General features: G+C 69.2%; 54 protein-coding genes and 1 pseudogene (1 of these 55 only partly in view). 31 read left to right on the top strand and 24 right to left on the bottom strand.

Features of this window, described 5'->3' with window-relative positions:
• On the top strand, positions 1 to 380 hold the 3' portion of the coding sequence (locus NR810_RS47930) for a hypothetical protein (RefSeq protein ID WP_257462534.1). The gene continues 40 nt to the left of window position 1, outside the view; only the last 380 of its 420 coding nucleotides appear in the window; its start codon lies beyond the left edge, outside the window; it ends in the stop codon at positions 378 to 380.
• Between the two features lie 3 nt (positions 381 to 383).
• On the opposite strand, the gene NR810_RS47925 is transcribed toward NR810_RS47930, so the two are convergent.
• Both NR810_RS47925 and NR810_RS47920 read right to left on the bottom strand, forming a co-directional pair.
• A complete protein-coding gene (locus NR810_RS47925) occupies positions 384 to 1,238 on the bottom strand; it encodes a 5-oxoprolinase subunit C family protein (RefSeq protein ID WP_257462532.1) in 855 nt (284 codons plus the stop codon).
• Between the two features lies 1 nt (position 1,239).
• On the bottom strand, positions 1,240 to 2,526 hold the full coding sequence (locus NR810_RS47920) for a LamB/YcsF family protein (protein ID WP_257462531.1): 1,287 nt from the start codon (positions 2,524 to 2,526) through the stop codon (positions 1,240 to 1,242).
• Positions 2,527 to 2,728: 202 nt separating this feature from the next.
• Here NR810_RS47920 and NR810_RS47915 point away from each other — a divergent pair, with 202 nt between their 5' ends.
• Entirely contained in the window at positions 2,729 to 3,334 is a 606-nt protein-coding gene (locus tag NR810_RS47915) for a hypothetical protein (protein WP_257462529.1), read from the top strand.
• A gap of 67 nt (positions 3,335 to 3,401) precedes the next feature.
• Here the strand turns inward: NR810_RS47915 and NR810_RS47910 are convergent, their stop codons facing one another.
• On the bottom strand, positions 3,402 to 4,016 hold the full coding sequence (locus tag NR810_RS47910) for a glutathione S-transferase family protein (RefSeq protein ID WP_257462528.1): 615 nt from the start codon (positions 4,014 to 4,016) through the stop codon (positions 3,402 to 3,404).
• 498 nt (positions 4,017 to 4,514) lie between these two features.
• Between NR810_RS47910 and NR810_RS47905 the strand changes: the two genes are divergently transcribed.
• The 6 genes from NR810_RS47905 (at position 4,515) to NR810_RS47880 (ending at position 12,397) form a co-directional block, all read left to right on the top strand.
• A complete protein-coding gene (locus NR810_RS47905) occupies positions 4,515 to 5,585 on the top strand; it encodes a hypothetical protein (protein ID WP_257462527.1) in 1,071 nt (356 codons plus the stop codon).
• Positions 5,586 to 5,609: 24 nt separating this feature from the next.
• Positions 5,610 to 8,438 carry a TonB-dependent receptor gene (locus NR810_RS47900; protein ID WP_257462526.1) on the top strand — a complete coding sequence of 943 codons (2,829 nt, stop codon included), beginning with the start codon at positions 5,610 to 5,612 and terminating at the stop codon, positions 8,436 to 8,438.
• A gap of 236 nt (positions 8,439 to 8,674) precedes the next feature.
• A complete protein-coding gene (locus tag NR810_RS47895) occupies positions 8,675 to 9,970 on the top strand; it encodes an AmpG family muropeptide MFS transporter (protein WP_257462524.1) in 1,296 nt (431 codons plus the stop codon).
• A 71-nt stretch (positions 9,971 to 10,041) separates the two neighbouring features.
• Positions 10,042 to 11,034, top strand: coding sequence for a hypothetical protein (locus tag NR810_RS47890; RefSeq protein WP_257462523.1), 993 nt, complete (start codon positions 10,042 to 10,044; stop codon positions 11,032 to 11,034).
• Between the two features lie 94 nt (positions 11,035 to 11,128).
• Positions 11,129 to 11,314, top strand: coding sequence for a hypothetical protein (locus NR810_RS47885; protein ID WP_257462522.1), 186 nt, complete (start codon positions 11,129 to 11,131; stop codon positions 11,312 to 11,314).
• A gap of 63 nt (positions 11,315 to 11,377) precedes the next feature.
• Positions 11,378 to 12,397 (top strand): YARHG domain-containing protein, encoded by a 1,020-nt coding sequence (locus NR810_RS47880; RefSeq protein WP_257462521.1) that lies wholly within the window; start codon positions 11,378 to 11,380, stop codon positions 12,395 to 12,397.
• Between the two features lie 68 nt (positions 12,398 to 12,465).
• Here the strand turns inward: NR810_RS47880 and NR810_RS47875 are convergent, their stop codons facing one another.
• Positions 12,466 to 13,374: a CapA family protein gene (locus NR810_RS47875; protein WP_257462520.1), complete on the bottom strand. Its 909-nt coding sequence runs from the start codon at positions 13,372 to 13,374 to the stop codon at positions 12,466 to 12,468.
• Between the two features lie 15 nt (positions 13,375 to 13,389).
• Positions 13,390 to 14,109 (bottom strand): SitI6 family double-CXXCG motif immunity protein, encoded by a 720-nt coding sequence (gene sitI6, locus NR810_RS47870; RefSeq protein ID WP_257462519.1) that lies wholly within the window; start codon positions 14,107 to 14,109, stop codon positions 13,390 to 13,392.
• A gap of 165 nt (positions 14,110 to 14,274) precedes the next feature.
• Between sitI6 and NR810_RS47865 the strand changes: the two genes are divergently transcribed.
• Entirely contained in the window at positions 14,275 to 15,126 is an 852-nt protein-coding gene (locus tag NR810_RS47865) for an MBL fold metallo-hydrolase (RefSeq protein ID WP_257462518.1), read from the top strand.
• Here the strand turns inward: NR810_RS47865 and NR810_RS47860 are convergent.
• The gene (locus NR810_RS47860; protein ID WP_257462517.1) at positions 15,107 to 15,325 is read right to left on the bottom strand and encodes a hypothetical protein; all 219 of its coding nucleotides are present in this window, start codon (positions 15,323 to 15,325) and stop codon (positions 15,107 to 15,109) included. The genes NR810_RS47865 and NR810_RS47860 overlap by 20 nt on opposite strands.
• Before the next feature lie 164 nt (positions 15,326 to 15,489).
• Here NR810_RS47860 and NR810_RS47855 point away from each other — a divergent pair, with 164 nt between their 5' ends.
• Together NR810_RS47855 and dusA are read left to right on the top strand one after the other, a co-directional pair.
• Complete coding sequence (locus tag NR810_RS47855) at positions 15,490 to 17,448, top strand: coiled-coil domain-containing protein (RefSeq protein ID WP_257462516.1); 1,959 nt, start codon at positions 15,490 to 15,492, stop codon at positions 17,446 to 17,448.
• Between the two features lie 99 nt (positions 17,449 to 17,547).
• The gene (gene dusA / locus NR810_RS47850) at positions 17,548 to 18,582 is read left to right on the top strand and encodes a tRNA dihydrouridine(20/20a) synthase DusA (protein WP_257462515.1); all 1,035 of its coding nucleotides are present in this window, start codon (positions 17,548 to 17,550) and stop codon (positions 18,580 to 18,582) included.
• Between the two features lie 12 nt (positions 18,583 to 18,594).
• Here dusA and NR810_RS47845 read toward each other — a convergent pair whose 3' ends face one another.
• Positions 18,595 to 19,215, bottom strand: coding sequence for an LURP-one-related/scramblase family protein (locus NR810_RS47845; RefSeq protein WP_257462514.1), 621 nt, complete (start codon positions 19,213 to 19,215; stop codon positions 18,595 to 18,597).
• A 199-nt stretch (positions 19,216 to 19,414) separates the two neighbouring features.
• Positions 19,415 to 19,801, bottom strand: coding sequence for a hypothetical protein (locus NR810_RS47840; protein WP_257462513.1), 387 nt, complete (start codon positions 19,799 to 19,801; stop codon positions 19,415 to 19,417).
• Between the two features lie 296 nt (positions 19,802 to 20,097).
• On the opposite strand from NR810_RS47840, the gene NR810_RS47835 reads away from it, so the two are divergent.
• The 3 genes and pseudogenes from NR810_RS47835 to NR810_RS47825 all read left to right on the top strand — a co-directional run bounded on the left by NR810_RS47835 (position 20,098) and on the right by NR810_RS47825 (position 21,847).
• On the top strand, positions 20,098 to 20,616 hold the full coding sequence (locus tag NR810_RS47835) for a nuclear transport factor 2 family protein (RefSeq protein WP_257462568.1): 519 nt from the start codon (positions 20,098 to 20,100) through the stop codon (positions 20,614 to 20,616).
• Positions 20,617 to 20,904: 288 nt separating this feature from the next.
• Positions 20,905 to 21,186: pseudogene (locus tag NR810_RS53095) on the top strand (AHH domain-containing protein); the annotation flags it as partial.
• Positions 21,176 to 21,847 (top strand): imm11 family protein, encoded by a 672-nt coding sequence (locus NR810_RS47825; protein WP_257462511.1) that lies wholly within the window; start codon positions 21,176 to 21,178, stop codon positions 21,845 to 21,847. The pseudogene NR810_RS53095 and the gene NR810_RS47825, both read left to right, overlap by 11 nt.
• A 97-nt stretch (positions 21,848 to 21,944) precedes the next feature.
• On the opposite strand, the gene NR810_RS47820 is transcribed toward NR810_RS47825, so the two are convergent.
• On the bottom strand, positions 21,945 to 23,813 hold the full coding sequence (locus tag NR810_RS47820) for a Hint domain-containing protein (protein ID WP_257462510.1): 1,869 nt from the start codon (positions 23,811 to 23,813) through the stop codon (positions 21,945 to 21,947).
• Positions 23,814 to 24,104: 291 nt separating this feature from the next.
• Here NR810_RS47820 and NR810_RS47815 point away from each other — a divergent pair, with 291 nt between their 5' ends.
• Positions 24,105 to 26,141 carry a hypothetical protein gene (locus NR810_RS47815; protein ID WP_257462509.1) on the top strand — a complete coding sequence of 679 codons (2,037 nt, stop codon included), beginning with the start codon at positions 24,105 to 24,107 and terminating at the stop codon, positions 26,139 to 26,141.
• Positions 26,142 to 26,207: 66 nt separating this feature from the next.
• Here NR810_RS47815 and NR810_RS47810 read toward each other — a convergent pair whose 3' ends face one another.
• The 3 genes from NR810_RS47810 to NR810_RS47800 form a co-directional block, all read right to left on the bottom strand.
• A complete protein-coding gene (locus tag NR810_RS47810) occupies positions 26,208 to 27,206 on the bottom strand; it encodes a hypothetical protein (protein ID WP_257462508.1) in 999 nt (332 codons plus the stop codon).
• An 87-nt stretch (positions 27,207 to 27,293) separates the two neighbouring features.
• Positions 27,294 to 28,241: an NYN domain-containing protein gene (locus NR810_RS47805; RefSeq protein ID WP_257462507.1), complete on the bottom strand. Its 948-nt coding sequence runs from the start codon at positions 28,239 to 28,241 to the stop codon at positions 27,294 to 27,296.
• Between the two features lie 136 nt (positions 28,242 to 28,377).
• The gene (locus NR810_RS47800; RefSeq protein ID WP_257462506.1) at positions 28,378 to 29,499 is read right to left on the bottom strand and encodes an aminotransferase class I/II-fold pyridoxal phosphate-dependent enzyme; all 1,122 of its coding nucleotides are present in this window, start codon (positions 29,497 to 29,499) and stop codon (positions 28,378 to 28,380) included.
• A 136-nt stretch (positions 29,500 to 29,635) separates the two neighbouring features.
• Between NR810_RS47800 and NR810_RS47795 the strand changes: the two genes are divergently transcribed.
• Complete coding sequence (locus NR810_RS47795; protein WP_257462505.1) at positions 29,636 to 31,240, top strand: Na+/H+ antiporter; 1,605 nt, start codon at positions 29,636 to 29,638, stop codon at positions 31,238 to 31,240.
• Between the two features lie 14 nt (positions 31,241 to 31,254).
• On the opposite strand, the gene NR810_RS47790 is transcribed toward NR810_RS47795, so the two are convergent.
• From NR810_RS47790 to NR810_RS52465, 3 genes are all read right to left on the bottom strand, one after another.
• A complete protein-coding gene (locus NR810_RS47790; protein WP_257462504.1) occupies positions 31,255 to 32,301 on the bottom strand; it encodes a DUF3396 domain-containing protein in 1,047 nt (348 codons plus the stop codon).
• A complete protein-coding gene (locus tag NR810_RS47785) occupies positions 32,301 to 32,540 on the bottom strand; it encodes a hypothetical protein (protein WP_257462503.1) in 240 nt (79 codons plus the stop codon). The genes NR810_RS47790 and NR810_RS47785 overlap by 1 nt, the downstream gene beginning before the upstream one ends.
• A 680-nt stretch (positions 32,541 to 33,220) precedes the next feature.
• Positions 33,221 to 34,105 (bottom strand): LysR substrate-binding domain-containing protein, encoded by an 885-nt coding sequence (locus NR810_RS52465; protein ID WP_306819123.1) that lies wholly within the window; start codon positions 34,103 to 34,105, stop codon positions 33,221 to 33,223.
• A gap of 120 nt (positions 34,106 to 34,225) precedes the next feature.
• On the opposite strand from NR810_RS52465, the gene NR810_RS47770 reads away from it, so the two are divergent.
• The 3 genes from NR810_RS47770 to NR810_RS47760 all read left to right on the top strand — a co-directional run bounded on the left by NR810_RS47770 (position 34,226) and on the right by NR810_RS47760 (position 36,493).
• Entirely contained in the window at positions 34,226 to 35,353 is a 1,128-nt protein-coding gene (locus NR810_RS47770) for a quercetin 2,3-dioxygenase (protein ID WP_257462502.1), read from the top strand.
• Between the two features lie 64 nt (positions 35,354 to 35,417).
• Positions 35,418 to 35,759, top strand: coding sequence for a hypothetical protein (locus tag NR810_RS47765; RefSeq protein WP_257462501.1), 342 nt, complete (start codon positions 35,418 to 35,420; stop codon positions 35,757 to 35,759).
• A 263-nt stretch (positions 35,760 to 36,022) separates the two neighbouring features.
• Complete coding sequence (locus tag NR810_RS47760) at positions 36,023 to 36,493, top strand: hypothetical protein (protein WP_257462499.1); 471 nt, start codon at positions 36,023 to 36,025, stop codon at positions 36,491 to 36,493.
• A 71-nt stretch (positions 36,494 to 36,564) separates the two neighbouring features.
• Here NR810_RS47760 and NR810_RS47755 read toward each other — a convergent pair whose 3' ends face one another.
• A complete protein-coding gene (locus tag NR810_RS47755; protein WP_257462497.1) occupies positions 36,565 to 37,533 on the bottom strand; it encodes a zinc ribbon domain-containing protein in 969 nt (322 codons plus the stop codon).
• Entirely contained in the window at positions 37,530 to 38,438 is a 909-nt protein-coding gene (locus NR810_RS47750) for a hypothetical protein (RefSeq protein ID WP_257462496.1), read from the bottom strand. Before NR810_RS47750 ends, NR810_RS47755 begins: the two co-directional genes overlap by 4 nt.
• Positions 38,439 to 38,547: 109 nt before the next feature.
• Between NR810_RS47750 and NR810_RS47745 the strand changes: the two genes are divergently transcribed.
• Entirely contained in the window at positions 38,548 to 39,051 is a 504-nt protein-coding gene (locus NR810_RS47745; protein ID WP_257462494.1) for a hypothetical protein, read from the top strand.
• Between the two features lie 3 nt (positions 39,052 to 39,054).
• Here NR810_RS47745 and NR810_RS47740 read toward each other — a convergent pair whose 3' ends face one another.
• Positions 39,055 to 39,276 (bottom strand): hypothetical protein, encoded by a 222-nt coding sequence (locus NR810_RS47740; protein ID WP_257462493.1) that lies wholly within the window; start codon positions 39,274 to 39,276, stop codon positions 39,055 to 39,057.
• 185 nt (positions 39,277 to 39,461) lie between these two features.
• On the opposite strand from NR810_RS47740, the gene NR810_RS47735 reads away from it, so the two are divergent.
• From NR810_RS47735 to NR810_RS47710, 6 genes are all read left to right on the top strand, one after another.
• On the top strand, positions 39,462 to 40,346 hold the full coding sequence (locus NR810_RS47735; protein ID WP_257462491.1) for an S-methyl-5'-thioadenosine phosphorylase: 885 nt from the start codon (positions 39,462 to 39,464) through the stop codon (positions 40,344 to 40,346).
• Positions 40,347 to 40,597: 251 nt separating this feature from the next.
• Entirely contained in the window at positions 40,598 to 41,287 is a 690-nt protein-coding gene (locus NR810_RS47730; protein ID WP_257462490.1) for a hypothetical protein, read from the top strand.
• A 162-nt stretch (positions 41,288 to 41,449) separates the two neighbouring features.
• Positions 41,450 to 42,565, top strand: a complete 1,116-nt coding sequence (mtnA, locus tag NR810_RS47725) for an S-methyl-5-thioribose-1-phosphate isomerase (RefSeq protein WP_257462489.1) — start codon at positions 41,450 to 41,452, stop codon at positions 42,563 to 42,565.
• A gap of 32 nt (positions 42,566 to 42,597) precedes the next feature.
• A complete protein-coding gene (locus tag NR810_RS47720) occupies positions 42,598 to 43,221 on the top strand; it encodes a class II aldolase/adducin family protein (RefSeq protein ID WP_257462566.1) in 624 nt (207 codons plus the stop codon).
• 62 nt (positions 43,222 to 43,283) lie between these two features.
• On the top strand, positions 43,284 to 43,490 hold the full coding sequence (locus NR810_RS47715) for a hypothetical protein (RefSeq protein WP_257462488.1): 207 nt from the start codon (positions 43,284 to 43,286) through the stop codon (positions 43,488 to 43,490).
• The gene (locus NR810_RS47710) at positions 43,474 to 43,962 is read left to right on the top strand and encodes a nucleotidyltransferase (RefSeq protein WP_257462486.1); all 489 of its coding nucleotides are present in this window, start codon (positions 43,474 to 43,476) and stop codon (positions 43,960 to 43,962) included. Before NR810_RS47715 ends, NR810_RS47710 begins: the two co-directional genes overlap by 17 nt.
• Positions 43,963 to 44,024: 62 nt before the next feature.
• Here NR810_RS47710 and NR810_RS47705 read toward each other — a convergent pair whose 3' ends face one another.
• Positions 44,025 to 45,527 carry an MEDS domain-containing protein gene (locus tag NR810_RS47705; RefSeq protein ID WP_257462484.1) on the bottom strand — a complete coding sequence of 501 codons (1,503 nt, stop codon included), beginning with the start codon at positions 45,525 to 45,527 and terminating at the stop codon, positions 44,025 to 44,027.
• 169 nt (positions 45,528 to 45,696) lie between these two features.
• On the opposite strand from NR810_RS47705, the gene NR810_RS47700 reads away from it, so the two are divergent.
• From NR810_RS47700 to NR810_RS47690, 3 genes are all read left to right on the top strand, one after another.
• Positions 45,697 to 46,380 (top strand): hypothetical protein, encoded by a 684-nt coding sequence (locus NR810_RS47700; RefSeq protein ID WP_257462483.1) that lies wholly within the window; start codon positions 45,697 to 45,699, stop codon positions 46,378 to 46,380.
• A 98-nt stretch (positions 46,381 to 46,478) separates the two neighbouring features.
• On the top strand, positions 46,479 to 47,462 hold the full coding sequence (locus NR810_RS47695; RefSeq protein ID WP_306819122.1) for an ArsA-related P-loop ATPase: 984 nt from the start codon (positions 46,479 to 46,481) through the stop codon (positions 47,460 to 47,462).
• Positions 47,459 to 48,574 carry an ArsA family ATPase gene (locus tag NR810_RS47690; protein WP_257462481.1) on the top strand — a complete coding sequence of 372 codons (1,116 nt, stop codon included), beginning with the start codon at positions 47,459 to 47,461 and terminating at the stop codon, positions 48,572 to 48,574. The genes NR810_RS47695 and NR810_RS47690 overlap by 4 nt, the downstream gene beginning before the upstream one ends.
• 1 nt (position 48,575) lies before the next feature.
• On the opposite strand, the gene NR810_RS47685 is transcribed toward NR810_RS47690, so the two are convergent.
• Entirely contained in the window at positions 48,576 to 49,925 is a 1,350-nt protein-coding gene (locus NR810_RS47685; RefSeq protein WP_257462480.1) for a cytochrome P450, read from the bottom strand.
• A 233-nt stretch (positions 49,926 to 50,158) separates the two neighbouring features.
• Between NR810_RS47685 and NR810_RS47680 the strand changes: the two genes are divergently transcribed.
• A complete protein-coding gene (locus NR810_RS47680) occupies positions 50,159 to 51,358 on the top strand; it encodes a CBS domain-containing protein (protein WP_257462478.1) in 1,200 nt (399 codons plus the stop codon).
• 91 nt (positions 51,359 to 51,449) lie between these two features.
• Here the strand turns inward: NR810_RS47680 and NR810_RS52710 are convergent, their stop codons facing one another.
• The 4 genes from NR810_RS52710 to NR810_RS47660 form a co-directional block, all read right to left on the bottom strand.
• Positions 51,450 to 52,265 carry a QcrA and Rieske domain-containing protein gene (locus NR810_RS52710; protein WP_257462476.1) on the bottom strand — a complete coding sequence of 272 codons (816 nt, stop codon included), beginning with the start codon at positions 52,263 to 52,265 and terminating at the stop codon, positions 51,450 to 51,452.
• Positions 52,262 to 52,846, bottom strand: coding sequence for a YceI family protein (locus NR810_RS47670; RefSeq protein WP_257462475.1), 585 nt, complete (start codon positions 52,844 to 52,846; stop codon positions 52,262 to 52,264). Before NR810_RS47670 ends, NR810_RS52710 begins: the two co-directional genes overlap by 4 nt.
• Before the next feature lie 46 nt (positions 52,847 to 52,892).
• Positions 52,893 to 53,729, bottom strand: coding sequence for a hypothetical protein (locus NR810_RS47665; RefSeq protein ID WP_257462474.1), 837 nt, complete (start codon positions 53,727 to 53,729; stop codon positions 52,893 to 52,895).
• A 155-nt stretch (positions 53,730 to 53,884) separates the two neighbouring features.
• Positions 53,885 to 54,310, bottom strand: coding sequence for a nuclear transport factor 2 family protein (locus tag NR810_RS47660; protein WP_257462473.1), 426 nt, complete (start codon positions 54,308 to 54,310; stop codon positions 53,885 to 53,887).
• Positions 54,311 to 54,542: 232 nt separating this feature from the next.
• On the opposite strand from NR810_RS47660, the gene NR810_RS47655 reads away from it, so the two are divergent.
• Positions 54,543 to 55,256, top strand: a complete 714-nt coding sequence (locus NR810_RS47655) for a hypothetical protein (protein WP_257462472.1) — start codon at positions 54,543 to 54,545, stop codon at positions 55,254 to 55,256.
• Positions 55,257 to 55,461 lie beyond the last annotated feature (205 nt).

The raw sequence follows: 55,461 nt of genomic DNA, 5'->3' as shown, positions 1-55,461 counted from the left end.
GCGCGGTGGCATTCGGTACCGCGTGCAAGACGGACCAGGGGGCTACCACCGGCACGGACACCACCACCGCCCCGAATCAGACGCCCCCCCCGCCGCCCGACACCGACACCGGTGGCTCGGGCTATGACAACCCGGAGCGCGGCCAGGACGTCACGCCGCTGCCCGACGAGGGCACGCGCGAGAGGGAGCCGGGCGTGCACGAGGGCGGCACCCATTCTCCCTCGGGCAACCCGGGTCTCGAGCCGGGCCCCCTGGGCGAGGAGCGCGACCTGAGCAACGAGACCGGCGAGGAGCCGAACAACCCGGGCACCCAGTCGCCGCAGCCCATCAATGACGAGACCGCGAACCCGGACGACGGCGCGTCGCAGCCGCGGCAGTAGCCGCTAGAGGGGCGTGCGCCGGCTCCAGATGTCGCGCGCCTCGTCCAGGTCCACCGCGCGGAACCGCACCGGGGCCCCTGGCCTGCGGGCGGCCAGAGCGCCCCAGTCCGCGCGGATGACCACCGCGAGCACCGGATAGCCGCCCATGGTGGGATGGTCCGGCCCGAGCACGATGGCCTCTCCGGAGGACGGCACCTGGATGGCGCCGCGCACCATGGGTCCGGACAGCCCCGAGCCCACATCGGCCTGCGGCAGCTTCGGCCCGTGCAGCCGCATGCCCACGCGGTCGCTCAAGTCGGACACGGTGAAGGTGCTCTCCAGCAGCACCTCCGCCGTGCCCGCGCCGAAGAAGCCCAGGTCCGGCCCGAGCACCACGCGCACGTCCGACTCCAGCGACAGCGCCGTGCCGGCCTCCACGCGGGCACCACCTCCGGTGCCGAGTGGCAGCACGTCCCCACGCTTCAGCATGCGGCCCTCGAGACCGCCGAACCGCGCCACCGGCAGCGTGCCCCGCCCGCCGAGCACCTCGGGCAAGGCGAGCCCGCCCTCCACGGCCACGTAGCGCACCACCGCCGCGTCGGGCGCCGGCACCGAGACGCGCCCGCCCTCCTCCACCTGGAAGGCCCGGCCGTCCACGGACACCCACGCGCTCCGCCCGCGCAGCCGCAGCTCCAGCCGCCCAAAACACTCCAGGGCCGCCGCGCTCCACGCGTTGCCCACCGCGCGGTTGGCCGCGGCCAGCCACTCGGGCACCAGCGCGCCACCGGGTGGCACCCCCTGGTGCATGAGGCCCGCGCGTCCTCCGTCCTGCACCAGCACCGCCCCACCGACGTCGAGCACCTCCCACGTTGCGTCCATGTCAGTCCACCCGCTCGAAGAGCACCCGGTCCCCGAGTCCCAGCAGCGCGCCGGAGTCGGGCCGGAAGGCGGTGAAGTCCACGGCGGTGGCGATGAGGTTCCACCCGCCCGGCGAGGCGAACGGGTAGATGCCGGTGCGCTGCCCGGCGAGCCCCACCGCGAGCGCCGGCACGCGCGTCCTCGGCGTGGAGAGCCGGGGCACGGCGATGCGCGCATCCACCTCGCCCAGGTAGGCGAAGCCCGGGAGGAAGCCCACGCTGCGCACCGTGTACTCGCGCGAGGCGTGCAGCAGCGCCACGTCGTCCACCGACAGGCCCACGCTCTCGGCCACCCTCTCCAGGTCCGGTCCGTCGTAGCGCACGCGCACGGTGACGAGTGGCCGCTCCTCCACCAACGCCGGAGCCGTGGTCAGCCGGCCCAGCACGCGCCGCGGGTCCTCGGGCGGGGCCGAGGGGTCGAAGTACATGCAGGCATGCGCCTCGCCCACCACCACGTCCACCACCCCGGGCTGGGCCTTGAGCGCCTCCAGCACCGCGCGCCGCTCCAGCCGCGCGGGCAGCGCGAGCCGCAGCGCGCCCTCTCCGAGCGGCTCGGTGCGCAGGGAGAGCACGTCCAGCACCTCGCGCACCTCGCGCGCCATCGCCACCGCGCCCGGCGAGTCCCCGTGCACGCACAGCGTGTCCACCGTGCCCCCCAGGACCAGGCGCAGCGCGTTCTCCCGCGCCAGCGCGGGGTCGCTCAGCACCGCGCCCGGCTGCCCGCGTGGAATCAACGAGCCATCCGGCAGCGTGCCCCGGTCCGCGAAGCCCTCGCGCGCGTAGGCCAGCCCCACCGCCCGGGCCGCCTCGCGCAGCGCACCCGAGCCCGGGCCGATGAAGGTGACACCCGGGCCCAGCGACCCGACGATGCCGTCCACCACCGCGCGGGCGAGCGCGGGGTCCTTGTTGGCCGCGTGGTACAGGGCACCGTGCGGCTTGGCGTAGCGCACGGGCACACCCACCTCCGAGGCCAGCATCGCCAGCTCGGCGCACTGGGCGGCCACCTGGGCGCGCAACACCTCGGGGGCCACCACCAGCTCCCGCCGCCCGAAGTGCTCACGGTCCTCGAAGGAGGGGTGCGCTCCGGCCCGCGTCCCATGGCGCGCGCACGCCGCGAGCGCCCGGCGCATGGTGCGCTCGTCTCCCGCGTGCCCGCCACAGGCGATGTTCGCCACCTGCGCGTAGGTGTAGAGCCGCTCGTCCTCGTCGGGCAGCTCGCCCAGGTCGATGTTGAGGAGGCATGGGGCCATGGACGCCCCACGCTAGCCGAGCGCTCCTCCCCGTGCAGCCATCCAGGCGGGCGCGACGCTCCGACGATGGAGCCCTGTGACTCCGAGTGAGGGAATACCGGGAGGATGTGCTGGGGGTTGAAATAAAGCCCGCGAAGGTCCGTCAGAAGCGGTGTTCACGAAGACGTGATTGAAACTTCCGAGGACTTCCACGATGAACCGCATGAACCGACTCTCTTCCGCCCTGGTCGCCTCCCTCCTCTTCGCCGGAGGCGCGCACGCGCAGGGGTGGCACAACGAGCGCGAGCAGGACCGCCGGGAAGTGCGCCAGGACAAGCGCGAGATTCGCGATGACCGGCGTGACGTGGCCGAGTTGGAGAACGTGTTGGAGCGCTTCGACCGGGCCTATGCGCGCAGGGACGAGGGCGACATGCGCGACGTGGAGAGGCGTCTGCGCGACCTGGTGAGGGCGGAGCTGGACGAGAGCCGGAACGAGCTGGCGGCGGACAAGGCCGAGGTGCGGCGGGAGACCCGGGAGGCGCGCTCGGACCGGTGGCAGGGACGGGGAGAGTACGCGGATGACCGCCGCGACCGGCGGGACGACATCCGGGACGTGCGCGTGGAGAAGAACTCGCTGTCGGCGCGCATGAGCATCGCCCGGGAGCTGTCCACGTTGGTGGGCAGCCGGAGGCCCTCGGACCTGAACCGCACGCGCACGCTCATCACCCAGCTCATCGACCTGGGCCGGCAGGAGATGCGGCAGAACAAGCAGGAGCTGCGCGAGGACCGGCAGGAGCTGCGCGAGGACCGGCGCAACCGCCGCTACTAGCACTCCCTCTCCCCCTGGGAGAGGGTCGGGGTGAGGGTCATTCCGAACCCCACCCCGTGTCCCGCCACTACAGGGGAGGCAGGGACTTGCGGACGCTCTCGCGGGCCTCCATGCGCGCGACCCAGGCCTTCACGTGGGGGAAGGCCTCGAGGTCGACGCCCATGGGGGCGCGCAGGAGCAGGGTGGAGACGAGGGAGAAGTCGGCGATGGTGAGCTTGCCGCAGAGGTACTCCTTGCCGGCGAGCGCCTTCTCCAGCACGCCGAGGTCCCGGCGGACCTTCTCCATGCCGGCGGCGTACTTCGCCTCGTCCTTCGCGCGACCCATGAACTTCGCGTAGAGGGTCTCGGCCATCACCTCGCCGGTGGAGGGGGCGAAGGTGGTGGCGTGCCACTGCAGCCACTGCTGGACCTGGGCCATGCCGCGCGCGTCGGTGGGCAGCAGCCCGCTCTCGGGCTTCCTGGCGGCCAGGTAACAGAGGATGGCGTTGGACTCCCAGAGATAGAAGCCGTCGTCCTCGAGGGTGGGGACCTTGCCGTTGGGGTTCATGGCGAGGAAGGCGGGCGTCTTGTGCTCGCCCTTCATCATGTCGACGGTGACGAACGTGACGGGCAGGCCGAGTTCGTGGACGACAGCGCGGACCTTGAAGGCGGCGCTGGACATCGGGTGCTCATGGAGCTTCATGGTGCTACTCCTCTGGGGTAGGGAGCCGCGAAAACGGGCGGCGTGCCCCTATGCCAGATCGTCCGGGTCCGTGTCCCTGCGTCGTTGGACCCACGTTTCCTGAAGGTCCGAGCCCCCACCATTCCCAGCGCTTATGCGCGGAGGACGAGGGCCGCGGAGCTTCCTCTCCCTCACTCCACGTAGGCCCCTCCCCCCCTTCCTCAGAGGGAAGAAGGCACGGGGTCGTCCTTCACCCGGTGTCCCGACTGCTGCCGTCAAGGGGGTCAATATTCCCAACCTCCCCGGGTCCGTCGGGCACGTGACTTTACAGGGCGATGACCGTCTTGTATCAATTCATCAACGCGCTCTCAGAATCCTGGGAGCGTGGGCTCGAGGACCGGATGCAGTGGGGGCCGGTTCGAGAATCCAAGAAACCCGAAGCCATACGGAAAGCTCGCGATGGGACGGGCACGGGTCGATATGCGCGCTCCTGCCGTCAACTCGCAGTGGAGGCTGTTGATGAGAGTGCAGCGGATGGTGCTACCGCTCTCGCTCGCCCTGATGGGCCTGAGCGGGTGCAATGTGTACGATCGGTGGAGCGGTAAGGAGTTCAACGCCGGCCCGATCGATGTCACGAACTTCCCGGCCGACTACCTGGGTGTCGACGGTAACCGGCAGATCGCGGGCCTTGGCACCTTCCAGGCCAAGTTGGCCTCGGCCGGTGAGCAGCGCGTGGAGTACTTCCTCTTCCAGCTCCCGACCACGCAGCGCTCGGCCTCGGGCCTCGCGGGCGCGCTCACGCTGCGCACGGGCGCCAAGGCGGGCATAGCGACCCCCAGCGCCTACGTGTTCGACTCGTGCAAGGCCCCCGCCGGCTACACGTTCGACCTCGAGCGCGACGGCATCAACATGGGCGAGCAGGGCGTTGTCTTCACCCGGCTGCCCACCGCCACGTACGCCCTGGGCGCCACGCCGACGTACTCCTACGTGCCCATCGTCTCGAAGGTGCAGGTGACGTCCAACGGCGTGGACTGCCAGAAGCTCAAGAGCGAGGAGGCCGTGGTGGCCAGCCGTGAGGTGACGGTGCCGCTCACCGCCCCCGTCAACGGCAAGATGGTCGGCATCCCCGACAGCACCTACCACGCCTATGCCATCATCGACCCGGGCGCGGCCGTCTACCACGCCGAGGATCTGATCACCGAGGACGAGGAGCCGCTCCCGCTGACCGGCATCGGCGTCCAGAAGTGGGGTTGGTACAACCAGTACCTGCTGGCCTACATCGATGGCGGCCAGGTGCCCACCCGCTCGACGACCGACGACAAGGGCGTCGAGACCGTGAGCATCGCGACCCAGAAGCTGTACTACCCGGTCTCGAAGACCGTGGGTTCGGGCTTCGACGTGCTGGAGGCCGCGCGCGGCCAGCCCGGCTACTCGCCGGTGTGCAAGGTCTACACGTATGACCCGGGCGCGGCGACGACGCTGCCCACGAGCACGGCAGAGATCGAAAGGGACTACGCCGGCACCATCAAGGCCGTGACCGGCGCTGGCACCTACGTCTACTGCCTCCAGGCCGAGAACCAGGCCGAGTAACGAGAGCGCGGGAGAGAAAAGAACATGAAATTCAAGAATCAGAAGTGGTTGTCCCTCGCCCTTGCCCTCGCCATCACCGGTCCGGGCACGGCGTTCGCGGCCGGTGAGCTGAACGGCCGTATCAACGGCAAGCTGCTCGAGGCCGGCACCAAGGCGGCCCTTCCGGGCGTCAAGGTGACCATCTCCTCGCCGGCCCTCATCGGCGGCTCCAAGGAGATCGCCACCGCCAATGACGGTTACTTCGAGCTCGCCAACCTCCCCCCCGGTGAGTACACCGTCGAGTTCAGCATGGAGGGCGTCAAGCCCCTCAAGCGCAAGCTCACGGTGCGCCAGGGCGAGACGAGCCCGCTGAACCTCCAGTGGAACGTGGAGTCGGCCGCCGAGGAGACCATCGTCGTCGAGTACGAGGCTCCCCCGACCCGTCCCGACACCACCCAGTCCGGTACGGTGCTCTCCTCGTCCGGTCAGTCCAAGGTGGCCTCGGGCCGCAGCTACCAGAACGTGGCCCAGCAGGTCGCGGGCGTGAGCGGTGGTGCCAACCCGGACGTGCGCGGCGCCAACTCCATCATGAACCGCTACCTGGTGGACGGCATGGACATCACCGATCCGGTGACGAACACGTTCTCCGCCAACATCAACTTCGACTCCATCGGCTCCTTCGCCGTCCTCACCGGCGGTATGGAGGCGAAGTACAACGCGATGGGCGGCGTCATCAACCTCATCACGAACGGCGGTTCGGATGAGTTCCACGTCGACGCGTCGTTCTACGGCAACCACTACAAGCTGGCGGCGCCGGCGCAGTACGGCTCCAACCTGTACGAGGGTTTCCGTCCGTTCGACCCGACGGTCCGCCCGCCGACCCAGGGCGCCCAGGGCAACATCAACGTCAGCGGCCCCATCCTCAAGGAGAAGCTCTGGTTCAACCTCTCCTACCAGTACACCAACAACCAGGCCTCCGTGCCGTCGGGCCCGCCGCTCAACATCCAGGCCCCCAACCGCGAGTTCATCGGCCACTACCTGCGCGGTAAGCTGACGTTCGCCCCCGGCTCGCGCAGCCGCCTCACCCTGTCCGCCTCGACCGACCCCGCCACCATCAGCTACGCGGACAACAACGGCTCGGCGGCGAACGCGTACACGCCGTTCGCCAGCCGCCTGCAGAAGCAGGGTGGTGCCTTCGGTACCCTCATCTGGGAGTACTTCCCCACGGATGACATCACCTACAAGGCCCAGGTGGGTGCGCAGAACAACACCATCGAGTCCGGTCCCCAGGCGCAGCTGGGCAACATCGACCTGGAGGCCATCCGCAACGCCTACAACGACCCGACCCTGACGTACGATCCCAACCGGTCTCAGCACTACAACCGGGACGACGGCAGCTACTGGTACAACGACTCCGACCACACGGTTGACGCCCGCTACACCGCGATGGCGGACCTCTCCGTCACCAAGCGCGCCACCATCTTCGGCCAGCGTCACGAGGCCGAGGCCGGCTTCCAGGGCCGCATGGTGCGCCGCGACTACTCCTTCGCCATCCCCGGCGGCAGGACCTTCAGCGACCGCAACGGTGGTGCGGGTGCGGCCGGTCTGTGCGTCGACAACGGCGACGGAACGTTCTCCGGTGGCTGCTACCAGTACACGGAGACCCCGGACTTCACGACCGTCGAGCAGGGTCTGGGCCTCGGCTTCTACGTGCAGGACCGCTACAAGCCGACCGACTGGCTCACCATCCTGCCCGGTCTGCGCTTCGACTACGGCGTGACCAAGGACGCGGACAACCGCATCGTGTCGCAGCTGGCCGGCTTCGGTCCCCGCATCGGCGCGGCGGTCGACGTGACGCGTGACCAGAAGACCGTCTTCTCGGCCTTCTACGGTCGCTCCAACGAGACGCTGTCGCTGCTCTCGGCGGCCAACTCCTCGTCCGGTCCGATCTCCACCACCTACCAGTACAACGCCACCTCGAAGAAGTTCGCCAAGGCGTACGAGACGGGTGGTCCTGGCGGCACCCTGGTGGATCCGCACAACCACACCGCGCCGCACTCGGATGAAATCCTGCTGAGCTTGCGCCGTCAGGTGCTCAAGGGCACCAGCATCGGCGTCGAGTACACCTACAAGCACCTGCAGAACATCTGGGACGCGGTCGAGACCAACGTGATGTGGGATCCGACCGGCACGCGCGTCATCGGCTACCGGGACGAGAGCAAGGGCACGGTCTACAAGTTCACCCGTCCGGACGACAACTGGATCAAGTACCAGAGCGTCGACCTCATCGTGGACGGCCGCCCCACGCCGGAGATCGAGTTCTACGCGGCCTACACGCTGTCCTTCCGCTACGGTCCGGGCAACGAGTCGATGGGTCAGCTGGGCACCGGCATCAGCCAGTACAACAACCCGCGGCAGAGGCAGTTCTTCACGGGTTACGCGCTGGGTGACACGCGGCACCAGCTCAAGTTCACGGGTTCCTACACCTGGAAGGGCTTCAGCATCGGTCCCAGCATCAACTTCTCCACGGGCACGCCGCTGGCCAAGCGCTACAACTCCGCCGACGATGCCGTCAGCGGCTACATGCTGCGCTCCCCCGTGGGCACCACGCCGGGCGCTGGCAACGACCCGAAGCTGATCACCGAGTTCCGTCTGCCGGACCTCCTGACGGTCAACGCCCGCGCCTCCTACGACTTCTCGGAGCTGACCGGCCAGAAGATCAGCCTCATGGTGGACGGCTTCAACCTGTTCAACACGGCGACCGCCACCAACGTGCGCCGCGACGACGGCCTGAGCAACCCGAACAACTTCGGCCTCGCGTCCGCGCGTCAGCAGCCGCTGCGCGTGCAGCTGGGCGTGCGCTACCAGTACTAGCCACCGCCCTCCGCCCGGCGGCCCGGACGTAGCGGGTCGCCTCGCGGTGTGACAGACGCCCCTTCCCCGGCCTCCGGGGAGGGGGCGTTCGCATTCGTGGCCCCTGGGCGGGCCGGCAAGCGCCTGACAGCTGACACCGGCGAGCCCGCTCAGCGGCCGGGCGGACACTGGGGCGGCCTCGCCCTCGACGTGGAGGATGGATTCCTCCCCAGGGCCGGTATTCTGTGCCCCTGCCCATGTCCTCCAAGCCCTCCCTCCTCCAGGTCCTCGCCAGCCCGCGTGCGTGGCTTCTCGTGGCGCTCGGCTTCGCCTCCGGTCTGCCCCTGCTCCTCGTGGGCGGCACCCTGTCCGCCTGGATGACCAACGAGGGCGTCAACCTGAAGACGATCGGTGTCTTCACCCTGGTGGCCTCGCCCTACACCTTCAAGTTCATCTGGGCGCCCTTGATGGACCTCAAGGCGCTGCCCTTCCTGGGACGGCGGCGCGGGTGGATGCTCGTCACGCAGCTGGGCCTCATGGGCGCCATCGCCGCCATGGGCACCGTCAACCCCAAGGACTCGCCGCTGGCCATGGCCTGCCTCGCGCTGCTGGTGTCCTTCCTCTCCGCCAGCCAGGACGTCGTCACCGACGCGTGGCGCACCGACACCCTCTCCGCGGAGGAGCGTGGCTTCGGCACCGCCACCTTCGTCATGGGCTACCGCTTCGGGATGATCGCCGCCGGCGCCGTGGCCCTCAGCCTCTCGCAGTTCATCGGCTGGCCGCGCACCTATTGGACCATGGGCGCCCTCATGCTGGTGGGCGTGGTGGCCACCCTGCTGGCGCGCGAGCCCCAGGGCCAGCGCCCCCCGCGCACCCTCACCGAGGCCGCCGTCGTCCCCTTCTTCGACTACTTCCGCCGCAACGGCGCCGTGCTCGCCCTGCTCTTCCTGCTCCTCTACAAGCTGGGAGATGCCATCGCGGGCGGAATGACGACGCCCTTCTTCCTCAAGCTGGGCTTCTCCAACCTGGAGGTGGGCGCCATCAGCAAGGGCGTGGGCATGGCGGCCACCATCGTGGGGGCGCTGTTCGGCGGCGCGCTGCTGGCCAAGCTGGGCACGCGCCGCAGCCTCTTCATCTTCGGCGCGCTCCAGGCCCTCACCAACCTCACCTACCTGGCGCTCGCGCTGGTGGGCAAGCACCACCTCATGCTCGCGCTGGCCATCTGCACGGACAACCTGTGCGGAGGCATGGCCACCACGGCCTTCGGCGCCTTCACGATGTCGCTGTGCAACAAGCGCTTCAGCGCCACCCAGTTCGCGCTGCTGTCCGCGCTGGCCAACCTGGGCAGCCGCATGCTCACCGCCACCTCTGGCTTCCTGGCCGAGTGGATGGGCTGGGCCGGCTTCTTCGGCCTCACCGTGGTGCTCGCCCTGCCCGCGCTCGTGCTGCTGGGCTTCCTCCCCGAGGGCATCGCCGCTCCCGTGGAAGAGCCGCCCGTCCCCGAGCCCACCGCGCCCTCGCCGCCCGCCCCCGCCACCGCCGTGGCGCGTTGAGCGTCAAGGGGTTCACGAGGCGTTCACCGTCTGACAAGGTTCCGGGTGGCCTTTCCCAACCCGGAGCTTCCATGGTCCGCCGACCCGGTATGCCGAGCCTCCTGTGCGCCGCGCTCCTGATGGGCGCGTGCCGGACGAGGCCCGCCGACCCCCCGCCGCCTCCCGCGGCCACCGCCCCGGCCCCCACCCCCGCCTCCGCCGAGGCGCCCGTGCGCATCATGGGCCTCAGCCTCTCCCTCCTCGAGCCCGTGCCCCCCGAGCACTGCCGGTGGGTCCGGCTCGGGCTGGAGGGCGCCCGCGCGGAGCTCTTCACCTTCGAGGGTGCGTGCGAGCGCGCCCGGCTCTCGTGGAGCCACGATGGGGACAAGGGCGCCGTGCTCCTCTCGCGCCACGTCGAGACCCCCGAGCGCGCCTGGGTGGTGGACTTCACCTCCGGCCAGGGCGTCGAGCTCGCGCTGCCCTGGCCCGGGCACACCACGGACCTCGGCTTCGACCCCGAGGGACACCCCGTCGCGCTCGTCTCCCCCGAAGGCCTGACCACCGCCGCCGGGGAGCGGCCCGAGGCCCGCGCCTTCCTCCACGAGGGCAATGGCTGGCGGCTCCTGGAGTCGCTCGACGCGGCCCGGACACTCGGGCCCTCCACCTCGATGGACGACCCCGAGGCCCTCCGTGAGATGCCGAAGGTGGAGCGCGGCGGTGATGACCTCGCCGCGCTGGGCAACGCGTTTCCCCACAAGCGCTCCGGCGGGGATGGCGAGTGGGTCCTCGCGCGGACTTCGGGCGGGCCGCTCTTCTCCTGGAAGGCGCGCGCCGGACAGCCCGGCTCCTGCATGCCCCTGAGCTGGTACGAGGGCTCCCGGCTCGTCGAGCTCGAGCGCCTCGCGCTTCCCCCCGAGGCCTGCTTCCAGCTCTACCTGCGAGAGGACGTGCTCCTCGTCTCCGGCGAGGACGCCGCGCGCCTCTACGATGTGAAGCGGCACAAGTGGCTCGCCTCGGCCGACAAGGCCCTCGCGGCGCGCTTCTGGCCTCCGGTGCTGGTCACCGCCGCCGTCCCCCTGCCCTGAGCTCGTCTTCCCGCCCGCCCTCCTGTCTGCCGTCCCGGCGTCGTTGCCTCCCGGCGAGGGCATCCCGACCGTAGGGACTCGGAGGCATTCCATCATGGCCAACCAGGACAGACGCCCGCCCCCTCAGCCCGCCGAGGACATGTTCGGACGTCCCACGGATGTGCGGCACGACAAAGAGGAAGAGCAGCCCACCCGAGAGCAGCAGGGCGCCCACCAGCGGCCCCAGAATGCCAACGCGGACGAGTCCCGCGAGTCCTCTCGGGAGGAGCCCGAGAAGTAGCCACCCGCGTGCGGTGCGTGGGGGGACTCGTGTGCCGTGGGAGGCCTCCAGTATGGTCCTCCCATGCGCGCAGCCCTGCTCCTGAGCCTCCTGCTGCCTGGCCTCGCCCTGGCGGAGCCCTACGTGCCCCCGGCGGCCAGTGACATCGCCGGGTACTCGGAGAAGCTCCTCTGCCCGAAGGGCGTCGAGGACGACCCGGACACGGAGGAGGATGAGTGGCTCGAGCCGGACTGCCCCGCGCTGCGCGGCAAGTCGCTGCGCGAGCTGTCCCTCCTGCGCAACACCATCTTCGCCCGCTACGGCTGGGCGGGTTTCCGCAAGACCTGGCTGCGCGAGCACTTCCAACAGAAGCCCTGGTTCAAGCCCAACCCGGGCTTCTCCTACAAGCTGCTCTCGGACGTCGACCGCGAGAACGTGCAGGCCATCGCCCACCACGAGATGAACGTCACCTACCAGGACCTGGAGGAGAGGCGGGACAGCCTCCTGGCCAAGGCCGGCAAGTGGTGGGGCGATGCCCCGAAGTACGAGGACGAAAAGGGCCGCGAGCACCCCTCCTGCAACCCGAGCAACTTCATGGCGGCGGACGCCGAGCAGGAGATCGCCAACTCCAAGGACTGCATGTACCACCGCTCGCCGGCCATCTCCCGCGCGCCGGACTTCAAGAAGCTCGAGCCCCACGAGCGCATCGAGCTGGGCCTGCTCAGCCGCGCCATGGGGAGCTTCGCCTCGGACGACTCCTCACGCGGACAGATGGAGAAGTCCCTGGACGAGGTGCTCTCGCTCAAGGACCTGCGCGAGCTGTCCCTGCGCGACCTGCGCCTGCTGCGCAACACCCTCTACGCGCGGCGTGGGCGGCCCTTCAAGTCGCCCGTGCTGCAACGGCACTTCGCCCACATGCCCTGGTACAAGGCGGACCCGAGCTACACGGATGCGCGCCTCACGAAGAACGATCAGCGCAACGTGAAGCTCATCCAGTCGGTGGAGAAGGAGCTCGGCGGAGCCCTGAAGGACGAGGACTTCCTCATCCCCGATCCCGAGCACCGGAAGGACCCGCCCGACCCCGGCTTCATCTCCGGGGCTTGATGAGCCCTGACCGCCCCGGGTGGGCGGAACCGAGACAGCCGAACAGCACGCGCCGCACCGGGCTCCGGTCAGCGGATGAGCACCCGTCCGCCCTCGAGCCGCACCTCGGTGCCCAGGTCCTCGGAGAGGCTCTGGATGAGCTGCGCCACGCCCGGGTCGTCCGCGCGCCGGGGAGGCTCGCGCAGACCGGCCTGGAGGGGCACGGCCTCCACGTCCACCGCCGCCCCCGCCTCGTCGATGCGGAAGCGCAGCACGTAGGCGTCGCGCTCGTCCGTACAGCCGCAGGCGAAGGCCAGGTTGCCCAGCGAGTACGCGATGATGCCTCGCCCGTGCCGCTCGATTCCCTGCGGCGTGTGCGGACCGTGTCCCAACACCGCCGTGGCTCCCGCGTCGATGAGCTTCTCCGCCAGCCGCCGCTGGTCCTCCGAGGGCAACAAAGAGCCCGTGCGGCCCCAGTGCAGCGACACCAGCACCACCGCGCCCGCCTCGCGCGCCTGGCGCACCCGGGCCTCCAGCATGGACTCCTCTTCCGGAGACCAGCTCTCGGGCAGCTCGCGAGCGATGAGGCGAAGCTTGCGACCCCCGCGCTCCAGCTCCGCGTCCGTGGAGGAAGTGGCCGCCTGGATGCCCCGCTCGCGCAGCCGCGACACCGTCTCCGAGAGCCCCTTCTCCCCCTGGTCCAGCGCGTGGTTGTTGGCCAGGGAGACCACGTCCACGCGGCCCTTCAGCCACTTCGTGGCGATGGGAGGTGCGTTGAAGCGCAATGGCCCCGTGGGCTTCCCTCTGGCCGTGACACCGGACTCGCGGCCGGACTTCGTGATGGGGCCCTCCAGGTTCACGAAGCGCACGTCGCCCTCGAGCAACCGGGACAGTGGAGCCACGTGCGCCTCGGTGGAGAGTGAGCCCAAGTGCAGATCGCCCGCGGTGGAGACCGTCACGGGCGCGGCGCCCAGGCACAGCAGGAGGAGCCCGACCATGGACGAAGCCTACCTTCAACGGGTCTCCAGTTCCTGGAAGAGCACTCCGTCCAGCTCCAGGCGGTGCACCGCATCCACCAACCGCTCGCTCGCGATGATGTTCGTCCATCCCTGCCGCAGACGAAAGACATCGACGTCCACGGACAGGGAGGTGGCGTCGAGAATCATCCGTTCCGGACGTTTGAGGGGCTCGTCTCCGCAGGTGGGGCAGCGCGGCTTGAAGTCGGGAGGCAAGCAGTCGGAGTGATAGAGCCCGTGCGGCTCGAGTTGCAGTTCGAGCAATTGCGGATGGCTCTTCTGCCGGAAGCGCACGTTGATGGGACATCCCTGGAGGCCCCGGATTCCCGCCGCCTGGAGCCTCTCCAACGCCTCGCGACGCACGAAGAGCGTCCAGGGGTTCTGCATGTAGATCTGTCCGAAGTAGCCCGTTGCCGTCCCCTCCACCGGGCCGAACTTCGCCCCCGGCTCCAACGGGGTTCCCTTGGGGGCCAATGGACGCACCAGTTCGCGCAACCGGTCGAATTCCGCGAGCGAGACTGGCCACGCCTCATCGAACTTCGCGCTCTCCGGGAGACCCGAGACATCCACACAGGGATAGTGCAGCCCCACCACACCACCCGATGCACCACAGGCAGGGCACTTCTCCTTCACTCCTGGCAGTCCCCATCTGTGTCCGGCATCCAGGTAGCCCGTGTAACGCGGTGCCGGGTCTGCATCCATCAGGTAGAACTTCACGTGTCTCATTCCTCCGTACTGATCAGTCCTCAGGGAGAGAGAAGCTGGGGTCCCTCTGGGACAAGCGCGTGACCGTAAGGCACCAGGGACAGCGGCAGTAGGACGTGCGACGTGGGAACATGCTCGCCATACTTCCCCATGTCGTGAGCGGTATGCTCGCGACCCATGCGAATCCATCATCTGAACGGTGCGACACTGTGCATTCCCGCCAGCGGCCTGATGCTGGGCCGTTCGGGCAGGTGCATGGTGTGCCACTGCCTGCTCATCGAGACGAACGCGGGCCTGGTGCTGGTGGACACGGCGCTGGGGTTGCAGGACATCCAGGCAGAGTCCCACCGGAGCGTGCGGCAGGGTCTCGCGCCGCTGCGTCCGAAGCTGGACCCGGAAGAGACGATGGCGCGGCAGGTGGAGCGACTCGGCTACCGGCGCGAGGACGTGCGGCACATCGTGCTGACGCACCTGGACTCGGACCACGCGGGGGGCCTGCCGGACTTCCCGTGGGCGAAGGTACACGTGTACGCGAAGGAGCACGCGGCGGCGGCCGAGAGGCGGACCTTCAAGGAGCGGATGCGCTACCAGGAGGTGCAGTGGGCCCACGGCCCGGACTGGAAGCTGTACGAGGCGGCGCGGGGCGAGCGGTGGTTCGGCTTCGACTGCGTGCGCCAGTTGGAGGGCCTGCCGCCGGAGATCCTCCTGGTGCCGCTGACGGGGCACACGCGAGGACACTGCGCGGTGGCGGTGGACCGGGGAGACACGTGGCTGCTGCACGCGGGGGATGCCTTCTTCTTCCGCGGAGAGATGGACACGGAGCACCCGCACTGCCCCGCCGGACTGCGCCTGTTCCAGAACCTCATCCAGATGAACCGCCAGGAGCGGCTGCACAACCAGGAGCGGCTGCGTGAGCTGGCGCGGGAGCAGGCCGGCAAGGTGCGGGTGTTCTGCGCCCACGACGACGAGCAGTGGTGGCGGCTGGCCGGAGACACGGCCAGGACGCCGACTACTTCTTCGGCGGCGTAGACACCCGCTCGAGGGCCGAGGCGAAGCTCTTACGGCCAGGGTTGAGCGGCGCGTTCATCTGACGCTGCTCGCGCACCGAGGGGATAGGCGACTCCGTGGGGCCCTCCTGGGCCTCCTTGTCGAAGCGGTCCTGGCCTGCACCCACGCGGCGCAGGGGCTGGGTGCCGTAGACGCGACGGTAAGGGTCTCTGCCTGCCATGGCACTCCTCCGGGGTGAGAGAAGGAGATCATAGGCCGGACCGACCCGGGCTTCCATGGCGGGCTCGTCCCCAAGGCAGGCAGGCGTCCACTTGCGCTCGGAGCATTTACGAGCGATCACCCCGCCATCGGGTACCCTGCACCAGGAAGCCCCCGCCACCTCGCATGTCCTCCTCGTCGACAGCTCCGCTCGCCCCCGAGTCGGCCCTGCTCCGCGTCGCGCCTCCTCCCGAGGAGTCGCCCCTGCGTCGCGCCGAGCTGCGCCTCCAGGAGCTCCTCGCGGAGATCGACTCGCTCGACACGGAGCTCGACTCCCTCGGCCTGGAGCTGGAGCGCTTCGCCCGCGCCTACGAGGACACCCTCTCCGTCTCCTTCGACGAGGTGAGCCGCTCCGAACGGCTGCTGCGCCGGCTCCGCAACCTCCAGGACGCCGCCTCCGCCCTCACCCGCCTCCTCGAACAGCCCGCCCTCCCTCCGTCCGCTCCGCCCGAGCAGTCCTCGCGCACCGCCCCCGCTCCTGCCTCCGAGCGCCGCTCCCCATCTACCCAGGACGACTCCAGGAAGCGCGCTTCCCTCGAGGACGACGAGGACGAGGACCCCCTCGAGGACGAGGAGCCGCCCGAGGACGACGAGCCCTCCGAGGAGGACGTCCTGGCCGAGCGCGAGGACGAGGCGGTGGTCCTCAAGCGGCTCCATCGCCGGCTGGCGCGGCTGCTCCACCCGGACCTCGCGCAGTCGGACGAGGAGCGCACGCGGCTCGACTCCCTCATGGCCCGCGTCAACGTGGCCTACGAGGCGGGCGATCGCACCACGCTGGAGCTCATCGCCGCCAAGGTGGGCGCGGGCGACACCGCCGCGGACTCGCTCACCGATGAGGAGCGCCTGGCGCACCTCGAGCGCCGCATCCGCATCCTCTCCACCGCCGCCCACTCCCTGCGCCAGCAGCGCGAGAGCCTCCGCTCCACCGCCACCGCCCGCCTCTACGAAGAGGCCCGGCGCCGCGAGGCCGAGGGCCGTGACTACCTCGCCGAAACCCGCGCGGAGATGGAGGAGGAGGTCCACGGACTCGCCCAGGACGCGCGCGCCCGCATGCGCCAGCTCGAGCGCGCCGCGCGCACTCTCACTTCCCTGAGGAACAAGCGCATGTCCACGCTCGCCGAGAACGTCAAGGGCCGGAAGCTCCGCGCCTTCGACCCCGTGCAGGAGAGCCCCCTGGTGCGCCAGGGCGTGCTCCGCCTCGAGCGCCAGCGCGCCACGCCCGCCGCGCGCGAGCTCGCCCGCCGCCTCGAGGACGCCGTCACCCAGGAGCCCTGGCAGGTCGCCCTCACCCTCATGGCCTTCTTCGCCGAGGCCGCCGGCCGTCCGCCTCCGGGGCTCGACACCAGCGAGGCCTGGGCCGAGCGCTACGAGCTGCTGCGCGAGCTCGACATGCCGGACGCGCCCACCTACGACCAGGCCCTCACGCGGCTGCCGCGCCACCTGGAGCTCGGCATGCGCGTGATGAAGAAGGAGATCCGCTTCGGCCTGCAACTGCGCGAGGCCGAGCTGCTCGCCGCCGTGCCGCTGGCGCTCCAGCGCGCGGACGTGGCCGAGCTGGGCCGCTCCGTGCTCGCCGTCATCGGCCCCCAGGAGCAGTGCAAGCGCTGTGGCGAGGAGGTGCTCCTCCAGCACCTGCTGCGCACCCGCGGGCTCGACGAGCTCAACGGCATGCTCTGCCCCCTGTGCGCCCACGTGCAGAAGAGCTACTGGCTCTACAGCCGCTCCGAGGGCCAGGAGGCACTGCTGCCCCACGCGCTGCGGCTCGGCACCGTCGTCGAGCAGGGCCTGCGGCTGGCGGGCACCACGATTGGATTCCAGCTCCTCCCCGAGGAGCGCGAGGCCCTCACCGTGGACCAGCTCCGCCAGCGTTTCGTGGACCTGTACCTCCAGCCCTATGGCGTGGAGTTGGAGCCCACGCACGTGCGGCTCGTGCAGGGAGGCAAGGAGCTCGACGGGGAGACGCGGGTGGGCCGGGGCGCCATCACGCTGAAGCTGGCGCCCGAGGCCGGCACCTCCGAGAAGGAAGTCCTGGAGCTGCTGCGCTCGCGCATCGAGCGGCGCTTCCGTCCCGACTCCTCCAAGTGACAGGATGTGCTCCCTCGCCTCGCGGAGGACCTGCCGTGCGGCCTCGGGAACGTTATCCTCTGGCCGCCCGTAGACAGGGCAGTCCGTAGGAACCCATCGATGACTTCCAGCACCCGCCCCACCCCCGTGCCGAGCCACCGCCTGTCCGTCGCTCCGATGATGGACTGGACGGATCGCCACGACCGCTACTTCCTGCGCCTCATCTCCAGGCGCACGCGGCTCTACACGGAGATGGTCACCACCGGCGCCATCCTCCACGGCGACAAGGCGCGGCACCTCGACTACTCCCCGGAGGAGCACCCGCTCGCCCTGCAGCTCGGCGGCAGTGAGCCGGAACAGCTCGCCGAGTGTGCCCGCATCGCGGAGCAGTGGGGCTACGACGAGGTGAACCTGAACGTCGGCTGCCCCTCGGACCGGGTGCAGAACGGCATGTTCGGCGCGTGCCTCATGGCGAAACCGGAGCTGGTGGCCCGCTGCGTCGAGGCCATGCGCGGCGCCACCCGCCTGCCCGTCACGGTCAAGCACCGCATCGGCATCGACGACCTCGACTCGTACGAGCACCTCACGCACTTCATCCGCACGGTGAGCGGGGCGGGCTGCGACACCTTCATCGTGCACGCACGCAAGGCGTTCCTGCAGGGCCTCAGCCCCAAGGAGAACCGCGAGATTCCTCCGCTGCGCTACGAGGTGGTGCGGCAGCTCAAGGCGGACTTCCCGCACCTGACGCTCGTGCTCAACGGCGGCGTGAAGTCGCTGGACGAGGTGCGCGCGCACCTGGAGTGGGCCGATGGCGTGATGATCGGCCGCGAGGCGTACCAGAACCCGTACATGCTGGCGCTCGCGGACTCGCGGGTGTTCGGCGAGGAGGGCCCGGCGCCTACCCGGCGTCAGGTGGTGGAGGCCCTGATGCCCTACGTCGAGGGGCTGCTGTCGCGCGACGTGCACCTGTCGCGCGTCACGCGGCACATCCTGGGGCTCTTCGCGGGGCAGCAGGGCGCGCGTGGCTGGCGGCGGGTGCTGAGCGAGCGCGCCTGCCGGGCCGGAGCGGGGATGGAGGTCCTCCGGGACGCGCTCGCCCAGGTACCGGCGCACGTGCTCGACGAGCCGCCGGTCCCCGTGTCCGCCGCGGCGTGAACCCCGAGGGGCTCAGCCCTGCTGACGGCCCTCGATGGCGCACAGGAGCACCGCCGCCGCGATGCCCAGGCGGCGCTCCAGCTTCCCGCCCGTATCCATGGAGTAGTCCAGGTCGATCTTCTGGATGAAGGGGTTGAAGCGCTGGCGGAAGGTGAAGACCGGCGTGCCCCCCACCGTGGCCTGGAAGGTCTGCGGCACCAGGTTGGACAGGAAGCGCCGCACCAGCGCCAGCAGCATGCTGTCCTCCTGGATCATCCCCACCTCCTGATCGTTCACGTCGAGGATGAGCCACTCGTCGCGCAGGATGGACTTGAGGCCCTTGCGGCGCAGCGCGCCCAGCTTCTGGCCCGTGGACGAGTCGGTGACGTCGTAGGTGGCGCTGATGTCGAGGATGTTGCGGGCCTTGATGCTGAAGACCTCCTCCTGCATGTCCTCGCCGGTGAAGACGCGCAGGTCCTCCTTCAGCTTGAAGGCCTTCATCTTCGAGTAGAAGAGCACGTTGCCCGCTTCGTCGTAGATGTGGAAGGCGCCGCCGAAGAGCTTGAAGAACTTCCTGCGGATCATGTAGCGGCTCTGGCCGAAGCGGCCAGGGGCCAGGTCACTGCGCGGGCGCTGCTGGATTGCGGTCGACATGATGAGGTCCCCCTCTTTGGTGGGTCGAAGCGTGGGGCGCTGGTATAGCGCATCGCGGCATGAGGTCAGAACCCCCTCTTACCGTGAGTGAAAAGGAACCATCCGACACCCGGCCGGGACGGTGTATGCCCCCTCTCCCTCTGGGAGAGGGCTGGGGTGAGGGTATCCGCCCCCCGGGCTGGAGCCCGAGGCCAGCGCGCTACCGCGAGACATCGGAGGCGGGCATGAAGAGCACGCGCCCGCCGGAGCGGCGCTGATACGCGGCGGCATCCGGACACGACATGGGAGGAGGCTGACGGTCGGGGGGAACACCGTCCAACCAGACACGGCAGAGGCCTGGAGGAGGCAGACGGTCGGGAGGAACGCCACTGAAGTCAACGGGCCCATAATCCGTCGCCGAGACCTCGCCGGTCTGGAACGAACGGGGAGAGGTGGCGACGATCACCAGCCCTCCATGAGCGCGAGCCGTCCGGTGGGCGCGCGCGCAGGTCATCGAGGCGGGCTGCCGGTCGGGAGGGAGCCCGCGGTACCAGATGCGGCACAGGCCCTCCGGGGGAACGCGATCCGGAGGGACACTGAAGCGCATGGAGCCCGGAGGAGGATGCGCGGGAGGAGGCGGTTCTGGCGGGTGAGAAGGAGGGGGCGGCGGGGGAGGACGCGTCGGGCGAGGACGCTGGTGTCCGTGACGCGGATGGGACACGGAAATACAGCCGGACCCCATCAACAACACTCCGGCGAGAAGCACGTGAAGAATCTTCATGATGCGCGAGCTCCTGGAGAACACGGCCGGGGTGGACGGCTCGCGCCACCGCCCTATTCACCCGGAGTGCCCCACGGCGGTAACCCTTGACCCGAACGGCCCCACTCGCGCACATGGCGGCCATGCACACCGTCGCCCTGCTCTGCCTCGCCTTGCTCACCGCCGCTCCCGATGCCGGAACACCGGCTGCTGCGGGGACTCGCACCGATCCCACGTCCGAGGTGAACACAGTCCTGGATGACTGGCACAAGGCCGCCGCCCAGGCGGACGAGGCGCGCTACTTCAGCCACTTCACGCCGGAGGCGGTCTACCTGGGCACGGATGGCAGCGAGCGCTGGACGCGGGACGAGTTCCGCGCGTGGGCCAGGCCCTACTTCGCGCGAGGCAAGACCTGGAACTTCACGGCGGTGTCGCGACACGTGAGCTTCTCGAAGGATGGCACGGTGGCGTGGTTCGACGAGGCGCTCTCGACGACGAACATGGGGCCGGCGAGAGGCTCGGGAGTGCTGGTGAAGGACGGGAGCACGTGGAAGCTCGCACAGTACAACCTCTCGATTCCCATCCCGAACGATCTGCTGGAGGACTTCAAGAAGCGCATCGAGGCCCACGAGAAGAAGCGCACCCCGCCCAAGGGCAAATAGCCGTTCCAAGGGCCCACGCAGATTCCTGGGAGGACGCACATGCTCGCGGTCCTGTTGCTGCTACTCGCACAAGCTCCGTGCGCACCGTTCGAGACATCGGCGCTATGCGGCTGCAAGCAACGAATCGCCACCTCGTGCGAGGCGTTGCGACAGACCCACCCGAAGCTGGCCGAGCAGTTGGAACACGCGGCCATGGAAGCAGCGAAGGTGGAGGCCGCCCGAAAGGCGGCCGACACACTCCGGACCGAGGGCCAATCATCCCCCGCCGCCCCCGAACCTCCCGATTGCAAGGGGCAGTTGCATCACATCATCTCCCGGCCCATCGCCCAGGCGTTGGAGAAGCACGACACACTTCGCGGCCATTACACCGCGCGCGACCCGCGCTTCGTCACCCGGGCCGTGGATGAAGAGGCCCACTGCGGCTATCAGGACTGGCACCGGAAGGTGGACGAGGAGGTCATCAAGTGGCTCGAGGAATACACCCGAGCCACACCGAAGCAGTTCGAGACCTTCCTTCGACAGCTCTACAACCGGCCGGACATACGTGCGAAGTTCCCCCATGGATTCTGAGTCATCGGTCACCCCGCGCTTCTTCGTCCTGGAGAAGGGCGTCCTCGGGTCCCGCTACGATGTCGAGGTGGACGAGCTCGAGCCCGTCAACCGAGGAGAGGCCGCTCGCTGCCCACGGTGCAATGGCGCCATCGGGATGAGGCCGTGGCTTCCGCCCCACCGTGCCGGGTTGGTTCTGCACGGCGAGGAGCTCGGAGATTTCATCAAGGTCAGCGGGCATGACGTCCTCGTCTCCGAACGGTTCGCCCAGGCATTCCGAGCCGAGGGGCTGACAGGACTCCAGGGCTTCCACCCGGTGGAGGTGGTGCGGGTGCACCGCAAGCGGCGCGGCCCCAAGCCCACCCTCATTCCCCATTACCTGGCCGTCACGGCCTGCTTCGGCCGCGCAGCGGTGGACCTGGCGCACAGCCACATCCACTACGACGAGCCCCCCACATGCGAGGAGTGCCGCTACCTGCACAAGGAGGCCATCCATGGCTTCACCCTGGAGCCCGGCACCTGGCGGGGAGAGGACATCTTCCGTCCCCGGGGCCTGTACGGGTCCCTCGTGGTCTCCGAGCGCTTCGAGCACTTCGTTTCGCGGCACGGGCTCACCAACATGCGACTGACGCCCACCGAGCAGTACGTCTGGGATCCGCTAGCACCCCAGGAGAAGGAGTAGCCCCCACCCCGTCCATTCGAAAAGACGAGGGAGGAAGAGGCCGTGGCCTCCTCCTCCCGGGTCTACTCAGTGACAGGACCCTCGCGGGCCTCAGCGGCTACTGGGCCTTGGAGGCGTTGACGCGGTTCTGGTAGTCCTTGTGCCAGGCCTTGGGCAGACGCTCCAGCACGGCGACCGGCTGCTCCTGCTTGGGCATCTGCAGCTCGTCCTGCATGCTCAGGTCACCCACCAGGAAGCCACCGGCGAACAGCGTGCGGCCGTTCTTGCCCACCGCGAGCAGCTCCTGATCCGTGCCCAGCCGCAGGTTGTACACCCGCTGCTTGTCCGCGGCGACCTGGGTGATGGACGTCAGCGTGGCCACGCCCTTGTCCGTCTTCACCTGGTCCTTCACCTTCAGGTTCTTGGTGGCCACCACCTCGCCCGTGGACTTGATGACCGGGTGCATCTCGGTGAGCGTCACGTCGTGGCCGGCGTCGTCGCGCAGGCGGTAGAGCGGCTTGATCTCATTGCCGCGCGCCACGTCCGTGACCGTCAGCACCGAGCCCTTCGCATCCGCCACCACCTTGTCACCCTGCTTCACCTGCTCCACCGGCACCACGCGGCCGTCGGCCAGCTTCACGCTCGTGCCCTCGGCCATGCAGCTGTTCCAGAAGTAGATGTTCGTGGCGCCGCCCGTGGCCGGGGTCGGGTAGGGGATGAAGAACCGCTTGGTGACCGAGTTGCAGCTCACCGTACCGGAGATGAGCAGGCTGTAGCGGGTCAGCTCGTTGACGATCGTCTCCGCGGCGCAGCTCGCCGGGCTGGTGCCGGCGCCCGCGGTGTTGAACAGCCGGTTCATGTTCGTCAGCACGTTGATGTTGCTCGTCAGGCCACCCGTGGGGATGGAGCCGAGGAACTGCGTCTCGTTGAGGCAGGTGCGGCCCGTCACGCCGGCGATGAGCTGGATGCGCGCGCGGTCGATGCTGGTGATGACGCACTTGAAGCCGCCGCTGGCACCACCGCTCAGGGTGCCCCGGATGGGCACGTAGAGGTTCTGGTAGTTGTAGGGCGCGCTGAAGGCCCAGTAGTCTGCGGTGTTCAGGACACCCGGAGAGGTGGGCAGCGAGGCCGCCACGCCCGAGGGAGCGGCCGGGTAGGGCACCAGCCTGCCGGACGAGTAACCCGCCACCGCGTAGTCACAATCCGCGCCGCCGCGCAGCTGGCACGCGATGATCTCCGCCCGGGCCGCGCCGACGAGCACCTTGCGCGGGTGGCTCAGGCTCAGCGAGGGCTGGGAGTCGACGGCCGCCGCGCGCTCCACGATGTAGGAGGTCTGATCCAGCGTGGCGCCCACGGCCATCAACAGCGACTCCATGCGCAGCCCACGGCCCTTGCCGGTGGCCACCGTGGCCGGCGCGGTGACGGAGTTGAAGTTCAGGCCGCCGCCGTACTCCTCACCCGAGGCCGACGTGAGCTGCCGGGTGTCGGTCTCCGCGTCATTCACGTCGTAGTTGACGAGGTCGGCGTAGACGTAGTCGGCGCCGTCCTTACACGCCACCTCCACCACCGGGTAGAAGGTGGTGTAGCCATTGGCCGTCACCGGGGGCTGGGTGTACCGGAGGAAGTGATTGCACCAGGAGTCGGTCGTGCCGAGGCTCGCCACGTCCTTGCCTCGCGTCAGGGCCCGCTCGCGCATGTAATCCAGGCGCTTGAAGAGCTCCGGGGAGTTCTCCGTGGTCTTTCCAGCCGACTTCAGCCGGCTCCGCAGGAAGGCCCAGTCCTGCTCATCCGACAGGTCCAGATCGATTTGATAGACATCCGGCTGCCGGGTGGCCTCATCGAACTTCCGCACCAGCCGCTCCGACTGCTCGGGATCTCCGGCCGGCGCGTACAGCGTGTTGCTCCAGCCAGCCGTCATCAGCATCACGCCCGAAAGCGGAACGAGCCGAGCCACCTGCTTCCACTTGGACTGAGTCCTGGTCTGCATTCCTTCTCCCCTCTTTGGTGGATACACACAGCGCGTGAGATGTCTACACGCGGAGTGTGACTGTAAATAGGTTTTAAGGAATTGCAACGGGTTTTCTCGAAACCATGAGGAAACGAGATTTTCAGAGCTGCGTCAGGCTCTCATGGAGCCGTGAGGGCACCAAAATTTCACAACATTGGAACTCATGAACTCCTGGTGAGAACCGCCAGACTCCAGTACACAGTCCACTTCACCGCGCGTGTTTGTCTGAGTTCAACCATGCCGTAATTTTCGAATAGGACATGGACACGTATGTGCAATCAATCCCGCACATCCCTCTCTCAATCGCCCCACACCCGCTGCCGGGTCTTCCTGCGAGGAGCGCTGCTCTTCTCCTCGTTGATGCTCATCACGGCCTGCACCTCCGGTGGGGAGCAGGGAGAACCAGACGCGAGCAGTCCCGTGGACGCGAGCGGTCCCCTGGATGCGAGCAGCCCCCTGGATGCCAGCAGTCCCCTGGAGGACGGAGGCAGTGAGCCGCCCTCCGACGCGGGCTCGGACGCCGGAACCCCGGAAGTGGATGCGGGCGGTGAGCCGCCCCCCGACGCGGGCTCGGACGCCGGAGTGCTCCTGAACCCAGGCACCGTGTGCAGCACGGATGAATGGTGCTGGGCCAACCCCACGCCATACGGAGAGCCCGTGAGGTCCACCTGGGGCTCGGCCGCCAACGCCTTCTGGGCCGGCGGCGCCGGAGGCCACGCGCTGCATTGGAATGGCTCACGTTGGACGGCGTGGCACACCGGCCTCTCGCAGGACCTGAGCGTCCTGTCCGGCTCCAGCGCCTCCGACATCTGGGCGGGCGGCGCCACCGGGGACATGACGCACTGGGATGGCGAGAACTGGAGCGTCGTGCCCTTCGCGCCCGTCTCGGCCCGCGCCGGCCTCTCCATCCTCTCTCCCACGGACGGGTGGATGACCCAGACGCCCACCAGCACCGGGGCCACGGACGGGCGCGTCTGGCGCCTGACGGCCTCCGGTTGGAAGGCCGTGGACAACGCCTCGGGCTGGAACCTCTCCGCGCTCTGGGGCCTGTCCTCGACGGAGGTCTGGGCCCTCGCCGGTGGCACGGGCCTCTCGCGGTGGGATGGCACGGGCTGGAAGGGCGCGGCCGCGCTCCCGGGGCTCGGTTCGCCGGGCGAGCGCTACTCCGCGTTGTGGATGGCTCCGGGCGGCACCGCCGGCTGGGCCGTGGCCACCACGGGAGCCATCGCCCGTTGGACGGCCGCCTCGGGCTGGGTGGCCGTGCCCTCGCCCCTCGCGGTCCGCCTCAACGGCGTGTGGGGGAGTGGTCCCGATGACGTGTGGTTGGTGGGCAACGCGGGCACGCTCCTGCACTGGAACGGCAAGTCGCTCTCGCGGGTCGACTCCGGCACCCAGGCCGATCTGCTCGCGGTGCGGGGCACCGGGCCGCACGATGTCTGGGTATTCACCAGCACCGGCGCCATGTTGCACCGTGATGCGCGCGGGTGGAGCCTGTTCGAGCGCAACCTGGCGCCCGGGGTGAGCTGGAGTGCCATCACCGGAACGGACCCGGAGCATGTCTGGGTGTTCGGCGCCAAGGGCTCCGAGGGGGCCGCCCTCGCCTGGAATGGCGCGGCCTGGAAGGTGACCCCGCCCCCTCCGGGTCCGGTGCGCGCCGCCTGGGCCGCGGGACCCGAGGACGTCTGGGCCATTGGCGCCCAGGCCTGGCGATGGGATGGAAAGCAGTGGACCTCCCATGCACTGCCGAAGGGGCTGGAGCCCCATGGAATCCATGGCACCGGCCCCTCGGACATCTGGCTCGTCGGCAAGGAAGGAAGGCGCGCGGTGTGGACCGGCAAGGAGTGGGTGGATGCCGGCGCGGGGGACTTCGCCCTCCATGACGTCTGGGGCCTGACGCCCGAGTACTACTGGGCCGTCGGAGACGCGGGAGACCTCGAGTTCTACAACGGCGCGGAGTGGACGCCCGCTGGCGCCTCGGTCACGCCCCACGCGCTGCGCGCCGTCTGGGGCAGTGCCGCGGATGACCTCTGGGCGGTGGGAGACCAGGGCGTGCTGGTGCATTACAACGGGTCGACCTTCGAGGTGGACACCACCAGCGCGGCGGGTCTGCAACTCAAGGACGTGTGGGGCAGTGGCCACGACGATGTCTGGGCGGTGGGCGAGGGTGGCGCGCTGCTCCACTACGACGGCACCCGCTGGCGGCGCCAGGTCAGCGGAACGGCCCACACGCTGGTGGGCATCTGGAGCACCCGCACCGGCGCGTGGACCGTGGGCGGCAACGGCCAGGTCCTGCAACACCAGCGCTAGGCCCGGGAAGGCCGGGTCCCGCTCCACGTCCGGGAGCGGGACCTGGTGGCCGGCCACCGCTCCGGCTCAATACATGATGGGGCACTGGGGCCGGAGCATGATGGGGCCGGACGTGCCGTCACAGGTGGGCCGGCAGGACACACCGTCGCAGTACTCGTTCGAGCCACAGCAGACACCGTTGCACAGCCATCCACCATCGGGGCAGCAGACGCGCCCGCCCGAGTAGCACCAACCATTTCCGCCACAGGAATCGGAGCTGGTGCAGGAGTCGCCGTCCTCGCACCAGGAGCCCGCGGGTTTGGGCGCATACTGGCAGGTGCCGTTGCTGCAGGTACCGGGGGAGGCGTAGCACTGCCCCGGGGGGCTGTTGCAGGCCATGGGAGTGCCCTGGCAGACGCCGCTGGCGCCGCAGGTGTCGCTCACGGTGCACGCGTTCCCGTCATCACAGGCCGCGCCCGAGGGCTTCATCGTGTACACGCAGGTGGAGCCCGCGCAGGTGCCATTGCGCTCGTGACACGGGCTCGGCGGGGTGTTGCAGGGGCCGCACGTCGACGGCACGCCGATGATGTCGAGTTGGAAGAGGCCACACGCCGAGCCCTTCCCATCCACGGTGATGCGGAGCTCCTGGTTGGCGGCCAGGTTCAAGGTGACCGACGACTGGCGCGTACCGGCCGCGTCGTCACCGCACCCGAGCGGCACGCTGTCGCTCCAGCGGGTGACCTGCAACACCGTGTCGAAGTTGGTCCCGGGCCCTTGCGTGCTGAAGGTGAACGTCCCGTCATAGGGGGAGATCCAATGATGGTTGAAGTCCGAGGCCTGGCTGCTGGCACAGGTGGGAGACACCTCGTTCGCCGCGCCGCAGGTCCGCCCGAGGGAGACACCGCTGCCCGTGCGCAGCCGGATGTCGATGTATGAGGAGGACACGGAGAGCGCCGACGTGTTGACGGCCAGCGCGGTCTCCGGCTCCGGGGGGACCTGCGAGACAGGTACCTGACAGGCCGAGCACAGCACGCAAAGCAGGGGCACTGCGGCCCGGGTGAGGGCTTGCAAGGAATGACGCGGCATCGCTGCTCCTGGCGAGAGGATGAGCGTCAATGATACCTGCGATGAGAACTTCTATGCGAGGCTTTGGCGGCGCGACCCGGGCGCGGCTCAGAAGTCGTCGACGGGATCCGGGTAGACCTCCTCTTCCTCTTCCTCCTCCGCGGGAGCCGCGCCCCGGTTCCGGCCCCTGCCCTGGGGCTCGGGCGGAGCCGCGTCCGGGCCCACCACGTACCACTGCCGGCCCTGCTGCACGCGCTTGAGCAGCCCGTCCTGCTCCATGGCCGCCAGCAGCTTCGCGAAGGTGGAGAAGCCGTGGTCGCGCTCGTCGAAGTCCGGCTCCTTGCGGACGATGGTCTCCTTGATGAGCGACGGATTGACCGGCCCGGTGGCTCGCGACAACAGACGCTGCACCACCTCCAGCACGATGTCCGGCACCTCGGCCTTCGAAGCCTCGGCCTTGCCCTTGCCACCGTGCGCCTGCTCCTTCGCCTGGCGCTCACCGGCTCCGTGCCCCTTGCCCTGCTTGCGGCCTCGCCCGCCCTCTTCGTGCTCGTGGGCGCGCTTCTCCTTCTCCTTTTCCTTCTCCGCACGGGTGCGGGGCCGCAGGTAGATGAACTCGTCGCAGGCCTTCACGAAGAGGGGGCTGGTCGCCTCCTTCACCGCGAGCCCGATGAGCTGACGGCCGTTCTCTCGCAGCTTGTACGCCAGCGGGCAGAAGTCGCTGTCTCCCGAGGCGATGGCGAAGGTGTCGATGTGCTCGCGCGCGTAGCACAGCTCCAGCGCGTCGATGACCAGGCGCATGTCCGCGCCGTTCTTCCCCGAGCGCGTCGAGGGCGGCACGTCGATGAGCTCGACGCCGAACTCGTGCAGGTTGCCCTTGGCTTCCTTGAAGCGGGACCAGTCGCAGTAGGCGCGGCGGAACACCACCTTGCCCCGCTCCAGCAGCCGGTCCATGGCGGGCTGCAGGTCGAAGTTGGCGGCGGAGAAGCCGGTGTTCGTCACCAGGTTCTCGAAGTCCAGGAACAGCGCGATGCGGTGGTCGGTCTTATCGTCCAAGAAGGTCTCTGCGGAAGGTGTTATCCGGGGTAGACCCTACCCTCAACACGCACCGGCTCCACCAACTTCCTGAAGCGGGTTTATGCTGCCAGACAGGAGCACGAGCCGGCGGGTCCCCGAGGCGAGGGCGCCAGACTCAGCGCCACAGCGTGTCGCAGAAGCGGTCCAGCCTCGCGAGGGCCTCGGGCATGTTCGTGCGGCCCAGCCCCAACCGGAAGTGGTTGCCCGGGAAGTCATACACGTCCGCGGGCAGCAGCAGCACGCCTTCCTTCTCCACCAGCCGCAGGCAGAACTCGCCCACCGGCATGTCGCGCAACAGCTTCACGAAGGCCACGCTCCCCGCCCTCGGGCGCACCCAGCGGAACGTGTCCGCCCGCCGGGCGAAGAAGTCATCCAGCAGCGCCAGGTTGCGCGTGAGGATGTCGCGGCTGCGCGCCAGCACCCGCTCCTTCGCCCTCAGGGCAATCAAGGACAACACCTCGCTCGGCGCCGAGTTGCAGATGCTCGTGTAGTCCTTGTACGCCGCGCACCGCTCCAGCAGCGCCGTGTCCCGCCCCACCAGCCACCCCACCCGCAGCCCCGCCAGCGCGAACGACTTCGACATCGCCCCCACGCTCAGCGCCCGGCCCGACAGCTCCACCGCCGCGGGCAGCCGGTCCCCGGCGTCGTACTCGAGCATCCGATACACGTCGTCCGCCAGCACGTACACCCCGCGCTCCTCCGTCAGCTCGAGCAGCGCCTTCCACGTGGCCGCGTCCGGCAGCGCCCCCGTCGGGTTGTGCGGGAAGTTCACCACCAGCAGCTTCGTGTGTGGCCGCAGCTCGCGCTTCACCGCCTCCAGGTCCAACCGCCAGCCGTCCTCCTCGCGCAGCCGCAGCGGCGACACCTCCGCCCCCGCCGCCCTCGCCACCTCGTGCAGCGACTGGTACCCCGGCCACGTCACCACCGCGTGGTCCCCCGGCCCCAGCAGCACGTTCATCAGCACGAAGATGGCCTCCTCCGCTCCCGCGAAGGTCAGCACCTGCTCCGCCGACACGCCCTGGTACAACCGGGAGATCTCCTCGCGCAGCACCGGCAGGCCCAGCGTCTCCGTGTAGCCCAGCGTCAGCCGCTCCCAGCGCTCGCGCCCGTCCTCGTCCGCCAGCGCGAGCAGCTCGCTCATCCGCCAGCCCTCGATGTCCGAGCTGCACAGCAGGTAGGGGGCCTTGAACTCCCACTGGGAGAAGAACCGCTCGAGCTTGAAGTCCGGGATGCGCATGCCCCCTCGCTATCGCGAGCCTGGCGGCTTTGCAAAGAACGCCGGCCTCTCCTCACGCCCCTCCGCCGAGCCGGGGTGTTCCCTTGCCCGGACCCCACGCGATAGGATGATTTGACCTCAAATCGGGCGAGGATCAATGCACTTCGAGCTGGGCTTCGTGCTGCTCTTCTCCATCGCGACAGCGGTGGCGATCGCGGCGCGCTACTTCAAGTTTCCCTACACGGTGGCGCTGGTGGTCGCGGGGCTCACGCTCGGGGTGGTGCATGCCTTCGAGCCGCCCCATCTCACCAAGGACCTGCTCTTCGCCATCCTGCTGCCGGGGCTCATCTTCGAGGCGGCCTTCCACGTCGAGTTCCGCAAGTTCTGGAAGAACAAGCTGGCCATCCATGCCCTGGCCATTCCCGGGGTGGTGGCGGCCGTGGGAGTCACCGCGCTCATCCTCTCGCCGGTGGTGGGGGGATTGGACTCCGTGCGTGACTTCGGCTTCATCCACGCGCTGGTGTTCGCCTCGGTCATCGTGTCCACGGACCCCATCGCGGTGGTGGGGCTCTTCAAGGCGCTGGGAGCGCCCAAGCGGCTGGCCATCCTCGTGGAGGGCGAAAGCCTGCTCAATGATGGAACGGCCGTCGTGCTCTTCACGCTCATCGTGGCGGTGGCCGGCGGAGCGCACTTCACGGTGGGAGGAGCGACGATGGACTTCATCCGGGTGGCGGGCGTGGGCGCGCTCATCGGCGGGGGAATCGGCTTCGCCATCTCTCAAGTCATCCAGCGCGTGGATGACGCGATGGTGGAGATCACCCTCACGGTGATCGCGGCCTACGGCTCGTTCGTGGTGGCCGAGCACTTCCACTACTCGGGAGTGATCGCCACGGTGGTGGCGGGCATGCTGTGCGGCAACTGGGCGGCGAGCACGAGCATGAGCCCCAGCACGCGCGTGGCGGTGGAGAGCTTCTGGGAGTACCTGGCCTTCGCGCTCAACTCGGTGGTGTTCCTGCTCATCGGCCTGGAGGTGCAACTGGGCTCGCTGCTGGCGTCCTGGCGGCCCATCCTCCTGGCCTACGTGGCGGTGGTGGCCGGACGCGCGGTGGTGGTGTACGGCGTGTCGGCCCTGCTGCGCTTCACGCCGGAGCGGATGCCCTGGAGCTGGAGCGCGGTGCTCACCTGGAGCGGACTGCGCGGCGCCATCTCCATGGTGCTGGTGCTGGGTCTTCCCGAGGGGTTCGCGCACCGCGAGCTGCTGGTGAACATGACGTTCGGGGTGGTGGTGCTCTCCATCATCGTCCAGGGGCTCACCATGGCGCCGCTGCTGCGGCGGCTGGGCGTCAGCGGCCTCAAGGACGTGTACCAGGAGAAGTACGAGCTGGCGCGAGGGCGGGTGGGGGCGATCCACGCCGCGCTGACGGCGTTGGAGGCGCTGCGCCGCACGCGCGACATCCCGGCGGACGTCGTGGAGCAACTGGAGCGGGACTACCAGCAGAAGGCGGCGGCGGCCGAGCAGGAGCTGTCCGCGCTCAAGCAGCAGACGAATCGCTTCCACGAGGAGGAGCACCAGGAGGGGGTGCGGCGCATGCTCATCGTGGAGAAGGACGCGCTCCTCAAGGCCTACCAGCGGGGCGTCATCGGCAAGGAGGCCTTCGAGCATCTGGTGGCGGAGCTCGACGAGCGGCTCGCGAAGGTGAAGGACCCCGAGGGCCACGTGCCCCTGGAGCAGTCATCGCCCTCGCTGCCCGACGCGGCGTGACACGCCAGGTGACGTCAGTCGAGGAAGCGTCTCCACCAGCGCCGCGCCTCGTCCTCGTTGAGGTTGAGGCGCGAGTAGAGTGGGGGCTCTTCCGGACCGGTGTCCTCCGGCGGCAGGGGCTCGAGCCAGGGCTCCAGCACCCGTGCCAGCTCGCGGTACGCGGGAAGGGTCTGCCCGGCGGACAGGTCTCCCGCCTCGGGCCCCTCTCCGAGCGAGACGACGACACGCTCCTCGTCGAGCGCGTGCACGGTCGTTTCCGGGGAGCGGAGGCGAGCGCGAAGGGCAGCGGCTCCGCCGAGCTGACCAAGCACGGGCTGCGCGAGGAAGTTGAGCCAGTGGATGCCATCGACCCGACTGCCCATCCAGTGCGCATAGAGCCAGGCGGGGCGCAGGTCGAGACCCGGATAGCGCAAGAGCTGGGCACGTAAGGCCGAGTCGGAGGCACGCAGGGACCAGTAGAGGTGGAGAGCGAGGCCCGCGTGACCGGTGGCGAAACGAAGCTGGGAAGCCATCTCCAGGGCGAGCTCGCGCACCCTCGAGGGTCCGTGCCGCACCAGGTACTCGGTGGGGAGTGTCGCGGTGAGGAGACTCACGGAGTTCGGGGCGGGAATGCGCCGGGGAAGGCGGGCCCGGTAGTAGAGCTCGTAGCCATTGCTGCTGGAAAAGCCTCCGTCGAGGATCAATAGAGTGGCGTACCCCCTCTTCTCCAGTCGGTAGACAGTGGCTTCACTGAGCTCTTCGATGAAGCGGAACGGTCGCTCGGGCAGGAGGAGGCGGCGAATGGAGCGCCAGCGCTCCTCGGTCAGTGTGTCTCCCTCGTCGTCATTGGTGAAAGAATGGTTGATTGTTCTGGGGCCCTGCCCAACCGCACGCATGTAGCTCTCGACCGCGTGGCTCACCCCGGCGGCGATCTCCGGGTGGTCATGCGGCAGGTAGAAGGCGATGCGAATGACATCTCGCGCGAGCAGTTCCCGCGGAAAGCGGGGTGTTTCGCCGCTCCAGAGCTTGACGTAACCATGTCGGCGCCCGCGATGGCGGATGCGGGGGAAGTACGAGTTCATCAGGGGATGCCGTATTGGAAGAGCCCCGCGGGGGAAATGAGGGCCGCGGGACATCGCTTCGTCAGCTCCTGGTATGCCTTCAATTGAGCCTCCGCCACAGAGGACTTGCGCGGGTCCAACTTCTGAGCGGAGAGACAGGGAAATTTGAACTCGTAGACGCACTGCACGTCGGTGGCATTCCTGGTCCCGTGCACCACGAAGTCTGGATGGAGGGTATCGATGCCCTTGTTCGTCAGCACGACCCCATTTACCTCGGGGTCCGGCTTGTAGCGTGGCTCTACAGTGAAGTTCTCGCGCAGGCCCGGAGGCAGGCGAGCCTTGAGACAGGCGAAAGCGGCGGCATGTTTGAGCCGCCCAAGCTCCTGAGCGAGGGAAACCTCATCCCCCGCTTCGTCGAACCGGACAACCTTCTTGCACTCGGCGTCGCTTGGGAACTTTCCGTTCTCGAACCGAAACCATCATCACGCCGCTGGTAGGTATCGTTGACGTCAGCATGAGCCTGTGCCACGCAGTCCTTGAGCGTTGCCTCGACGAGATCCAGCTCCTCGCCAGACAGGGCACGGTGGAGTGTATTGAGACCCTGGACGACCCCGACGATTTGGACGGCCTTGTCGACGACCTGGCCAACCCGAGTCGCTGTCGGTGCGAGGATCTCCCCAGTGCTCACATTGACTGGGGCGGCACAGCCGGCACCACACGATTGGTTGAACTGAGCCCGAGAGCCGGTGACCTGCCCGCCCCAGGTGGATGAGGGTTGGAAGCTCGCTGGCGCGGCGGCGCAGGAGAGGCAGAGGAGCGCGGCGGGCAAGGCAGCGAGGAGAATATACGCTCGTAGAGAGGACACCGGACACCCCAGGGCCAGGCCGGAACTACACGGAATCGAGAGCGCACCCGTCAAGCCAATCGTGGAGAAGGAGGCTCATCCCGGCAGGCTCCGGACAGCCTCCAGGAAGATCCGCACGGCCGGAGCCCTCTCGTGACGGCGGTATGCCACGGACAGCTCCATCGACTCGGTCACGCCCGTGAGCGGACGGTAGACGACGTTGCCCCCGAGGTTGAGCGACACGATGGACTCGGGCACCAGGGCCACGCCGAGGCCCGCGGCCACCAGGCTGATGACCGTCATGATGTTGGTGCTGCGATGGCGGATCCGCGGGGTGAAGCCCCAGATGCGCTGCAGGACGGAGAGCCCCTGCTCTTCCTTCGACCCGCTGAAGTCGATGAATGATTCCTCCACCAGCTGGTCGGCCGGAACGCGTGCACGTGCGGACAGCGGGTGGTCGGCGGGAATCGCCACCATCAAGGGCCAGGTCGCTACCCGCACCGTCACCAGCTCCGTAGGAACGGGCAGGACCGGCGCCGTGAGCAGGCCGACCTGGATGCGTCCATCCACCAGGGCCTCGAGCTGGTCGAACGGGTGCAACTCCTGGAGCAGCAGCTCGACATCCGGCGCACGTTGCCGGAAGGCCTTGAGCATCCTGGCCAGCACGCCCGAGTAGGCGACGTTGACCGAGTACCCGATCTCCAGGCGTCCCAGCTCTCCCCGGCCCGCACGTTCCGCGACCCGCGCCGCGCGCTCCGCCTGCTCCAGCGTCCGGCGTGCCTCCTCCAGGAAGAGCCTGCCCGCCTCCGTGAGCGCCACATGGCGCCGCGTCCGTTCCAACAGCCGTGTCCCCAGCTCCTCCTCCAGCGCCTTGATCTGCATGCTCAACGCGGGCTGCACGATCCGCAGCCGGCTGGCCGCACGGGCGAAGTGCAGCTCCTCGGCCACGGCGACGAAGTACCGGAGATGGCGCAGCTCCATTCATCACTCCCACTGATTACAGATCGACTTTCAATCTATTGGAGTTCTCAAGCCCATCCCAACATCCTTGTCTCGCGGGCTTCGAAATCCACCCCCAATCCCACACACAGGCAGGTTGCGATGAGACACACATGGGCCGCTCTCTTGATGTTCGTCCTCGGCTCGGGCCAGGCCGCCCAGGCCCTGGACACCCCCAAGGCAGACACGGGCATCGACATCCAGAAGGTCGTGCCGGAGGGCAAGCTGCCAGGCAAAGGGGTGCCCTATTTCATCCGCAACGGTGAGGGCGAGCGCTACCTCGTGGGCGGGCTGGTCGCGGGTCTGATCGCCAGAGGCGTGGACACCCAGGAGCTCTTCGAGGCCGCCATCCTGACAGGCGGACGGGACGCGAACCTCCCTCCGCACACCCACGCGCGGACACACGAGGCCATCCTGGTCCTCGACGGAGAGGTCGAGCTCTGGCTCGGGCAGGGGCACTACCTCCTCATCCGCGGCGATTTCGCGAGCATTCCGGAGGGGACACCCCATGCCCTCAAGATGCGGAGCCACCGCACCCGGCTCATCTCCTGGTCCACCGGGAAGGAGATGGGTCCGCTCTACAAGGCGCTCGGCCAGCCCTATGAGGGCTATGTGCAGCCCCCGGAGGTCAACCCCGAGATTTCAAAGGAGCTGCTCGAGAAGGCGGAAGCCAGTGCCGACGTCCGTTTCGAGCGCAAGGCGCCGAGCAGGAGCACTCCCCAGCGCGTGACCAATGGCACGGTCCCCGACAAGAAGGTCCCCTACGTCCTCGCCTCGGGTGAAGGCCAGCGACTGGTCGCGGGCAGCGAGCTCTTCTCCCTCGTCGGCGATCAGCGCAACAGCGATGGCAGGTTCATCGTCGTCGTGAGCGAGGGCCCGGCCGGAGACATGATTCCCCTGCACTTCCATGAGAAGCACACGGAGACCTTCTTCTGTCTGGATGGTTCCATCACGATGCGCGTCAACGACGCGACGGTGACGCTGGCTCCGGGCGATTTCGTCCACGCCCCCGCTCGCACCATCCACGCCTATCAGCTCAACAGCCACTACACGCGCATGGTCGGCTTCCTGACCCCGGGCCTCTTCGAGTCGTTCTTCCGCACCCTGGGTGACCCCTACCCCGCGTACGTGTACCCGCAGACGCCTCCTCCCTTCCGGTTCGACCGCGTCCTCTCGAAGTTGAACGAGCTCGACCTGAAGCTCGTCCAGCCGCCGGCTTCCAAGAAGTAGGACGGTCCGACGGGTCATCTCCTCGGAAGTGTGACTCCACCCTCGCCGCGAGGCAGTCTACCGCGTGCGGGGTGACCCCGAGGCCAACAGGCTCCGCCGCGATGGGCTCCGCTGGATTCCCCAGACGAATGCCCGCATCAGTGTCCCCGTCGTCAGCATCCACACCCTCGGCGACCTGTACGTGCCCTTCAGCATGGAGCAGCTCTACAAGCGCCGGGCCGATGCCAACGGCACCTCCCAGTGGCTCGTCCAGCGCGCCATCCGGGGCGTGAGCCACTGTGACTTCACCATCGCCGAGCAGGTCGCCGCCTTCGACGCGATGGTGAAGTGGGAGCAGCAGGGCATCAAGCCGCGGGGTGACGAGGTGCTCGACCCAACAACACCGTCGGCCCCGAGGACGGTCTGATGGGCACCCGGTGCCCTGAGCACGGGCTCAACCCGGGAGGCTCGATACCCTCACCCCGTCCCTCTCCCAGAGGGAGAGGGGTGGGTGGCGAGGGTGAGGGAAGTGGCGGCACTTGCGCTGCCTCCTTCCTGACGGTGCTCCCTCCGCCAGTGGTCTCCGGCCGACGCTTCCCTCGCGCTCACATCCTCCTCCGTCCCAATCGGCTCATAATCCCGTTCTGTAGCGTTTTTCTCGGGGTTGAAAAGAAAGCCGGGGGGCCGAGCGTGATCATCTTCGACGACAGCCTGTGGCCACTGTTGAAGCTGAGGTTCGTGGGCGCGCACACGTCCGAACAGTTCGAGCAGTACCTCCTGCGGTTGGAGGCCTACGTCCGGCAGCCCGGGCCCTGCATGGTGTTGCTCGATCTCAACGCCGCCTCGGTACCGCTCGAGCAGTGCCGGCAGCAGGCGGAGTGGATGCACGCGAATCAGGCCCTGCTGCGCGAGAAGGTGCTCGGACTGGCCTTCGTGAGCTCCTCGACTCGCAGCCGGTTGTCCCTCAACGTCATCCTCCATCTCAAGCCCGTGCCCGTCGCTCACACGCTCGTGGCGGACACCCGGGCCGCCGCCGAGTGGGCCGCCGATCGCTTCTCCGACGCGGGGCTCCTGCTGCCCTCCGTGCGCATCCGCCAGGACTTCGGTCTGCGGCCCTCCGGCTCATTCCCCAGTCTCTCCTGGGCCCCCGCCCCCAGGTAGCTCCCGGCCCCGGCCCTCACAGGCGCGCACCGGGCCGCGAAGGTGACGCCGCGGCCCGCCAGGGAGGCCGCTCAGCGCAGCAACAACAGCACCACGGCCAGCGCCAGCAGCACCGCGCCCACCACCAGCAGCACCTTCAGCACCGACACCGGGGCGTCGCCCAACACCACCTTCGCGTCCTGCCCATGCACCACCACCCGGTACAGCTTCTTCCGGTACCGGTACGCCAGCACGTACGCCGGCAGCGCGTAGCGTCTCGTCTCCAGGCTCGACAGCACCACCGCCACGTGCACGTTGCGGTGGCGGCGGCCCGGCACGTGCGAGCGCGCCACCTGCTCGCGCGCCTCCTCCTCCACCGCCGCCAATATCTGCCGCCTTGCCCCCGAGCGCGTCACGTCGAAGCGCTCCACCTGCGCGTCCTCCGGCCCTCGCGGCTCGCGCTCCGCGCCCGCCAGCGAGTAATGGCCGGCCAGCCGCTCGCACTCGCGCTCCGAGAGGCCTCGCGACGCGGACACGAGGATGTCCTGGAAGGTGAGCTCCACCTGCCCCGAGTGCGGCGCCCAGTCCGAGCGTCCGCTCCCCGCGTCCGAGTCCGCCGTCCAGCTCACCCGCGCCCCCGCGCTGAAGGCCCACGCCGGCCACCACATCGGCCGCAGCGACTCGAGCGACGCCGCCCGCGTCAGGTCCGAGGGCCGGAAGAAGCGCTTCTGCTCGAGGAAGCCCATCAACGCCCCGCGCGCCGCCACCGGGTCCACCGCGAAGGGCAGGAAGCGCTCGGCCTGCTCCTGCGGGTCCGCCGTCGTCTCCACGTGCATCACCGACGCGCAGAAGGCACACCGTGGCGCCTTCACCTCCGCCGAGTACTCCAGCGAGGCCCCGCAGGTGTCGCACCGCACCACCCTGGCCACCTCCCCCGCCGGCAGCAGGGCCCGCGTCCGGCGCTGGCCCACCACCGCCTGCCCGCAGATGGGACAGCGCAGGTCCCCCACCTCCAGCGCGCTCTCGCACCGCTCACACCACACCTCCGGCCCGTCCGTCATGACCGGCCCCCCTGGCCCAGCAGCACGTACAGCAGCAGCCCCAGCGCCGCCACGCCCAGCACCGTCAGCACCACCTTCACCCAGGAGACGGGCACCCGGCCGTACACCTCGCCCGACTGCCCGTTCACCACCACCCGCAGCGGCGGCTTGTCCGGGGCATAGCGCGCCGCCAGCACCCACACCGGCACCAGGCACACGTCCAGCGACTCCGCCTTCAGCTCCGTGTCGTGCTTCAGGTCACGGTGCGAGTCCCCCGGCATGAAGGACTCCAACCGCCGCCCCACCCGCGCCAGCGCCTCCTCGCGCGCCAGCCTCAGGCACTCGTCACGGGAGAGTGACGGCTCCTCGGCCACCCAGCCCGCCACCAGCGCCGGCTCGTAGCGCGCCAGCACCCGCAGGTCGAAGGGCTCCAGGTGCTCCAGCTCCGGGTTGGACAGCCCGCGAGAGGCCGTCACCAGCACGTCCGGCACGTATTCCGCGTGCTGGCCGCGCAGCGGGCGCCACTCCGTCTTCGTCACCGTGCGCGTCTTGGTGACGGTCTTCCCGTTCTCCGTCGTCGTGTACGTCTCCGTCTCGGTGTAGTTCTCACCGATGGAGGCGCTGTAGTGCGTCTCGGCACGGGCGCTGTAGAGGTACGCGGGCACGTACACACCGCGTACGTCCTGCAGCGAGGCCCGTTTGAGCCCCGAGTGGCTCCACGGGTTGCGCGTGCGCAGCCAGTGCTTTACCCGCTCGCCCGCGACCTGATGGGTCAGCGCGAAGCCCAGCGCGAAGGTGGGCGCGGGCCTGTCCAGGCTCGGAGGCCGCTCCACCACCGAGGGCGCCGCGCAGTAGGGGCAGACCGTCGTGCGCAACCCCTCGGCCACCACCAGCTCCGCTCCACATGATTGGCACCGTAAGTTCATCTCAGGCTTCTCCCCGCGAGCACCTTCCCGTACCCGGAGTCTTGCATTCCACTCAACTTTCAGTCCGAGTTGCGCTACATCTCCCACCTCCTTTCTCCGAGTCCATTCCATGTCCTTCCGGGAAGAACGAGTGGTGACCCTGGCCTCGCAGCCACACGCGCCCGGAAACGAGCCCTCCAGCCTGACGGTGGATGAGAGCTTGTGGCCGCTGGTGGTGGTGAGGATCGGCCGGAACCTCACGGCGGAGGACGTGGAGGCGTACCTGTCGGCCCGGAGCGCCCACCTGCGGCGCGAGGAGCCGCACGTGTGCATCATCGACACGCGGCAGGTGCACATGCCCCCGGTGCAGCTGCGCCAGCGCTACACCGACTGGCTGCGTGACAACGCGCTCCAGCTGCGCCACTGGATGCTGGGCTCGGCGTACATCATCGAGTCTCCCGCGGTGCGGATGATGATGAGCGTCATCCGCCACTTCGCGGCGATGACCACGCCCTTCGTCGTCACCGCCAGCCTGACGCCCGCGGCCAGCTGGGCCGCCGAGCGCTTCCAAGAGGAAGGGCTCACCCAGGCCGCCGCGCGCATCCGCGCCCACTACGCCCTGCCGTCGAGCTGAGGTTCAGCGGCCGTCGGAGCGCGGCGGGTCTTCCCAGAAGAGGGCGGGTGCCTCGTCGTCCTCGCCGTCGAGGCCGTGGGGAGCCGAGGCGCGGCGCAGCGGGTCGTTCCCATCCGGGAACCCGTCACCGGGCACCCACGGACGGAGGTCGTCGTGCTCGGGCCCGTGCGGGTCGAAGGTCCGCTCCCAGGTGCTCGTGACCGACTCCTCGATGTCCGTTCGCACAGGTGGGCCTCCGCGCCAGGGATGCCCGGGAGACAGTCGTCACGGACGCTCCCGGGTGACAGGCACCCTGGAGGACGAGTGCACCGTCCGGGATGTGACACACGGTGCGGCTTCCTTCGCTGTTGCCTGTCCGGTGCCTGGCGGGAAGAGTGTGGCCCTGTCTCCCCGTCCCTCGGAGCCCTCCCATGGCGCACCCATCTCCCCCCGTCATCGGCATCCTCGGAGGCAGCGGCCTCTATCAAATCGACGGCCTCCAGGACGTCTCCTGGCGCAAGGTGTCCTCTCCCTTCGGTGAGCCCTCGGACGAGCTGTGCTTCGGCACCCTCGAGGGCACCCGGGTGGTGTTCCTGCCCCGCCACGGCCGGGGCCACCGCATCTCCCCCTCGGACATCAACTTCCGCGCCAACATCGACGCCCTCAAGCGCGCGGGCGTCACCGACCTGCTCTCCCTGTCCGCCGTGGGCAGCCTGCGCGAGGATCTACCCCCGGGCTCCTTCGTGGTGGTGGACCAGTTCATCGACCGCACCTTTGCCCGAGAGAAGAGCTTCTTCGGCACCGGCTGCGTCGCCCACGTGTCCATGGCCCGGCCCGTGTGCACGCGCCTGGGGGACGCGGTGATGAGCGCCGGCCAGGGGCTCGACATCCCCATGAAGCGCGGTGGCACCTACCTCGTCATGGAGGGCCCGCAGTTCTCCTCGCTCGCCGAGAGCGAGCTCTACCGGAGCTGGGGCTGCAGCGTGATCGGGATGACCAACATGCCCGAGGCCAAGCTCGCCCGGGAGGCGGAGCTCTGCTACGCGACGGTGGCGATGGTGACGGACTTCGACTGCTGGCATCCCGGGCACGATGCCGTCACCGTGGACCAGATCATCTCCGTGCTGATGGCCAACGCGGGCAAGGCGCGCGGGCTGGTGAGGAACGTGGTGCCGCTGCTCGGCGGGCACCAGGGCCCGTGTCGCCACGGCTGCCAGACGGCGCTCGACCACGCCCTCATCACCGCTCCCGAGGCGAGAGACCCCAAGGTCCTCGAGCGGCTCGACACCGTGGCCGGCCGGGTGCTGAAGCGCTGAGTGACAGTGGAGAGGTGGAGAACCCCCCACGCGTGGAGTCGTCTGGCCCGACGTGTGACGGTGCCCCGGCAATGACAGACGTGTGACGGTTACCCGGCGTGCGAGCCAAATCCCGCCGGGAAACAAAATGCGTGAATGGGCATACACGCCCCATCACAGCCGCCACGCGTCTTCTCATTCCGTCTGGAAGGCCAGGCCTTCCGTGTTGGAACGCACCACATCACGCACGACCCACCCGAGGAGGTTCCACCATGTTTTCATTGAAGACCCTGCTGGCACGGAAGCTCACCCTGGCCGCACTGCTCACACTCGGCGCGCCGCTGGCCGCGCACGCCCAGCAGAGCCCGACCTGCGACGCCTCGGTGAAGGAGGAGGTGGTCAAGGCCCTCGAAGGCAGCGAAAAGCTGAACAAGGCCGAGCAGTCCAAGCTCCAGGAATCGCTGTACGCGAAGTACAAGGAGTGCGGGAGTGCCGACGCCGCGAAGCCGCAGCCCAACGATCCCTTCTTCATCGCGGCGCGCCAGTGTGGCGCGAGGGTGACGCAGTTGGGCAGCCTCTTCTTCGAGGAGATGCCTTGCTGCGGCTACGATCCACAGCGCCGGACCTTCGCCTGCCCGGTGAAGATCAAGCGGCCCACGGGTTTCGGTGCGGCTCCATTGCCGGGCAGCCGTGAATACGTCCTGCACTGCGTCGCCGACGGCTCGGGCACGTTCCATCCGGTCGGTCAGGACAGCGTGCACCTGGCGAACTCGCAACTCTCGCCGTCCTGGCAGTTCGCGGTCGTGGCCAACGCGATCGACAACCTCGACCTGGTGCAACCGCTGAAGGGGAATGCCGCCAGGGCGCGGTCCATCCTGTCGTGGCAGTTGCAACCCACCGACTGCAAGTACCAGCCCATCTGGGGCAACGCGATCGACTACACCATCCGCCTCGACCAGTAAGACGCGGCACGGACTGCCCGCGCCCGGCGAAACCTCTCCGCCGGGCGCGGGCAGCATTGCGTGCGATGGCCGGGAGAGGGACATATCCCTCGGATGCCAGCTCCCTCGGCGCCCTCCCATCGTGGGTATGATGTCCCTTTCCGCCAGGAGGAGACGGAGAGGATGAAGGTCCACGGTCAGCCGATGCGCACGCTCTGGGTCGAGGCCGACGGCCACTCGGTCGGCATCATCGACCAGACGCGCCTGCCGCACGCCTTCGCGACGCTGCGGCTCACGACGCTCGAGGAGGCGGCCCATGCCATCCGCTCCATGCAGGTGCGCGGGGCGCCGCTCATCGGAGCCACCGCGGCCTATGGCATGTGCCTCGCCCTGCGCGCGGACGCGTCCGATGGAGCGCTGGAGCGGGCCTGCACGTTGCTCCAGGCCACCCGGCCCACGGCGGTGAACCTGCGTTGGGCGCTCGACGAGATGCGCCGCGTGCTGCGTCCGGTGCCTCCGTCCGGGCGCGTTGCCGCGGCGTACCAGCGCGCGGCCGCCCTCTGCGACGAGGACGTGGCCATCAACCGCTCCATCGGCGAGCACGGGCTGGGGCTCATCCGCTCGGCCTGGGAGCGCAAGGGCCGGCAGGGGCGGGTGAACGTGCTGACGCATTGCAACGCGGGCTGGCTGGCCACGGTGGACTGGGGCACGGCGCTCGCGCCCCTCTACCTGGCACACGAGCAGGGCATTCCCGTGCACGTCTGGGTGGACGAGACGCGCCCGCGCAACCAGGGCGCGAGCCTGACGGCGTGGGAGCTCGGGCAGCACGGCGTGCCGCACACCGTCATCGCGGACAACGTGGGCGGCCACCTCATGCAGCACGGCGAGGTGGACCTGTGCATCGTGGGCACGGACCGCACCACGGCCCGGGGTGACGTGGCGAACAAGATTGGCACGTACCTCAAGGCGCTCGCGGCCAAGGACAACGGGGTGCCCTTCTACGTGGCGCTGCCCTCCCCCACCATCGACTGGACGCTCGAGGACGGGGTGCGCGACATCCCCATCGAGCAGCGTGACGGCCGCGAGCTGACGGACATCAGCGGGCGGCTGCCCTCGGGCGAGGTGGTGACGGTGCGGGTGACGCCGGAGGAGAGCCCGGTGGCCAACTACGGCTTCGACGTGACTCCCGCGAGGCTGGTGACGGCGCTCGTCACCGAGCGCGGGGTGTGCGCGGCCTCGACCGAGGGATTGCTGTCGCTCTTCCCCGAGCGGCGGCCTGCACGGGGGACGGGCACGTGAGCGCACCGAGGCACCTCGAGCTGCGCCAGGCGATGATCGCCACGGCGCGCAAGATGAACACGTCGGGGCTGAACCAGGGCACGAGCGGCAATCTCAGCCAGCGCGTGGAGGAGGGGTTCCTCGTGACGCCGACGGGGATGGACTACGACACGATGGTGCCGGAGGACATCGTCCTGATGCGCTTCGACGGCAGCCACGAGGGGCGCCGCAAGCCCTCGTCCGAGTGGCGCTTCCACTGGGACATCCTGGCCGCGCGGCCCGAGGTGGGCGCGGTGCTGCACGCACACTCGATGTTCTGCACGACGCTCGCGTGCCTGCGCCGGGGGATTCCGTCCTTCCACTACATGGTCGCGGTGGCCGGAGGCGTGGACATCCGCTGCGCGCCGTATGCCACGTTCGGCACGGAGGAGCTGTCACGCCACGCCGTGGCGGCGCTGGAGGGGCGCAAGGCGTGCCTGCTGGCCAATCACGGGATGCTCGCGCTGGGCAGGGACCTGGCGGGCACCTTCAAGCTGGCGGTGGAGGTGGAGACGCTCGCGGCCATGTACTGGCGCGCGCTCCAGATCGGCGAGCCCGTGCTCCTGGAGCCAGCGGAGATGGCCGTGGTGCTCGAGAAGTTCAAGACGTACGGCCAGCAGCCCGAGCCCAGGGGCTGAGGAACGGTCAGGCCTGAACCGCCGGACCTGCGCCCGACCGCGGTCCGGCTTAGACTTCCCTCATGGATCCGCGTGAACTCCTACGGCAGGCCTTCCCGAGCTACGGACCGGATTGGGATGCGGCCATTGATGCAGGCGTGGACGTGTCCCTGCTCGAGGAGAATCTCCACCTCACTCCCACGGAGCGGCTCGAGCAACTGCAGCGAATGACCGAGCTGTACGAGGCGCTGCGCCCCAAGGGAGACTCCGACGATGCAGCGGACGCCTGAGCTCCTCTGCCTGCTCCTCGACGCGGGTGTGGAGTTCGTCCTCATCGGGGGCGTCGCCGCCATCGCCCACGGCTCGGCGACTTTCACGCAGGACTGTGACATCACCGCGCCTTTCACCGAGGAGAATCTCGCACGGCTGCTCGCCGTGCTCGCGCCGCATCGTCCCAGGTACGCACTCGCCGTGCCCAAGCGCCCCGTCACCGAGTCGCCCGCTGCGCTCTCGAAGAACCGCAACCTCTACCTGCTCACCGACCTGGGCCGCCTCGATATCCTCTCCGAAGTCCCGCCCATCGGAACCTATCCGGATGTCGCCAACAAGGCGGTGACCCTGACCCTCTACGAGCGCTCTTGCCGCGTCATCAGCCTGGACGACCTGATCGCCGTCAAACGCCATGTGGGACGGGACAAGGATCGCCTCGTCGAGCGCGAGCTCCTGGCTCTTCGAGATCGGCAGAAGAACACCGGGCAGTGAGTCAAATCGGGACGGATACCCTCCCCCCGTCCCTCTCCCGGAGGGAGAGGGACGGGGGGAGCTCACGTCTCCACGGGCCGGCGCGGTAGCTCCACCCTGAACGTGGAGCCCTGCCCCAGCTCGCTCTCCACCTGGACCCTCCCCCCCAGCGCCTGCACGATCTGCTGCGTGATGTAGAGCCCCAATCCCAATCCTCCGTAGTTCCTCCCCGACACCGCCCTCTCGAACTTGCCGAAGATCCGCTTCAGGTGCTCCGGCGCGATCCCTATCCCCTCGTCCTTCACCACCAGCACCGCCCTCTCCTCCTCCCCCTCCACCCTCACCCTCACCGGGTGCCCCGCTCCGTACTTCATCGCGTTCGACAGCAGGTTCGTCATCACCTGATCCAACCTCATCCGATCCCACCTCCCCACCACCGGCCCCCCCGCCGCCAGCTCCAGCTCGCAGCCCATCTTCGCCGCCTGCTGCGCGAACCTCCCCATCACCTCGTTCACCACCTCCGTCAGGTCCACGTCCTCCCACGTCAGCGGCAGCCTCCCCTCCGCCAGCCTCGACACGTCCAGCAGGTCATCCACCAGCGCCGCCAGCTTGCGCAGCTGCGTCTCCGCCCCCTCCACCACCCGAACCACCCGCTCCCGGTGCACACACGCCACCGGCCCCGACTCCATCTCCCTCTTCAGTGACTGGAGCTTCAGGTGCAGCGGCGTCAGCGGCGTCTTCAGCTCGTGCGAGGCCACCGAGAGGAAATCGTCCCGGATCCTCACCGCCTCGCTCGCCTCCTCGTACAGCCGCGCGTTCTCCTCCGCCTGCTGCCCCAGCCTCATCCCCAGCTCCACGAGCTCGCGCTCGTCCGCCCTCACCCGCCTCAGCTGCGCCAGCATCCACTCCACCCTCAGCGCCGCCGTCTCCTTCCCCAGCATCAACTCCGGCCTCTCGTAGAAGAGGTTCCCGTGCACCTCGTTGCCGTAGATGACCAGCGGGTGCGTGCGCATCACGTCCCGGATGATCTCCGGCGGGAACCGGCTCCGGTGGTACTGGCAGATGGCCACCACCTTGCTGTTCGGGAAGAACCCCGTCAGCAGCGCCTCGTAGCGGATGAGCTCCCGGCTCTCCGGTTGCGCCCCCAGCGCCCACGTCATCTCCCCCATGATGCGCAGCCCCGTGAAGCCCGCCTCCAGCGCCTGCCTCTCCAGCTCGCGCAGATGGGCCAGCATCTCCTCCGGCACGAACCGCCCCGTGCGCAGGTACGCCTCGCGCGTGGACTGGAAGACGAGCGCTCCCCGCGCCCCCTCCGCCTCCACGTCCACGCCGCGTTCCCGCAGCACCGCGACCACCTCTTCCGCCGTGCCCTCGTCCACCAGGTACACACAGCGCTCACCCCGCTCCAGCCCCATGCGAACGAAGGGCACCAGCGCCGCCACCTGCTCCTCGAACCGCTCGTAGATGAGGCACAGGTGGTCACCCTGGCCCACGCGTGTGAGCTGCTGAGCCGTCTCGCCCAGCGCCACACCCACCTCCTCCAGTCGCCTGGGGGGCGGGGGAGCTGCCGGGGGGGTTTCTTTCATACTGCCCTCGAGAACGGAAAGGTGCCTGCCTGACAGTACCCTCCAACCCGGGCGCCGACGCAATCCACCCCCGGTTCCGCGAGGGTGTCCGCCGCCGGATTCCAGGGCCCGGAGATGTCAGACCCCTCCGTTAATGTCTTCACATCACGACGCATCAGGGAGGCACTTCATGGATGGACTCACGGGGTCACCTCACGTCTCCGTCAACAAGCTGGGGCGCTATCTCACGGCGACTCCCGCCCTGCGCAAGCGCCTCATCCACGCGCAGAAGCACCCGCCCGAGCCACGCTATCTGCACTACCCCGAGGCCGCACAGGCCATCACCGATTTTCTCTGCCGGGGCCAGGACGAGGCCGTCCTGCGCCAGCACCAGCACCGGTTGGCCACCACCGTCTTCACCGAGGAGTTCGAGGCCCACCGTGCCCTGTTGTGCATCGAGGCCATCGAGCGCTACCGCGCCTTGCACTCGCGCCTGGGCCTGCATGGTGTGGTGGCCAGCGAGGTGGGACACGAGCCGCCCGCGCTCGAGATGGCTGGCGTGAGCATCCGCGTCGCGCCCCAGGTGGTGCTCCAGACGTTGGATCGTCAGGGCAACAACAAGGTGGGAGTGATGAAGCTGTATTTCTCCAAGCACCACCCCCTGGACGAGCGCTCCGGGCAGTACATCGCCACGCTGCTGCTGGCCTTCGCCGAGCAGCACCTGGCGCCGCTGGGGCCCATCGACCCGAGGCTGGTGCGGGTGGTGGACGTGTTCGCCGGGCGCGAGTACCTGCCGCCCAAGGCGCGCGCGCGCCGGCTGAGTGACGTGCAGTTGGCGTGCGAGGAGATCGCCGCCCGCTGGCCCGTGCAATGACGCGTTCAGCCGTACCCACCCGGAGCGCATGAGCCGGCGGGTGCCCTTGTCGCGCGGGGGTCCGGACGTTAAGACTCTGGACTTGCGCGGTACCACGATTGGGAGGGGCGACGGCCTTGCTGGACGCATTGTGGGAACGGCGGGCGTTGCTCGTCTCGGGAAAAGGGGGCGTGGGAAAGACGACCATCGCGGCGGCGCTCGCGCGCGCGGCGGTGGCCTCGGGCCGGCGGGTGCTGCTGGCCGAGGTGGAAGTGTCTTCCGACGAGCAGAATGGTCCCTCCCCCCTCGCCACGCTGGTGGGGGCGCGAGCGCCCGGCCCTCGCGTCGCCGAGGTGTCCAGGGGCCTGTCCTTCGTCCGGCTGTCTCCCATCGAGGGCCAGCGCCTCTTCCTGCAGGATGTGCTGCCCCTGCGTGTCATGGCGGACGCGGCCATGCGCACGCGCGCCCTGCGCCGCTTCCTCGAGGCCGCGCCCGCGCTCCGGGAGATGGGTGTCCTCTACCAGATGTTGCACCTGCTGCGGAGCACCCGCCCGGATGGGAGCCCCCTGCACACGCTGACCATCCTGGACCTGCCAGCCACCGGCCACGCGCTCGCGCTCGCGGCGCTGCCGGACGCGTTGCTGTCCGTCATGCCCGGGGGCCCCGTGGGCCGCGCCGTGCGCGAGGGGCTGACCCTCTTGAGGGACCCGGCCCTCACGGGTGCGCTGCTCGTCACCCTTCCCGAGCCGCTGCCCGTCAGTGAGACGCTGGAGCTGGCCACCGCCATCCAGCGCCACCGCATCCCCATCACCGCGGGCGTGCTCAACCGCATGCCGGACAATCCCTTCTCGCCGGATGGCCGCGCCGCCGTGGAGCGGCTGCTGGACGAGCATGGGCCGCACCGGGGGCATCGTGCCCTGGCGCAGCTGGACCGGGCGCGCGCCGCCGAGGCCCGGCTGGCGGGCAACCTTCCCGCGCCCCTCTTCACCGTGCCCGAGCTGCCCGCCTTGGGCGTGGAGCTGGTGGAGCGGCTCGCCACGCACTTCACCCGTAGCCTCGTCCCCCCTGAGCGCTCCACCGGGAGCGCCGGAGCCCGGCCATGAACCTGCAGTTGCTGCTGCGAGAGAAGCGCGTCGTCGTGCTGTGTGGCGCCGGCGGCGTGGGCAAGACGACGACGGCGGCGGCCCTGGGCGTGGCCGCGGCGCGCGCGGGCCGCAAGGTGCTGGTGCTCACCATCGACCCGGCGCGGCGGCTCGCCGAGGCCATGGGCCTGTCCGAGGGCGGCGCGGAGCCCACCCCCATTCCCCCCGAGCGCCTCTTCGCGGGCGGCGAGCCCGGCCCGGGCCGGCTGGACGTGTGGATGTTGGATCCGCGCATCGTCTTCGAGCGCTTCGTGCGGCGGCTGTCGGCCACGCCCGAGGCGGCGCGCACCATCATCGAGAACCGCCTCTACCGCTTCCTGTCGGACCTGGTGGCGGGCATGCAGGAGTACGCGGCGGCCGAGGCACTGGACAACTTCCTGGACGAGGGCCGCTACGAGCTCATCGTCCTGGACACGCCGCCGAGCCGCCACGCGCTGGACTTCCTGGAGGCCCCGGGGCGGCTGGCGCGCTTCCTGGATGACCGCATCGTCTCGCTCTTCCTCCCGGAGGAGAAGGGGCGCGGGGGGCGGCTGTGGCGCAAGACGTCGCAGCTGCTGGGCAACGTGCTGGGCACCATCTTCGGAGATGGTTTCACCCAGGAGATGCGCGCCTTCCTGGGGGCCTTCAGCGGGCTGTTCGCGGGCATCCGGTTGAGGGCGGACCGGTTGCGCTCCCGGCTGTCCTCGCCGGACGCGGCCTTCCTGCTGGTGACGTCGCCGGAGTCGGCCTCGCTGGAGGAGGCGTCCTTCTTCCGGGACATGCTGCGCGAGAAGGGGCTGCCCTTCGCCGGCTACGTGCTCAACCGGAGCTGGGCGCGCGAGGACGGGCTGGAGCCTCCCGAGGCGCTGCTGCGGCACGTGGAGGAGGGAGGCGCCGCGCGCGACGGGGTGAAGGCGCTCATCGGTCTGGCCGCGCAGGAGCGCGCCCGCGCCGAGGCCCACCGCGGACTGCTCCAACGGCTGGCGGAGAAGCTGCCCGCGGGCGCGGTGGCGGTGGCCGCGCCCGAGGCCGGTGGCGAGCTGGAGGACTTCAGAGGCCTGGTGCGGCTGGGCGACGCGCTCGCCACCTCGTGAGTCACGCCCGGGAGAAGCGCACCCGGAGGCCCCCGCGCGGGTGCGGGAAGGGCAGCGGCGCGAGCGACAGGTCCTGCCCGGGGACGAGCTCCCAGCGGTAGCCGCGCAGCATCAGCGCCAGGACGACGGCCATCTCCGTCATGGCGAAGTGCTGCCCCAGGCACACCCGTGCCCCTCCGCCGAAGGGAATGAGGGCGTTGGAGTGCTTGCGGTGCTCGGCGCGCTCGGGGCTCATGCGCTCCGGGTCGAAGCGCTCCGGCTCCGTCCAGGGTGAGGCCCGGTGCGTGCCTCCGACGCTGAGCATGAGCGTCCACCCCTGGGGAATGCGGTAGCCGCCATACGCCACGTCCCGCGTGGTGACGCGTGGCAGGGCGCTCACCGGAGGAAGGCAACGCAAGCCCTCGTGGATGACCTGGTGCAGGTAGGGCATCTCCTTCAGGCTCTCGAGCGTGAGGGGCTCGTCCACGCTGGCGCCGCGCTGCTCCTCGCGGCAGCGCTGGAGCACCTCGGGGTGCTCGGCCAGCATCCACACCAGGTTGGTCAGCGAGTGCAGCGTGGTGTCGTGGCCCGCGAGCAGTTGGACGAGCGTCTCGTCGAGCACGGCCTCGCGCGGCAGCGGCTGGCCCCGCTCGTCCCGCACCGACAGCAGCGAGCCGAGGATGTCCCGGGGCTGCTCGGCCAGGTGCTCGCGCCCGGCCACCACCCGCACCAGCAAGGCGCGCAGCTCCCGCCGTGCCGCCATGGAGCGGCCATGCACCGTGAAGGGCACGTCCCACGGCACCGCCGAGAAGAGGCCCTTCACCCACCGCTCCACCAGTGGAACCACGCGCCCCAGGTCCACCGGCGTGTCCCCGAGGATGAGGCCGAGGGCCACCTCGAGCACGAGCGTGCTCGCCATGGACAGCACCGTCACCTCCGGGTGCTCGGCCCACCGCTCCAGGTGCCGCGTGGCGATGGTCTGCACGCGCGGCACGAAGTCACGCACCATGGCCTGGGTGAAGTGGGGGGCGAGCAGCCGGCGCCGGGCCAGGTGGGCCTCGCCCGTGAGCTGGGGAATGGCCTGCAGGCCGAGCACCCGGCGCGTGCCGTAGCCCCACCGCACGTGGAGGAACTTGTTCTCCCCCGCGAAGACCCAGCGGCTGGCCTCCGCCCCCGAGAGGAACACCGTGGGCGAGCCGAAGATGTGCGAGCGGAAGATGTCGCCGTGCCGCCGCCGCCGCTCGTCGATGAAGGGCCCCGGGGCTCGCAGGAAGGCGAGTGTCTCGCCCAGGAGCGGGAGCCCCTCGGCTCCCGGTGGCAACGGCAGATGAGAGAGATCCTCCGCCACGGTGTCGGGCAGTGTCGTCAGCATGTCTCTTCCCCCTTTTTCTCATTCTCTCATAAGAGGATGACGCGGCCTGGAAGCGGGGAACGGTAGCCATCGTCCGCGGGGGGGCACCGAGGATGTCGGAAGCCGGGCACTCGGAGGGGAGGGGCATGCCCGGAGGCGGACAGCAGGGGGCCGTCCGGCGCTGGAGCCGATTGGAAGTAGCCACCCGCGTACCAACCCTTCGGCGTCCACATCCGCAGAGGAGGTCTCACCCCATGGCCCAACGACACACCGACAATGGCCGGGACGTCTCGGCGCGCCCCTCGCCGCCCAATGGCACCCACACCGAGGATCGGGAGCGCGAGCGCCGCGCCGCCGAGGCCCCGCCGGGCTCCCGCGAGCGCTCCGAGTCCGACGTCACCGGCTGGAGCCCCGAGCGCGACGAGCCACCCGAGGTGCGCCAGGGCCGCTTCCACCGCGCCGCCCAGCTGCGCCTGGCCCAGCCGCGCACCGAGGAGGGCGGGCCCCCGCCCGGGGACGACACGCGCTACGACCTGGGCTCGCGCCGCCGCCTCATCGGGAGGGATCGGCCCTACGAGCGCCCGGCGCAGGGCGACATCGGAGGGGGACACTACGGCCGGGATGATCGCTCGGTTGGCGACGCCGCCGGGCTGGGTCCGGGACCATTGATGGGCGATCAGGATCTGTACCACTCGTTGGAGGGGCACCAGCCGCCCCGCGAGTACCGCGAGTGGGATCGCAGCGGCACCGGCGCCGAGCGGAGCAGTCACGTCACGCAGACGCGCTCCCCGGGATATGGCGGGCAGGCCACGCGCGGTGTGCCTCCCGGGCGGCGCGAGGACCGGGCAGTGGAGGACCGTCCCACGGAGGGCCGTGAAGCCGGAGGCGAGGGGTATTCGTCACTGATGGGTGTGAGCCAGCCGGCGCCGTCTCGCGAGTCGCGTGTCACCACGCACGGGCCCACCGGGGCACCCACTCAGCAGCGCCAGGGCCGCTGGAAGCGCGAGCCGCTGATGGCTCGGGAGATCATGACGCGCGGGGTGAAGAGCGTGCACCTCGACAGCAGCCTGCGCGAGGTGGCGCGCGTCATGAAGGACGAGGACTGCGGCATCGTCCCCGTGGTGGACGAGCGCGGGCGGCTCAAGGGCGTGCTCACCGATCGCGACCTGGTCATCCGCACCCTCGCCGAGGGCCGCCCTCCCGACAACATGCGCGCCCGGGATGTGATGACGGATGACGTGGAGGCGGTCACGCCGGACGAGGACATCCACAGCATCATCGCCCTGATGGGCCGCCAGCAGGTGCGCCGCGTCCCCGTGGTGGAGCGCGATGACCGGCTGGTGGGCATCATCTCCATGGCCGACATCGCCACCCGCGCGGATTACGACGAGGAACTCCAGGAGGCGCTGGATCGCATCTCGGCACGGCGCTCGTTCTGGAGCCGGTTGTACTAGCGCGATTCCCCGTGGGACGGGGCGGTGGGAAACCTGGTGGGTCCAGGTACCCTCACCCCGTCCCTCTCCCGAAGGGAGAGGGGAGATGGTGCTACGTGATGGCCACGGTGACTCCCGTGGCGTCGCTCGTGGCCGTGAACTTCTTGAGCGGACCGATGGTGATGGCTCCGCTCGGATCCGGCCCCCGCGTCACGTCGCCCGTCTTCGTGAAGCGCGAGTTGTGGCACGCGCACCACAGGTCACTCGCCGACTCGTCGTAGCTGACCGGGCACTGCTGGTGCGTGCAGAGCGAGTCCACCGCCGTGTACGCGCCACCCTCGAGCGCGAAGACGAAGAGGAGCTTGCCGTACCCCTGCGGGACTCCCTGCACCCTGCCTCCCGCCGCCTGCAGCTCGGGGAAGCGCGAGAAGGGGAAGAAGATCTTCCCATTCTGCACCGAGGGGAACCCCTCCTCGCCCGCCGCGAAGTCGATCTTCAACAGCACCCCGTCGAAGCTCGCCTTGTAGCTGGTCAGCGGCGCCTTCGCGGGGGCCTGCGTCACCTTGCCGTCCGTCGAGAAGCGCGAGAGGTGGCACGGGCAGATGGCCTCACCGTCCTGGAAGCCCAGCGGGCACCCCGAGTGCGTACAGATGGCGGACACCACCTTGTACTCACCCGTACCCTTTTCAGCCGTGTGCATGACGAGCAGCGGCTGCTCGCCGGACACGCGCAGGGTGACGGCGCCTCCCTCCTTCGACAGGTCCGGGTAGCGCCTCACGTCCAGGATCACGGTGCCGTCCGCTTCCTTCTGAGCGTCCAGCACTGGCGCGGGGGCGATGTCCGGCGCGCACCCGGGCAGGCCCGCCGCCGCGGCACCCGCGCCCGCTCCCACCAACCCCCGGAGGAAACCACGACGACTCGTGCTCACTTCCCCTCCTCCTTGAGCTGGAACTTCGTCTCCATCGCCAGCGCGTCGTCCACCTTCACCATCAGCAGCGACGGGCGCTCCACCTTGTAGGAATCCAGGCTGATCTGGAACTTGCCCTCGGCGGACACGTCACTGGCCGTGTTGAACAGCACCTCCAGGGGCACCTCGATGGTCTGCTTCACACCGTGGAAGGTGAGCTGGCCCTTGAGCGTCACCGACTGCTTGGCGGGGAACGAGGTGGGCACCTTCACGCCCGAGGCCACGCCCTTGAACTCGACCGTGGGGTACTTCACGGCCTCGGTGACCTCCTTCATGTGCGAGTCCCGGTTGGAGTTGCCCGAGTCGAAGTCGGCCACGTTGGCGCGCACGGCCACCTGCAGGGTGCCATCCGGAAGGATGCGGGCCTTGCCCTCGGTGGGGCGCGCGGTGCCCACCACCTCGTGCATCTTGTGGTTGAGGCGGTAGGTCACGCTGCTGCCGTCCTTCTTCACCGAGTACGTACGCGCGGTGGCCGTCTCCTGTGCGAAAGCGGGAGCGGACAGCATCAGCGAGGACAGCAGGGCCAGGAACGAGTGTTTCATGGGGGATGTCTCCGGGTCTTATCGACTCGTCTTTCCGGGTGGAAATTCAGAACGTGAGCATCAACATGCCCGCGCCCACGGCGCCTAGCGTCGCATAGCCGATCACCTGATGCGCGGTGACCAGGTCCACCTGCGACAGCTTGCCTTCGTGTTGTGCGGTCACCAGACCGAGCACCACCTGGGAGAGCATTCCAGCGGTGGCCAGGGACATGAAGACCTTGTGCAGGGTGATGGTGTCCAGCCGGAGCTCCTTCTTGAAGGGCGTGGGAGACAGCAGGCCGAGCAGGCCCGTCCCGGCGAACAGCGCGCTGGAGCCGATCACCAGGCCCGTGTGCCACCCCTTGTACCGGCCGGTGTCACCGCCTCCACGGTAGCGGTCGTTGAGGTTGAGCTGCCCCACCACGATGGTGGCGGTCAGCGTCGCCGCCATGGCGATGCCCGCCCCCTGGTGGAGGGTGAGCATGGTGCGGCGCTGGGCGATCGCCCTCTCCAGCGCGGGATCCACCGCGCGCGGCGCCTCGGCCGAGGCCGAGGAGTCGAGCAGATCGAAGTCCATGTCGGACTCCTCCTGCTTCACCGGCGCATCAGCGGGCCGCGTCTCCGAGGGCTTCTCCGCCGGCTCCATCGGCGAGGGCGGACGGGCCTCGGGCCGCGCGGGCTCGGACTGCTTCGCCGCGGGCTGCATTGGCTCGGCCTCGGTGTCGGCCGGCGGCGGCGTGGAGGACTTCCTGGAAGACTTCTTGGACGCCTTCGACTTCGCCTTCGCGGCCTTGGAGGTCTTCGACGTCTTGGCTCTGGCGGTCTTCGCCGGGGCGGCGTGCGCGCTCGTAGCGGGAACGGAGAGGAGGGAGATCAACAGGGCGACGACGGCGGTGCGGAACATCAATTGCCCTCGGACAGGAAGAACACGGCCTGCCCAGTATGCGACAATCGGGTCCCGCTCGCATGTCGAGATATTACGGCCTGGAGCAGAAAGAGGGACCTCGCGTATCCGCGGGTCCCCCGTTCCTTTTCCCGTCCGGAGAGAAAGCTCGGGCCTCAGGCCGGCGCGGTGGCCGGAGCCTCCGAGCGCGGCGCGGTGCCCTGGGACAGCTCCAGCCCCAACACGCGCGGGTCGAAGTAGGCGTAGAAGCGAGAGATGCGGTCACCGTCCCACTCGATGATGGAGACGCCCTCGTAATCCACCGCCGCGCCGTTGTGCGCGGTGCCGCTGGACTCCCACTCGAGCGCCACGCGGTCCCCCGCTTCGATCATGTTCCGGAAGGTGGATTTCACCTGGCGTAACATTCCCTTGTACTCGCGCCAGAAGTCGCGCGCCCCCTCCTTCCCGTGGAAGGTCCGGTGGGAGGCCACGTTGCTCACCTGAGCGTCGTCACTGAAGAGCTCCAGCAGGGACTCCAGGTCGCCGCTCTCCTCCAGTCTGGCCAGTGCATCCACGAAACGCTGCGCTCGCTCCATCGCCATGGGGGTCCTCGCTCCATCCGCGTGAGGGTCCTGATGAGACGCAGGGTGCGCATGCATCCCAGTCCCTGCCTCGACTGTCGGCTGTCCGCCTGTAAGGCGTCCGTGCCTCACGCCAACGCGGCACGGGCCGGACTAAGCTGGGCCCTCGATGGAACGCGTCCGTGAAGCACCACCGGCCCTGGGGGAGGAGGGTCCTCGAGTCCAGTCCCTCGCGGAATGGGAGGTGGAGGCCGTGCCGCTGCTCGAACGGCTGGAGGCCCTGCGCCAACCGGGCATCACCCTCGAGGAGGTGGACACGTTCCTGAATGGACTCTCGGCGCCGCTCCCCCCGGGCGAGCCGCCGCGTGTGCGAGCGGACCTGATGCTCGATGTCCTGGAGGATGAGCGGCTGTGCGAGCTCACCGGTACGGACGGCCACCGGGTCGGCGTGGCGGCGCTGGAGGCGCTGCTGGAACTCGGCTACCCCTACGCGCTCGAGGTGACCCCCGAGATGCTGACCCGGGCCCGGGGGGCGCCCCGCCTCGCCATCCCCCGGCCCATGCTCTTCGGGCTGGGACTGGCCTTGCTCAACGTGCTGGGACAGGCGGTCATCCGGCTGTCGGATTCCCACCCCCACCTCATCGACTCCCACTCCCACCACCACCACCACCTGGACGAGGAGTTGATGGAGGGCGCCATCCTGGGAAGGTGGGAGGATCTGCCGCTCGTCGGACTGGTGCTGCTCGGAGCGCCCGTGTTCTCGGCCCTGGCCGAGTGGTACGCGCTCCGGCCGGTGAAGCACTTCTTCAACCTGGTGCAGTGGGGGGTGAGCGGGTTCTCTCTGCTCTTCGCGTTGCAGAGGTTCGACGAGGGCACCTGGCCCCAGGGCATGCCCTTCCTCTTCAGCGGCTTGCTGGCCCTGGGCACCGTGCTCTGCCTGACCCCACGCCACGACCGGGAGCCCTGAGACGTCCACGGATGCCCGCAAAGCAGAACGGGCACCCACCGAGGTGAGTGCCCGCTCCGTGCATCCAGTTCCTGCCGACGAGACTAGCCGCGGGTGTTCTGGATGATGGTCTTGCTCATGTCGTGCAGCGTCTGCAGCAGGTTGGACATCAGCTGGCTGATGCGCGCGGTGCGCTGGATGGCCGCCTGCATCGCCATCTCCTTCT

The sequence above is a fragment of the Archangium lipolyticum genome (genome assembly GCF_024623785.1).
Classification (GTDB): domain Bacteria; phylum Myxococcota; class Myxococcia; order Myxococcales; family Myxococcaceae; genus Archangium; species Archangium lipolyticum.
This window is presented reverse-complemented; position numbering and strand designations above follow the sequence as displayed.

Coding starts and splice junctions, on each gene's coding strand:
- NR810_RS47925 (WP_257462532.1), bottom strand. CDS start 1,238: ATGGACGCAACGTGGGAGGTGCTCGACGTCGGTGGGGCGGTGCTGGTG.
- NR810_RS47920 (WP_257462531.1), bottom strand. CDS start 2,526: ATGGCCCCATGCCTCCTCAACATCGACCTGGGCGAGCTGCCCGACGAG.
- NR810_RS47915 (WP_257462529.1), top strand. CDS start 2,729: ATGAACCGACTCTCTTCCGCCCTGGTCGCCTCCCTCCTCTTCGCCGGA.
- NR810_RS47910 (WP_257462528.1), bottom strand. CDS start 4,016: ATGAAGCTCCATGAGCACCCGATGTCCAGCGCCGCCTTCAAGGTCCGC.
- NR810_RS47905 (WP_257462527.1), top strand. CDS start 4,515: ATGAGAGTGCAGCGGATGGTGCTACCGCTCTCGCTCGCCCTGATGGGC.
- NR810_RS47900 (WP_257462526.1), top strand. CDS start 5,610: ATGAAATTCAAGAATCAGAAGTGGTTGTCCCTCGCCCTTGCCCTCGCC.
- NR810_RS47895 (WP_257462524.1), top strand. CDS start 8,675: ATGTCCTCCAAGCCCTCCCTCCTCCAGGTCCTCGCCAGCCCGCGTGCG.
- NR810_RS47890 (WP_257462523.1), top strand. CDS start 10,042: ATGGTCCGCCGACCCGGTATGCCGAGCCTCCTGTGCGCCGCGCTCCTG.
- NR810_RS47885 (WP_257462522.1), top strand. CDS start 11,129: ATGGCCAACCAGGACAGACGCCCGCCCCCTCAGCCCGCCGAGGACATG.
- NR810_RS47880 (WP_257462521.1), top strand. CDS start 11,378: ATGCGCGCAGCCCTGCTCCTGAGCCTCCTGCTGCCTGGCCTCGCCCTG.
- NR810_RS47875 (WP_257462520.1), bottom strand. CDS start 13,374: ATGGTCGGGCTCCTCCTGCTGTGCCTGGGCGCCGCGCCCGTGACGGTC.
- NR810_RS47865 (WP_257462518.1), top strand. CDS start 14,275: ATGCGAATCCATCATCTGAACGGTGCGACACTGTGCATTCCCGCCAGC.
- NR810_RS47860 (WP_257462517.1), bottom strand. CDS start 15,325: ATGGCAGGCAGAGACCCTTACCGTCGCGTCTACGGCACCCAGCCCCTG.
- NR810_RS47855 (WP_257462516.1), top strand. CDS start 15,490: ATGTCCTCCTCGTCGACAGCTCCGCTCGCCCCCGAGTCGGCCCTGCTC.
- dusA (WP_257462515.1), top strand. CDS start 17,548: ATGACTTCCAGCACCCGCCCCACCCCCGTGCCGAGCCACCGCCTGTCC.
- NR810_RS47845 (WP_257462514.1), bottom strand. CDS start 19,215: ATGTCGACCGCAATCCAGCAGCGCCCGCGCAGTGACCTGGCCCCTGGC.
- NR810_RS47840 (WP_257462513.1), bottom strand. CDS start 19,801: ATGCGCTTCAGTGTCCCTCCGGATCGCGTTCCCCCGGAGGGCCTGTGC.
- NR810_RS47835 (WP_257462568.1), top strand. CDS start 20,098: ATGCACACCGTCGCCCTGCTCTGCCTCGCCTTGCTCACCGCCGCTCCC.
- NR810_RS47825 (WP_257462511.1), top strand. CDS start 21,176: ATGGATTCTGAGTCATCGGTCACCCCGCGCTTCTTCGTCCTGGAGAAG.
- NR810_RS47820 (WP_257462510.1), bottom strand. CDS start 23,813: ATGCAGACCAGGACTCAGTCCAAGTGGAAGCAGGTGGCTCGGCTCGTT.
- NR810_RS47815 (WP_257462509.1), top strand. CDS start 24,105: ATGTGCAATCAATCCCGCACATCCCTCTCTCAATCGCCCCACACCCGC.
- NR810_RS47810 (WP_257462508.1), bottom strand. CDS start 27,206: ATGCCGCGTCATTCCTTGCAAGCCCTCACCCGGGCCGCAGTGCCCCTG.
- NR810_RS47800 (WP_257462506.1), bottom strand. CDS start 29,499: ATGCGCATCCCGGACTTCAAGCTCGAGCGGTTCTTCTCCCAGTGGGAG.
- NR810_RS47795 (WP_257462505.1), top strand. CDS start 29,636: ATGCACTTCGAGCTGGGCTTCGTGCTGCTCTTCTCCATCGCGACAGCG.
- NR810_RS47790 (WP_257462504.1), bottom strand. CDS start 32,301: ATGAACTCGTACTTCCCCCGCATCCGCCATCGCGGGCGCCGACATGGT.
- NR810_RS52465 (WP_306819123.1), bottom strand. CDS start 34,105: ATGGAGCTGCGCCATCTCCGGTACTTCGTCGCCGTGGCCGAGGAGCTG.
- NR810_RS47770 (WP_257462502.1), top strand. CDS start 34,226: ATGAGACACACATGGGCCGCTCTCTTGATGTTCGTCCTCGGCTCGGGC.
- NR810_RS47755 (WP_257462497.1), bottom strand. CDS start 37,533: ATGACGGACGGGCCGGAGGTGTGGTGTGAGCGGTGCGAGAGCGCGCTG.
- NR810_RS47750 (WP_257462496.1), bottom strand. CDS start 38,438: ATGAACTTACGGTGCCAATCATGTGGAGCGGAGCTGGTGGTGGCCGAG.
- NR810_RS47745 (WP_257462494.1), top strand. CDS start 38,548: ATGTCCTTCCGGGAAGAACGAGTGGTGACCCTGGCCTCGCAGCCACAC.
- NR810_RS47735 (WP_257462491.1), top strand. CDS start 39,462: ATGGCGCACCCATCTCCCCCCGTCATCGGCATCCTCGGAGGCAGCGGC.
- NR810_RS47730 (WP_257462490.1), top strand. CDS start 40,598: ATGTTTTCATTGAAGACCCTGCTGGCACGGAAGCTCACCCTGGCCGCA.
- mtnA (WP_257462489.1), top strand. CDS start 41,450: ATGAAGGTCCACGGTCAGCCGATGCGCACGCTCTGGGTCGAGGCCGAC.
- NR810_RS47720 (WP_257462566.1), top strand. CDS start 42,598: ATGATCGCCACGGCGCGCAAGATGAACACGTCGGGGCTGAACCAGGGC.
- NR810_RS47715 (WP_257462488.1), top strand. CDS start 43,284: ATGGATCCGCGTGAACTCCTACGGCAGGCCTTCCCGAGCTACGGACCG.
- NR810_RS47710 (WP_257462486.1), top strand. CDS start 43,474: ATGCAGCGGACGCCTGAGCTCCTCTGCCTGCTCCTCGACGCGGGTGTG.
- NR810_RS47705 (WP_257462484.1), bottom strand. CDS start 45,527: ATGAAAGAAACCCCCCCGGCAGCTCCCCCGCCCCCCAGGCGACTGGAG.
- NR810_RS47700 (WP_257462483.1), top strand. CDS start 45,697: ATGGATGGACTCACGGGGTCACCTCACGTCTCCGTCAACAAGCTGGGG.
- NR810_RS47690 (WP_257462481.1), top strand. CDS start 47,459: ATGAACCTGCAGTTGCTGCTGCGAGAGAAGCGCGTCGTCGTGCTGTGT.
- NR810_RS47685 (WP_257462480.1), bottom strand. CDS start 49,925: ATGCTGACGACACTGCCCGACACCGTGGCGGAGGATCTCTCTCATCTG.
- NR810_RS47680 (WP_257462478.1), top strand. CDS start 50,159: ATGGCCCAACGACACACCGACAATGGCCGGGACGTCTCGGCGCGCCCC.
- NR810_RS47670 (WP_257462475.1), bottom strand. CDS start 52,846: ATGAAACACTCGTTCCTGGCCCTGCTGTCCTCGCTGATGCTGTCCGCT.
- NR810_RS47665 (WP_257462474.1), bottom strand. CDS start 53,729: ATGTTCCGCACCGCCGTCGTCGCCCTGTTGATCTCCCTCCTCTCCGTT.
- NR810_RS47660 (WP_257462473.1), bottom strand. CDS start 54,310: ATGGCGATGGAGCGAGCGCAGCGTTTCGTGGATGCACTGGCCAGACTG.